Annotated in this window: 60 protein-coding genes and 1 pseudogene (1 of these 61 cut by a window edge); 24 read left to right on the top strand and 37 right to left on the bottom strand. The window is 69.2% G+C overall.

Translation table 11 applies throughout. The annotated features are described in order from the left end of the window. The 4 genes from ACYVF3_RS08740 to ACYVF3_RS08725 all read left to right on the top strand — a co-directional run. On the top strand, positions 1-219 hold the final stretch of the coding sequence (locus ACYVF3_RS08740; protein WP_461153656.1) for a xanthine dehydrogenase family protein molybdopterin-binding subunit. 2,004 nt of this gene lie to the left of the window's left edge; only the last 219 of its 2,223 coding nucleotides appear in the window; its start codon lies beyond the left edge, outside the window; the stop codon is at positions 217-219. Positions 220-263: 44 nt separating this feature from the next. Further along, entirely contained in the window at positions 264-719 is a 456-nt protein-coding gene (locus ACYVF3_RS08735) for a (2Fe-2S)-binding protein (protein WP_145744430.1), read from the top strand. Between the two features lie 126 nt (positions 720-845). Further along, entirely contained in the window at positions 846-1,412 is a 567-nt protein-coding gene (locus ACYVF3_RS08730; RefSeq protein ID WP_461153655.1) for a hypothetical protein, read from the top strand. Beyond that, positions 1,397-1,900 (top strand): copper resistance CopC family protein, encoded by a 504-nt coding sequence (locus ACYVF3_RS08725; RefSeq protein ID WP_461153654.1) that lies wholly within the window; start codon positions 1,397-1,399, stop codon positions 1,898-1,900. The genes ACYVF3_RS08730 and ACYVF3_RS08725 overlap by 16 nt, the downstream gene beginning before the upstream one ends. A gap of 60 nt (positions 1,901-1,960) precedes the next feature. Here the strand turns inward: ACYVF3_RS08725 and ACYVF3_RS08720 are convergent, their stop codons facing one another. Continuing rightward, entirely contained in the window at positions 1,961-2,164 is a 204-nt protein-coding gene (locus ACYVF3_RS08720; RefSeq protein ID WP_461153653.1) for a DUF397 domain-containing protein, read from the bottom strand. After that, positions 2,161-3,006: a helix-turn-helix domain-containing protein gene (locus ACYVF3_RS08715; RefSeq protein WP_461153652.1), complete on the bottom strand. Its 846-nt coding sequence runs from the start codon at positions 3,004-3,006 to the stop codon at positions 2,161-2,163. The genes ACYVF3_RS08720 and ACYVF3_RS08715 overlap by 4 nt, the downstream gene beginning before the upstream one ends. 89 nt (positions 3,007-3,095) lie before the next feature. Here ACYVF3_RS08715 and ACYVF3_RS08710 point away from each other — a divergent pair, with 89 nt between their 5' ends. The 3 genes from ACYVF3_RS08710 to ACYVF3_RS08700 are packed head-to-tail and all read left to right on the top strand — an operon-like array spanning position 3,096 to position 4,000. Continuing rightward, positions 3,096-3,380, top strand: a complete 285-nt coding sequence (locus ACYVF3_RS08710) for a zinc finger protein (RefSeq protein ID WP_461153651.1) — start codon at positions 3,096-3,098, stop codon at positions 3,378-3,380. A gap of 11 nt (positions 3,381-3,391) precedes the next feature. Beyond that, positions 3,392-3,580 (top strand): hypothetical protein, encoded by a 189-nt coding sequence (locus ACYVF3_RS08705; RefSeq protein WP_461153650.1) that lies wholly within the window; start codon positions 3,392-3,394, stop codon positions 3,578-3,580. 9 nt (positions 3,581-3,589) lie between these two features. Further along, on the top strand, positions 3,590-4,000 hold the full coding sequence (locus ACYVF3_RS08700) for a hypothetical protein (RefSeq protein ID WP_461153649.1): 411 nt from the start codon (positions 3,590-3,592) through the stop codon (positions 3,998-4,000). A gap of 153 nt (positions 4,001-4,153) precedes the next feature. Here the strand turns inward: ACYVF3_RS08700 and ACYVF3_RS08695 are convergent, their stop codons facing one another. Together ACYVF3_RS08695 and ACYVF3_RS08690 are read right to left on the bottom strand one after the other, a co-directional pair. Then, entirely contained in the window at positions 4,154-5,281 is a 1,128-nt protein-coding gene (locus ACYVF3_RS08695) for a glycerate kinase (RefSeq protein WP_461153837.1), read from the bottom strand. 10 nt (positions 5,282-5,291) lie between these two features. Next, positions 5,292-6,092, bottom strand: coding sequence for a hydroxypyruvate isomerase family protein (locus ACYVF3_RS08690; RefSeq protein WP_461153836.1), 801 nt, complete (start codon positions 6,090-6,092; stop codon positions 5,292-5,294). Between the two features lie 63 nt (positions 6,093-6,155). Here ACYVF3_RS08690 and ACYVF3_RS08685 point away from each other — a divergent pair, with 63 nt between their 5' ends. From ACYVF3_RS08685 to ACYVF3_RS08645, 9 genes are all read left to right on the top strand, one after another. Then, positions 6,156-6,404: a hypothetical protein gene (locus tag ACYVF3_RS08685; protein WP_461153648.1), complete on the top strand. Its 249-nt coding sequence runs from the start codon at positions 6,156-6,158 to the stop codon at positions 6,402-6,404. 10 nt (positions 6,405-6,414) lie between these two features. After that, positions 6,415-6,777, top strand: coding sequence for a helix-turn-helix domain-containing protein (locus ACYVF3_RS08680; protein ID WP_461153647.1), 363 nt, complete (start codon positions 6,415-6,417; stop codon positions 6,775-6,777). Positions 6,778-6,938: 161 nt separating this feature from the next. Then, positions 6,939-7,439: a 2-oxo-4-hydroxy-4-carboxy-5-ureidoimidazoline decarboxylase gene (gene uraD / locus ACYVF3_RS08675; RefSeq protein ID WP_461153646.1), complete on the top strand. Its 501-nt coding sequence runs from the start codon at positions 6,939-6,941 to the stop codon at positions 7,437-7,439. Beyond that, positions 7,436-7,780, top strand: a complete 345-nt coding sequence (gene uraH, locus ACYVF3_RS08670; RefSeq protein ID WP_461153645.1) for a hydroxyisourate hydrolase — start codon at positions 7,436-7,438, stop codon at positions 7,778-7,780. Before uraD ends, uraH begins: the two co-directional genes overlap by 4 nt. A gap of 3 nt (positions 7,781-7,783) precedes the next feature. Beyond that, positions 7,784-8,674, top strand: a complete 891-nt coding sequence (gene pucL / locus ACYVF3_RS08665; protein ID WP_461153644.1) for a factor-independent urate hydroxylase — start codon at positions 7,784-7,786, stop codon at positions 8,672-8,674. A 375-nt stretch (positions 8,675-9,049) separates the two neighbouring features. After that, positions 9,050-10,387, top strand: coding sequence for a nucleobase:cation symporter-2 family protein (locus tag ACYVF3_RS08660; RefSeq protein WP_461153643.1), 1,338 nt, complete (start codon positions 9,050-9,052; stop codon positions 10,385-10,387). Between the two features lie 174 nt (positions 10,388-10,561). Next, positions 10,562-11,620: a S8 family serine peptidase gene (locus ACYVF3_RS08655; protein WP_461153642.1), complete on the top strand. Its 1,059-nt coding sequence runs from the start codon at positions 10,562-10,564 to the stop codon at positions 11,618-11,620. Between the two features lie 169 nt (positions 11,621-11,789). After that, positions 11,790-11,981 (top strand): hypothetical protein, encoded by a 192-nt coding sequence (locus tag ACYVF3_RS08650; protein ID WP_461153641.1) that lies wholly within the window; start codon positions 11,790-11,792, stop codon positions 11,979-11,981. Between the two features lie 7 nt (positions 11,982-11,988). Further along, the gene (locus ACYVF3_RS08645) at positions 11,989-12,903 is read left to right on the top strand and encodes a serine/threonine-protein kinase (RefSeq protein WP_461153640.1); all 915 of its coding nucleotides are present in this window, start codon (positions 11,989-11,991) and stop codon (positions 12,901-12,903) included. On the opposite strand, the gene ACYVF3_RS08640 is transcribed toward ACYVF3_RS08645, so the two are convergent. The 5 genes from ACYVF3_RS08640 to aceB form a co-directional block, all read right to left on the bottom strand. Next, positions 12,900-13,217 (bottom strand): hypothetical protein, encoded by a 318-nt coding sequence (locus tag ACYVF3_RS08640; protein WP_461153639.1) that lies wholly within the window; start codon positions 13,215-13,217, stop codon positions 12,900-12,902. The two genes, ACYVF3_RS08645 and ACYVF3_RS08640, sit on opposite strands and share 4 nt — an antisense overlap. A 435-nt stretch (positions 13,218-13,652) precedes the next feature. Next, complete coding sequence (locus tag ACYVF3_RS08635; RefSeq protein ID WP_461153638.1) at positions 13,653-14,714, bottom strand: MerR family transcriptional regulator; 1,062 nt, start codon at positions 14,712-14,714, stop codon at positions 13,653-13,655. Positions 14,715-14,769: 55 nt separating this feature from the next. After that, positions 14,770-15,471, bottom strand: a complete 702-nt coding sequence (locus tag ACYVF3_RS08630) for a protein phosphatase 2C domain-containing protein (RefSeq protein WP_461153637.1) — start codon at positions 15,469-15,471, stop codon at positions 14,770-14,772. 252 nt (positions 15,472-15,723) lie between these two features. Then, on the bottom strand, positions 15,724-16,968 hold the full coding sequence (locus ACYVF3_RS08625; protein ID WP_461153636.1) for a DUF6986 family protein: 1,245 nt from the start codon (positions 16,966-16,968) through the stop codon (positions 15,724-15,726). A 63-nt stretch (positions 16,969-17,031) separates the two neighbouring features. Continuing rightward, positions 17,032-18,618, bottom strand: coding sequence for a malate synthase A (gene aceB, locus ACYVF3_RS08620; RefSeq protein ID WP_461153635.1), 1,587 nt, complete (start codon positions 18,616-18,618; stop codon positions 17,032-17,034). Positions 18,619-18,845: 227 nt separating this feature from the next. On the opposite strand from aceB, the gene ACYVF3_RS08615 reads away from it, so the two are divergent. From ACYVF3_RS08615 to ACYVF3_RS08605, 3 genes are all read left to right on the top strand, one after another. After that, positions 18,846-19,619: an IclR family transcriptional regulator gene (locus ACYVF3_RS08615; protein WP_461153634.1), complete on the top strand. Its 774-nt coding sequence runs from the start codon at positions 18,846-18,848 to the stop codon at positions 19,617-19,619. Positions 19,620-19,783: 164 nt separating this feature from the next. After that, entirely contained in the window at positions 19,784-21,319 is a 1,536-nt protein-coding gene (locus ACYVF3_RS08610; RefSeq protein ID WP_461153633.1) for an AMP-binding protein, read from the top strand. 57 nt (positions 21,320-21,376) lie between these two features. After that, positions 21,377-21,700, top strand: coding sequence for an AbrB/MazE/SpoVT family DNA-binding domain-containing protein (locus ACYVF3_RS08605; RefSeq protein WP_461153632.1), 324 nt, complete (start codon positions 21,377-21,379; stop codon positions 21,698-21,700). A 58-nt stretch (positions 21,701-21,758) separates the two neighbouring features. Here the strand turns inward: ACYVF3_RS08605 and ACYVF3_RS08600 are convergent, their stop codons facing one another. From ACYVF3_RS08600 to glmS, 6 genes are all read right to left on the bottom strand, one after another. Then, positions 21,759-22,382, bottom strand: coding sequence for a DedA family protein (locus ACYVF3_RS08600; protein WP_461153631.1), 624 nt, complete (start codon positions 22,380-22,382; stop codon positions 21,759-21,761). Next, entirely contained in the window at positions 22,379-22,852 is a 474-nt protein-coding gene (tsaE, locus tag ACYVF3_RS08595) for a tRNA (adenosine(37)-N6)-threonylcarbamoyltransferase complex ATPase subunit type 1 TsaE (RefSeq protein WP_461153630.1), read from the bottom strand. The genes ACYVF3_RS08600 and tsaE overlap by 4 nt, the downstream gene beginning before the upstream one ends. Next, positions 22,849-23,943, bottom strand: coding sequence for an alpha/beta fold hydrolase (locus ACYVF3_RS08590; protein WP_461153629.1), 1,095 nt, complete (start codon positions 23,941-23,943; stop codon positions 22,849-22,851). Before ACYVF3_RS08590 ends, tsaE begins: the two co-directional genes overlap by 4 nt. 115 nt (positions 23,944-24,058) lie before the next feature. Continuing rightward, positions 24,059-25,210, bottom strand: a complete 1,152-nt coding sequence (gene alr / locus ACYVF3_RS08585) for an alanine racemase (RefSeq protein WP_461153628.1) — start codon at positions 25,208-25,210, stop codon at positions 24,059-24,061. A 138-nt stretch (positions 25,211-25,348) separates the two neighbouring features. Further along, positions 25,349-26,872 carry an NAD(P)H-hydrate dehydratase gene (locus ACYVF3_RS08580; protein ID WP_461153835.1) on the bottom strand — a complete coding sequence of 508 codons (1,524 nt, stop codon included), beginning with the start codon at positions 26,870-26,872 and terminating at the stop codon, positions 25,349-25,351. Positions 26,873-26,915: 43 nt separating this feature from the next. After that, entirely contained in the window at positions 26,916-28,778 is a 1,863-nt protein-coding gene (gene glmS / locus ACYVF3_RS08575) for a glutamine--fructose-6-phosphate transaminase (isomerizing) (protein ID WP_461153627.1), read from the bottom strand. Between the two features lie 176 nt (positions 28,779-28,954). Between glmS and ACYVF3_RS08570 the strand changes: the two genes are divergently transcribed. Further along, positions 28,955-29,788 (top strand): dienelactone hydrolase family protein, encoded by an 834-nt coding sequence (locus tag ACYVF3_RS08570; RefSeq protein WP_461153626.1) that lies wholly within the window; start codon positions 28,955-28,957, stop codon positions 29,786-29,788. Positions 29,789-29,899: 111 nt separating this feature from the next. Further along, a complete protein-coding gene (locus tag ACYVF3_RS08565; RefSeq protein ID WP_461153625.1) occupies positions 29,900-30,643 on the top strand; it encodes a hypothetical protein in 744 nt (247 codons plus the stop codon). A 43-nt stretch (positions 30,644-30,686) separates the two neighbouring features. On the opposite strand, the gene ACYVF3_RS08560 is transcribed toward ACYVF3_RS08565, so the two are convergent. The 20 genes from ACYVF3_RS08560 to ACYVF3_RS08465 all read right to left on the bottom strand — a co-directional run bounded on the left by ACYVF3_RS08560 (position 30,687) and on the right by ACYVF3_RS08465 (position 45,987). Then, on the bottom strand, positions 30,687-31,289 hold the full coding sequence (locus ACYVF3_RS08560) for a hypothetical protein (protein WP_461153624.1): 603 nt from the start codon (positions 31,287-31,289) through the stop codon (positions 30,687-30,689). Positions 31,290-31,320: 31 nt separating this feature from the next. Next, complete coding sequence (locus ACYVF3_RS08555) at positions 31,321-33,915, bottom strand: WXG100 family type VII secretion target (RefSeq protein ID WP_461153623.1); 2,595 nt, start codon at positions 33,913-33,915, stop codon at positions 31,321-31,323. Beyond that, the gene (locus ACYVF3_RS08550) at positions 33,915-34,226 is read right to left on the bottom strand and encodes a hypothetical protein (protein WP_461153622.1); all 312 of its coding nucleotides are present in this window, start codon (positions 34,224-34,226) and stop codon (positions 33,915-33,917) included. The genes ACYVF3_RS08555 and ACYVF3_RS08550 overlap by 1 nt, the downstream gene beginning before the upstream one ends. A 156-nt stretch (positions 34,227-34,382) precedes the next feature. Next, positions 34,383-34,685, bottom strand: a complete 303-nt coding sequence (locus tag ACYVF3_RS08545; protein WP_461153621.1) for a hypothetical protein — start codon at positions 34,683-34,685, stop codon at positions 34,383-34,385. Between the two features lie 69 nt (positions 34,686-34,754). Beyond that, positions 34,755-34,997, bottom strand: a complete 243-nt coding sequence (locus tag ACYVF3_RS08540; RefSeq protein ID WP_461153620.1) for a hypothetical protein — start codon at positions 34,995-34,997, stop codon at positions 34,755-34,757. A 45-nt stretch (positions 34,998-35,042) separates the two neighbouring features. Then, positions 35,043-35,267 (bottom strand): hypothetical protein, encoded by a 225-nt coding sequence (locus ACYVF3_RS08535; RefSeq protein WP_461153619.1) that lies wholly within the window; start codon positions 35,265-35,267, stop codon positions 35,043-35,045. A gap of 70 nt (positions 35,268-35,337) precedes the next feature. Beyond that, complete coding sequence (locus ACYVF3_RS08530; protein WP_461153618.1) at positions 35,338-35,460, bottom strand: hypothetical protein; 123 nt, start codon at positions 35,458-35,460, stop codon at positions 35,338-35,340. Positions 35,461-35,467: 7 nt separating this feature from the next. After that, positions 35,468-35,629: a hypothetical protein gene (locus ACYVF3_RS08525; RefSeq protein ID WP_461153617.1), complete on the bottom strand. Its 162-nt coding sequence runs from the start codon at positions 35,627-35,629 to the stop codon at positions 35,468-35,470. Between the two features lie 51 nt (positions 35,630-35,680). Further along, on the bottom strand, positions 35,681-37,015 hold the full coding sequence (gene glmM, locus ACYVF3_RS08520) for a phosphoglucosamine mutase (protein ID WP_461153616.1): 1,335 nt from the start codon (positions 37,013-37,015) through the stop codon (positions 35,681-35,683). Positions 37,016-37,311: 296 nt separating this feature from the next. Next, complete coding sequence (gene rpsI, locus ACYVF3_RS08515) at positions 37,312-37,830, bottom strand: 30S ribosomal protein S9 (protein WP_461153834.1); 519 nt, start codon at positions 37,828-37,830, stop codon at positions 37,312-37,314. 26 nt (positions 37,831-37,856) lie between these two features. After that, positions 37,857-38,303, bottom strand: coding sequence for a 50S ribosomal protein L13 (rplM, locus tag ACYVF3_RS08510; RefSeq protein ID WP_125093019.1), 447 nt, complete (start codon positions 38,301-38,303; stop codon positions 37,857-37,859). A gap of 418 nt (positions 38,304-38,721) precedes the next feature. Further along, positions 38,722-39,012, bottom strand: a complete 291-nt coding sequence (locus ACYVF3_RS08505) for a WXG100 family type VII secretion target (protein WP_461153615.1) — start codon at positions 39,010-39,012, stop codon at positions 38,722-38,724. 65 nt (positions 39,013-39,077) lie between these two features. Then, on the bottom strand, positions 39,078-39,389 hold the full coding sequence (locus ACYVF3_RS08500) for a WXG100 family type VII secretion target (RefSeq protein WP_132624448.1): 312 nt from the start codon (positions 39,387-39,389) through the stop codon (positions 39,078-39,080). A gap of 208 nt (positions 39,390-39,597) precedes the next feature. After that, a complete protein-coding gene (locus ACYVF3_RS08495) occupies positions 39,598-41,397 on the bottom strand; it encodes a type VII secretion-associated protein (protein WP_461153614.1) in 1,800 nt (599 codons plus the stop codon). A gap of 189 nt (positions 41,398-41,586) precedes the next feature. Then, positions 41,587-42,402 (bottom strand): ESX secretion-associated protein EspG, encoded by an 816-nt coding sequence (locus ACYVF3_RS08490; RefSeq protein ID WP_461153613.1) that lies wholly within the window; start codon positions 42,400-42,402, stop codon positions 41,587-41,589. 72 nt (positions 42,403-42,474) lie between these two features. Then, positions 42,475-43,839: a hypothetical protein gene (locus ACYVF3_RS08485; protein WP_461153612.1), complete on the bottom strand. Its 1,365-nt coding sequence runs from the start codon at positions 43,837-43,839 to the stop codon at positions 42,475-42,477. A gap of 21 nt (positions 43,840-43,860) precedes the next feature. After that, positions 43,861-44,388: a DUF3558 family protein gene (locus ACYVF3_RS08480; protein WP_461153833.1), complete on the bottom strand. Its 528-nt coding sequence runs from the start codon at positions 44,386-44,388 to the stop codon at positions 43,861-43,863. A gap of 13 nt (positions 44,389-44,401) precedes the next feature. Beyond that, entirely contained in the window at positions 44,402-44,851 is a 450-nt protein-coding gene (locus ACYVF3_RS08475; protein ID WP_461153611.1) for a hypothetical protein, read from the bottom strand. Positions 44,852-44,962: 111 nt separating this feature from the next. Beyond that, positions 44,963-45,148: a DUF397 domain-containing protein gene (locus tag ACYVF3_RS08470; RefSeq protein WP_461153610.1), complete on the bottom strand. Its 186-nt coding sequence runs from the start codon at positions 45,146-45,148 to the stop codon at positions 44,963-44,965. Next, a complete protein-coding gene (locus ACYVF3_RS08465; RefSeq protein WP_461153609.1) occupies positions 45,145-45,987 on the bottom strand; it encodes a helix-turn-helix domain-containing protein in 843 nt (280 codons plus the stop codon). The genes ACYVF3_RS08470 and ACYVF3_RS08465 overlap by 4 nt, the downstream gene beginning before the upstream one ends. Before the next feature lie 112 nt (positions 45,988-46,099). On the opposite strand from ACYVF3_RS08465, the gene ACYVF3_RS08460 reads away from it, so the two are divergent. Further along, positions 46,100-46,336, top strand: coding sequence for a zinc finger protein (locus ACYVF3_RS08460; RefSeq protein WP_461153608.1), 237 nt, complete (start codon positions 46,100-46,102; stop codon positions 46,334-46,336). Positions 46,337-46,457: 121 nt separating this feature from the next. Here the strand turns inward: ACYVF3_RS08460 and eccCa are convergent, their stop codons facing one another. Beyond that, positions 46,458-50,543, bottom strand: a complete 4,086-nt coding sequence (gene eccCa / locus ACYVF3_RS08455) for a type VII secretion protein EccCa (protein ID WP_461153607.1) — start codon at positions 50,541-50,543, stop codon at positions 46,458-46,460. Between the two features lie 311 nt (positions 50,544-50,854). On the opposite strand from eccCa, the gene eccD reads away from it, so the two are divergent. Both eccD and mycP read left to right on the top strand, forming a co-directional pair. Further along, the gene (gene eccD, locus ACYVF3_RS08450) at positions 50,855-52,297 is read left to right on the top strand and encodes a type VII secretion integral membrane protein EccD (RefSeq protein ID WP_461153606.1); all 1,443 of its coding nucleotides are present in this window, start codon (positions 50,855-50,857) and stop codon (positions 52,295-52,297) included. A gap of 14 nt (positions 52,298-52,311) precedes the next feature. Further along, positions 52,312-53,706, top strand: coding sequence for a type VII secretion-associated serine protease mycosin (mycP, locus tag ACYVF3_RS08445; RefSeq protein ID WP_461153605.1), 1,395 nt, complete (start codon positions 52,312-52,314; stop codon positions 53,704-53,706). Positions 53,707-54,202: 496 nt separating this feature from the next. On the opposite strand, the pseudogene ACYVF3_RS08440 reads toward mycP, so the two are convergent. After that, a pseudogene (locus ACYVF3_RS08440) lies at positions 54,203-54,836 on the bottom strand (hypothetical protein); the annotation flags it as partial.

Below are 54,836 nucleotides of genomic sequence, written 5' to 3'. Positions count from 1 at the left end.
ATCGACAACGGTGCGGTGCGCGAGGGCAGCTTCAGCGACTTCATGTGGGCGCGCCAGCGCCACACGCCGCCGGAACTGCAGATCCACGTCCTGCCGGCCACCACCGACGAGCCGGGCGGCGTGGGCGAGCTGGGCGTTCCGGTGTCCGCGGGTGCGATCGCGACCGCGTACGCCCGGGCGACCGGCACCAAGCCGCGCAGCTTCCCGGTCAACTACTGATCCCGGCCTGACGAGAGCTTTCCGCTAAGGAGTCCCCGAACGACATGCCCAAGTACGAGTTCACCGTCAACGGCAAGGACGTCGAGGTCGACGTCCCCGCGGAGATGCCACTGCTGTGGGTGCTGCGCGACGAGCTGCGCATCACCGGTCCCAAGTACGGCTGCGGGGTCGGCGTCTGCCGGGCCTGCACCTGCTTGCAGGACGACGAAGAGGTCCAGACCTGCCAGGTCACGGCCGAGGACGCCGACGGCACCGAGATCACCACGATCGAGGGCCTGGCCGACGGCGACGAGCTGCACCCGGTGCAGCAGGCGTGGCTGGACCGCGACGTCGCGCAGTGCGGCTTCTGCCAGCCCGGCCAGATCATGACCGCCGTCGCGCTGCTCAACGAGACCAGCGAGCCGACCGACGCGGACATCGACAAGATCGAGAACGTCTGCCGCTGCGGCACCTACGGCCGCATCCGGCAGGCCATCAAGCAGGCCGCCGAGAACATGTGAGCCCGGTGGCCGGGCCTCGCGCCCGGCCACCCCCGCTCTCCCCGCCTGCCTCGACTTGCGAGCGAGCGGTGCGCGACACCGCCGAGCAGGACGCAGAACACCCGAGAAGAAGAAGTTGATGAGGGCATGACACTTCGCAAGTCCTTCGCCGCCGGGCTCGTGGCCTGCGCGGCTCTTTCCGCGTGCGGCGGCGGGGATTCGTCCCAGGACCACAGCACGCACATGCAGCACGGCGGCGACGCGCAGGCCGGTGGCGGCATGGAGATGAACATGGGCGACCCGAACGCCACGGCGGCCAAGGACGTCCAGGGAGCTCAGCTGCGCAGCAACGCCTTCGCGCTGCTGGCGACCCGTCCGCCGGGCACCGATCAGGCGGCGGGCACCGCGTGGATGGCGATCCACCCGGGCGGCACGACCGTCACGCTGGAGATGACCGGGCTGCCGCCGAACTCGAAGTACATGGCCCACGTGCACGCCAAGCCGTGCGCGGAGGAGGCCGGCGGTGACCACTTCAAGTTCGACCCGGCCGGTTCCGAGATGCCGCCGAACGAGATCCACCTGGCCTTCAGCGCCGACGCGAGCGGTCGCGGGTTCATGACCGCCGAGAACGACAGGCCCGCCGAGGCGGCCAAGTCGCTGGTGGTGCACCCCGCCGAGTTCACCGACAACCGAATCGCATGCGCCGACCTCTGAGAACCACCCTCGGTGCGATCCTGATCGCGCTGCTGGTCCTGCTGGGCGCGGGCACCGCGCTCGCGCACAGCGGGCTCAACATCGCTTCCCCCGGCCCCGGTGACACCGCCGAGGCCGGAGTGGACCGCATCGAGATGGACTTCGCAGGGGCGTTGGACGAGTCGAAGCCACCGCGCATCGAGGTCAAGGACCCCACGGGAGCCGACCAGGTCTCGGGGGAACCGGACGTCAGCGCGAACCACGTGACCGTCCACATCGAACCGCTGAAACCCGGTCTGCACACGGTGAAGTACACGACCGTCTTCGACGACGGGCACTCCACCGAGGGCGGCTACTACCTCAACGTCGCCCCCGCACCGCCGGGCGAGTCGAGCAGCGGCAGCTACACGACGTGGCTCATCTTCGGCGGCGGCACGGTGATCGTCCTCCTGCTGATCGTGGCGATCGCCCTGATCCCACGCCGCTCGAAGTCCGATGAGCACGACTGAAGCGAAAGACGGGCCCCTGCAGCTGAGATCTCAGCGCAGGGGCCCGTTCACATCAGGTGTTCAACGCCGTCCGAACCGGCCGTCCTTGACCGCCCCGACGAACGCCGACCACTGCGCCGCATCGGCCGCGAAGTAGCCCTGGCCCCGGTTCTTGGTGTCGCGCACGGCAACACCCTCACCCAACCGAGCCACCTCCACGCAGTTCGTCTGACCGCCGCTGAAACTGGACTTCCGCCACCCGTCCGGGACGTGCGGTGCTGTCATGTCGCCTTCTCCTCGCACTTGATCACCTCGGCGATGAGCTCTCGGGACTGGTCAGGGCTCATAGCCACCTCGAACAGTGTTTCAACCGATGCCCTGTACTTCTCGACGGACTTGAACTCGGTGATCGTCGCCGAGGAACGGAAGTGCTCGTGGTGCACAACGGGTTTCGCCCGGTCGAATTCAAGGAGGGCCCACGATCCGTTCAACATCGCGGGCGTCGGAGTCGCTAGCGGCACGATTCGAATCTCCACGCTGTCGAGTTCCGCGCTCCGCAGCAAGTGCTCCAACTGGGCGAGCATCACGTCGTCCGGGCAGACGGAGTAGCGCAGCGCGTACTCGCCGATGATCGCCACGAGGTCTGTCGGCGGGGAGTCGGTCAGCACGTGCTGCCTGCCTACGCGCAGGGTCGCGCGCTGTTCGGCTTCTCCCCGGGGGTTGCCGAACGCCGTCATGATGTGCCGCGCGTAGTCGTAGGTCTGCAACAGCCCGGGGATGATGAGCGGCTCGACGTTGGTCATGCGCTTCGCAGTCCGCTCGTACTCCGTCAGCGCCGCGAGCTGCCGATCCACCCCGGGCGCTATCCAGTTCGGATCGAGTGCGTCGCGGGCGAGTTCGAGCAAGTGCTCGCGGTCGTCGCCGCTGACGCCGAGAACCGCGAGAACCGTTGCGGTGTCCTCCGGGGACGGGATCAGCCTGCCGTTCTCCCACCGCGAGATGTGCGAGTCGTTGCGTCCGATGAGCTCAGCGAGCTTGCGAGTGGTGAACCCACGTTCCTTCCGCGCTTCGCGGAGTTGCGCGCCGAGCGCCCTGGCGCGTGGGGTGTCGGCGTTGCTGCTGACCATGCAGCAATCCTAAGCACACCATCAGGCAGCCCCAGTACCACCGGATCAGGGCATGGACCGAGGTTCTGCATGCAGAATATCTTCTCTGCATGCATCAACTGATGCTGTTCGTCCGTCCGAATCATGGGGGATTCATGGACCGCTCAGCACATCCATTCCACTGGGCGCCGACCAACGGCCGGCGGCACGCGGCGGCAGACCACGTCACCGCCGGACCCGCTGCAACGGCGCTCTGCGGAGAGCCGATCGCCGACGACGACCGCGAAATCGATTGGCTGTGGCCAACCTGCCCGTCGTGCTACGCGATCACCCGCCGCAAGGCAGCGACCCCGATGCCGCGCGAGACCGCCCACGCAGCGGTGATCCGGCCGTGAGGAACACCGCGATGATCATGCGGGCGGCGATCGTGGCGATCGCCGCCGCGGTCGACAACGTCGAGGCCGGTCACTGCACCCGGCGCGAGCGCGAGGAGCTGGTGCTGGTGTGCGACCGGGTCGCCGCCGCCTTGCGCGGGGAGATCGACCGGTCCACCGCCATCGACGGCGACGTGATCTCCGCGGTCACCGAGCGCTGAAGGGCTTCCATGCTTCATGATCCCGATCAGTGGCTGCACCGCCGCGTCCACTGGCACGCGTACGTCGAGATCTCGACGGGAGCTCCGCTCGAAGCGGTCAGCACGCGCGACGCCCGGTTGTCGAGATCCCCTGCCGCGGTGCTCTCGTCTCCCGAGGCCGTGTGCGAGTGGATGGCGTCCATGACCGGGGAGCACGCTCACCCGGCGACCGTCCACCTCCTGGGGCCCGCCGACGACGAAGGCCGAAACGTCGGGCGTATCGGGGATGACCGGCACATCGAGCACGACCGGCGGGAGAACCTGGCGGTCCTCAGCAGGGGCCACTCGCTCCACGCCCACTTCCGCCGACGTGACGACCGGATGCGCCTGTGGGCGGAAGCGGTCTCGGCGGACGAGTGCCGGGAGGCGCACCGCGGGTGAATCGCGCATGGACCAGTGCCCGAGCGGCGGTGCCCACGCCTGGATCCCGCGCCAGGGAGGCGGGGGCAGCAGCTGCACCAAGTGCCGTGCGTCCCGGTGAAGACGACCGTCCCCAGCCCGGTTCCGCTCGGGCGGGGGAGCTTCTCACCTCGCTCAGAGGTGTTCTTCGGCCAGCGTTCGGGCCAGGGTGGTCAGGATCGGGGCCGGGTCCGACATGCAGCGCTGCGGGTCGGGTTCGACGTCGAGCAACGCGTGGGCGGCGTCGATCCCCGCTTCCGCCAAGCGTTCCGGGGTGAGGTCGCAGCGGCCGGCGATGGCGATGACCGGGATGCCTGCGGCGATGGCGCGTGCCGCGACGCCCGCCGGGGCCTTGCCGTGCAGGGTCTGCTCGTCCAGCGCGCCCTCACCGGTGATGACCAGGCCGGCGCCGTCGAGGCGGCGGTCGAACTCGACCAGGTCCAGCACGACGTCGACCCCGGGCCGCATGGTCGCGCCCAGGGCTGCCAGGGCGGCGAACCCGACTCCGCCCGCGGCACCGGCGCCGGGCTCCTCGGCCACGTCCCGCCCGCCTGCGGCCTTCATGGCCTGCGCGTACTTGCCCAGGGCGGTGTCCAGCAGCTCCACCTGCTCGGGGTTCGCGCCCTTCTGCGGCCCGTAGACGTGGGCGGCGCCGTTCGGCCCGGTGAGCGGGTTGTTCACATCGGACGCGAGGATCAGCTCGACATCGGCGATCCTCGGGTCCAGCCCGGACAGGTCGATCTCGCCGACACGGGCCAGCGGGCCGCCGCCGGGCGCGACCGGATTGCCGTTGACGTCCAGGATCCGCGCGCCGAGCACGTTGAGCAGCCCGGCGCCGCCGTCGGTGCACGCACTGCCTCCGACGCCGAGCACGATCCGCTGGGCGCCGGTGCTGAGGGCCGCGAGCAGCGCCTCCCCGGTCCCGTCGCTGGAGGCGCCGAGCGCGTCGAGGTCGTCGGGGTCCAGCAGAGCGAGACCGGACGCGGAAGCGAGCTCGACGACGGCGGTTTCACCGTCGTAGGCGATCTCGGTGTCGACCGGGTAGCCGGTCGGGCCGCTCACCGGAACCGTCATCCGGGCGTACCCGGCCGCCAGCGCGGCCTCCACGGTGCCGTCACCGCCGTCGGCGACGGGGGCCAGCCTGAGCTCCACGTCGGGGCGTGCTTCACGCAGCCCGGCGGCGACCGCCTCGGCGACTTCCGGTGCCGTGAGGGTGCCCTTGAACTTGTCCGGTGCGATGAGAACGGGACCGGGCAACTGCAGCCTCCTAGGTTCAGCGCGAGATCCAGCCGAAGGCTTCGGTACTGGCGCCGCTGGGTTTGTATTCGAGTCCGATGTGGCCGGTGTAGCCGACCTCGTCGAGCCGGGCGAAGTAGTGCGCGAAGTCGATCGACCCGGTACCGGGTTCTCCGCGCCCCGGGGAATCGGCGATCTGCACGTGCCCGATCGACTCCGGGCGTTCGTCCAGCACCACGTCCGGATCATCGCCGTTGGTCACCAGGTGGTACAGGTCGAGCAGCAGGTGGATGTCATCCGCACCGCCCGCCTCGCGCACCCGGTCGACCACGGCGAGCCCGTCGGCGGCGGTCCGCAGCGGATGCGTCGGGATCCCGCTGACCGGCTCGACGAGCACGGTACCGCCGATCCGGGCGACGCCGCGGGCGGCGCGCACCAGGCTCTCGGTGGCGACCTCGTCCTGCAGGCGCGGATCCACGCCGTCGAGACGGTTGCCGTAAAGCGCGTTGAACGCGCGGCAGCCGAGCCGCTCACCGATCTCGCAGAGCACGTCGACGTTGGCCGCGAACTCCCCGCAGCGGTCCGGATCCGACAGCACGCCCCGCTCACCGGCGGCCAGGTCACCGCCGAAGAAGTTCAGCCCGACCAGGGAGACCCCGGACTCGTCGATCGCCCGGACGAACCTCTCGACCTCGGATTCGGCGGGCGTGGCGGAGGCGAAGGGCCACCAGAACTCCACCCGGTCGAACCCCGCGGCCTTGGCCGCGGCCGGTCGCTCCAGCAGATCGAGCTCGGTGAACAGGATCGACAGGTTGACGTCGAACCGGTCGGTGATCATCGGCTTCCCGTCTCGGTCGTGGTTGCGAGCGAACGCTACCGTCTCGGGCAAGGAGGTCGGTCCATGATGCTGCGCGCAGAGTTCACCACGGAACCGTTCGAGGGCGAGGGCGAGCCACCGGCGCACGCGCTGGCGGCCCGGGACTGCCTGCTGGCGGCGGATCTGGAACCGGACTTCGGCCCGCTGGGCACCGCGATCACCGCCGACCGCGAGCAGCTGCTGCCCGCGCTCGCCGAGGTCCTGGACAAGGCGCTGGCGGCGGGGGCGAACCGGATCACCCTGCAGGTCACCGCCGAGGACGACCGGGTCTAGGCTCGTCGCGATGCATCCGCTGGCCACCGCGATCGCCCCGCTGCTGGAACGCATCGGGGCCACAGCCATCCCCGTCGATCAGCAGGAGCCGGGCGACATCGTGCTGGACTGGGAGGGTTCCCCGGCGGTCGCCGTGCGCGTGCCGGGTCAGGAGCTCACCAGCGCCCTGGACCGCCTGATCCGCGAGGTGGAGACCGAGCTCGGCGCGAAGCTGCCCGACCTGCCCCGACCGGACAAGCAGAAGGCCGTCCGGTTGCTGGAGGAGCGCGGCGCGTTCGGCATGCGCAAGTCCGTCGAAACCGTCGCCAAGGCGCTCGGCGTCAGCCGCTTCACGGTCTACAACTACCTCAACCGCGATCAGCAGCAGAGCTGAGCGCTTCACCTATCACAACCTCCCCGACCTGGCATTTTCAACAAACTGTTGACACTCTCTCGGGGTGGTCGTAGCTTCTTCCGCACCGGACCGGCACTGCGGTCCCCGAGTGCTCTCGGGACGATCGAGCCGGCATGTGAACCACTTCAGCGGAGAAGCGCATGGCTACCACCACCGGTGCGCAGCGGCTCAACGACGCACCTCGGGCCGAGCTCATCGACAGGCTGCTGAGCTGCCTGGACATCACCCGATGGGCGGCCGACATCGCCGATGCGCGCCCCTTCGCCGATGACGCGTCCGTGGAGCGGGCCGCGGCCGAGGCCGCCCCCGGCCTCACCGACGCCGAGATCTCCCAGGCGCTGGCCGCCCACCCCCGCATCGGCGAGCGCACCTCCGAAACCGGCCGGAGCGCCGATTTCTCCCGCAGCGAGCAGGCCGGGGTCGGCGACGAACTCGCCGAGGAGCTGCGCAACGCCAACATCGAGTACGAACGCCGCTTCGGGCACGTCTACCTGGTGTGCGCCAGCGGCCGCAGCGGCGAGGAGCTGCTGGAGATCCTGCGCTCCCGCCTGGACAACGACCCCGCCGATGAGCTGCGCATCGTCGACTCCGAACTCCGCAAGATCGCCGCTCTGCGGCTGGCGAAGGTGATCGAAGAATGAGCGCTGTGACCACGCACGTCCTCGACGCCGCCCGGGGTGTTCCCGCGGCAGGCATCGCCGTCCGGCTGGAAGCCGCCGACGGCAAGCCCCTGGCGGACGGGAACCCCGCGGCGACCGGGCTGACCGACTCCGACGGCCGCTGCCGCGACCTCGGCCCGGACCGCCTCGACGCCGGCGACTACCGGCTGACCTTCGACACCGGCGCGTACTTCGAGAAGCAGGGCACCGCCACCTTCTACCCGCAGGTGTCGATCACCTTCCGGATCGCCGATCCCGAGCAGCACCACCACGTTCCACTGCTGCTGAGCCCGTTCGCCTACTCCACCTACCGAGGGAGCTGAATCATGGGCATCTCCATGGGCCCGAACCAGTACGGCAAGGCCGAGGTCCGCATCGTCACCGTGGACCGGTCGACACCGCGGCACTCCATCAAGGACCTCAACGTCAGCACCTCGCTGCGCGGCGACCTCAACGAGGTGCACCTGACCGGCGACAACAGCAACTGCCTGCCGACCGACACGCAGAAGAACACGGTCTACGCCTTCGCCAAGCAGCAGCCGGTCGGCGAGATCGAGGACTTCGCGCTGCGTCTGGGCAGGCACTTCGTCTCCACCGCCGAAGGCATCAACGGGGCGCGCGTGCTCGTCGACGAGTACGCCTGGCAGCGGATCCCCGTCGAGGGCACCGGCCACGACCACTCGTTCTCCCGCGCCCACGACGAGAAGCGCACGACCGCCGTCACCATCGACGGCGACCAGGCGCACGTCGTCTCGGGCCTCAAGGACCTGGTGGTCCTGAAGTCGACCGGCTCGGAGTTCTGGGGCTACCCGAAGGACCAGTACACGACGCTGCCGGAGACCAACGACCGGATCCTGGCCACCGCGGTCACCGCGCGCTGGCGCTACCTGCACACCGACGTGGACTGGGCCAAGAGCTTCGAGTCGGTGCGCGCCACGATGCTGGAGGCGTTCGCCACCACGCACAGCCTCGCGCTGCAGCAGAGCCTCTACGAGATGGGCAAGGCCGCGCTGGAAGCGCACCCGGAGCTGGCCGAGGTCCGCCTGTCGCTGCCGAACAAGCACCACTTCCTCGTCGACCTCAAGCCCTTCGGGCTGGAGAACGACAACGAGGTCTTCTTCGCCGCCGACCGTCCCTACGGCCTGATCGAGGGCGTCGTCCGCCGCGACGACGTCGCCGAGGCGCCGATGGCGTGGTACAGCACGGCGGAGTTCTGAGCACTTCCCCTCTCTCAGGGGTCGCTGCAGGGTCGCCTTGCTTGGCGGTGCGGGTGGCGGAACCTCACACGCCGCCTGGACTCCGTGCGCCACTCCTTTTGTATGCCAATACACGGCGTCGCGGCGTACTCATCCAGACGACGTGTGAGAACCCGCGGCGGTGCCAGCTGAGTCCCACACCTGAAACAACGGCTCCGCCGCATCCTGAAACGACCCCTGAAACCAAGGCGCTCGCGAAAGCGGCGTCCGGTCCAACGTGCCCACAAGTCCACTTTGGATCTTCATCCCGTTGCAACACAACGAGAACCAGGAAAGAACAGCTCGTGCCGATAGTGACGTGACGACATCGACCCAGCGGGTTTGGGGAGCGAACACATGGCCAGAACCGACACCGGCAGCACCACGCACCCGTGCGACGAAGTGCTGCCTCCCGCCCGGATGCTCGCCTTCGGCATCCAGCACGTGGCCGCGATGTACGCGGGAGTGGTGGCACCACCGCTGATCGTCGGGGAAGCCATCGGCCTCCCTCCGCTGCAGATGACGTTGCTGATCGGCGCGAGCCTGTTCACCGCGGGCCTGGCCACCGCGCTCCAAGCGCTGGGGGTGTGGAAGATCGGCGCCCGGATGCCGTTCGTCAACGGTGTGACGTTCGGGTCCGTGGCGCCGATCCTCGCCATCGTCGCCCAGCAGAGCGGATCGCAGAACCCGCTGTCCGTCGTCTACGGCTCGGTGCTCATCGCCGGGGTCCTCGCGTTCATCGCCGCGCCGTACTTCTCCCGGCTCGTGCGGTTCTTCCCACCGGTGGTCAACGGCACCGTGATCACCCTGATCGGGCTCTCGCTGATGCCCGTGGCGATCAAGTGGATCGCCGGGCAGGACACCGACGCGCCCGACTACGCGGCACCGCAGAAGGTCGCGCTTGGCGCCTTCACCTTCGTGCTGGTGCTGCTGCTCAACCGCTTCCTCACCGGCTTCCTGAACCGGATCGCGCTGCTCATCGGCCTTCTCGTGGGCAGCCTGGTCGCCTGGCCGATGGGCCTGATCGACACCTCGACCTTCGAATCGGCCCCGCTGTTCAACCTCCCGGTCCCCTTCCAGCTCGGGACGCCCGCCTTCAGCCTCACCGCCACGCTGTCCATCTGCATCGTGATGCTGGTGGCGATGATGGAGAGCACCGCCGACATGATCGCGCTCGGCGAGATCGTGGACCGGCCCGCCGATGAGAAGACCATCGCCGCGGGCCTGCGCGCCGACGGGGCGGGCAGCGCGATCTCCGCCCTCTTCGGCGGATTCACCTGCAGCGCTTTCGCGCAGAACATCGGCCTGGTCGCGCTGACCGGTGTGCGCAGCCGCTTCGTCGTGGCCACCGGCGGTGGCGTGCTGGTGCTGCTGGGCCTGTTCCCGATCGCCGGGGCGGTGGTCTCGCTGGTGCCGCAGCCCGTCCTCGGCGGGGCCGCGCTGGTGCTGTTCGGATCCGTGGCCACCAGCGGCATCCGCACCTTGAGCAACGCCGGTCTCGGCGATCCGCACAACGCGCTGATCGTGGCGGGAGCGCTCGGCATCGGCCTGATCCCGGTAGTGGCGCCGTCGTTCTACGACCACTTCCCGGAAGCGATGCGCACCGTTCTCGACTCCGGCATCAGCACCGGGTGCATCGCCGCTCTCCTGCTGAACCTCCTGTTCTCCCACCGCCGGCGAACCCAGATGTCGTAATTGCGGATGCGTGACCGCTTTTCGTTCGTCACCAAAATGGAATACCCGCATTCCGCATTGCTCCAGCCGAAGGAACTCCTGTTGGTGATCGGCCCCAATCCCGCTTGCGAGTGAAACTATTCGTCGACCGAATCGTTGATCCGCCAAATGCCGCGCCAACCCATGGGAGTCGCAATGCGGATGCGGACCCTGATCACCACGAGCCTGGTCGGCTTATCGCTGGTGGCCACGCAAGCGAGTGCCGGTGCCGCCGACGGCGGCGACCCGCTGGCCGAGAAGCAGTGGGGCTTGCAGCAGATGCACGTGCCGGAAGCCTGGGCCTCCAGCACCGGTGCCGGGCAGACCATCGCCGTGGTGGACACCGGCGTCGACCTCGGGCACCCCGAATTCAGCGGGAAGCTCGTCCCCGGCGCCACCTTCGCCTGCGGCGGAGCGCCCGGCCCCTGCGGGAACGGGGACTGGATCGGCGCTGACGGCGTCGGCCAGGAAGGCGACGTGCACGGCACGCACGTCGCCGGAATCGCGGCCGCGGCCGCGAACAACGGCGTCGGCATCGCCGGCGTCGCACCGGACGCCAAGATCATGCCGATCAAGGCGCTGGAGAACGGTTCGGGCACGTTCGAGGAGATCGGGGCGGGCGTGCGCTACGCCGCCGATCACGGTGCCAACGTCATCAACCTGAGCCTGGGCGCCCAGCCCGGCATCCAGGTCCTGACGCTGCTCGGCATCCAGTCGGCCACCAAGGAAGCCATCGCCTACGCCCGCGAGAAGGGCGTCGTCGTGGTGGCCTCGGCGGGCAACGAGACCGCGCCGCTGTGCGACACCCCGTCCTGGGAGCAGGGCGCGCTGTGCGTGGCGGCCACCGACGCCAACGAGATGCACGCGGTGTACTCGAACCTCGGCGTCAAGCTGAACCTGCGCGCGGTCTCGGCTCCCGGCGGCTCGTCGCTCGGGGAGTGCGACGGAGACGTGTGGTCCAGCGTGCCGCGCGGGATGGGCAAGCCCGAGTGCGGGCAGGGCGACTACGACGCGCTCGCGGGCACGTCGATGGCCGCCCCGCAGGTCGCCGGGGTCGCCGCGCTGCTGGGCGCGCAGGGACGTGATGCCGCGAGCGTCGAGAAGGCGCTGATCTCCACGGCTCGCACCCCGATCGTCAACGTGCGCGGTCTGTACAACCCGGTCTACGGCTACGGCGTCGTCGACGCCGCGGCCGCTGTCGCGCACCAGGGCTGAGTCACCGCTCCCCACCGCGGCCGGTGATGGCGCTCGCCATCACCGGCCGCGGTTCTTTCATGCGTCTTTTCGTTCGGAATTGGTCGCATGGTCCACTCGATCTACGGAAGAATGGTCCGATGGGTTGCCGCCGAGCAACCGAATGATCATGGAATTTCGGGAGTGTGCCGTGGACCTTTCCAAGCTGTTCCAGATGGTTTCCCCAGCCAAGCAGCACCATTCGCGCGGAAGCAGCGACCACCACCGCCGCAAGCACGACAGCAGCAGCGATCACCGGCGTCGGCGCGACAGCAGCGACGACCACCGCCGCAGGCGGGACAGCAGCAGCGGGCACCGCCGTCGCCACCGCAGCCACAGCTGACGCAGCGGTGCTGATCGAATCCTTGACCTCGTCGTTCTGCGGCGGAGAACCGGAGGACGGCTGGGGACCACCCGGCGCTCCGCTGGCAGCGGGCGACACCCTCGCACCCGGTTACCTCGTCGTCGACCACCTGCGGCGCGGTAGCCGGCTCGACGTGTACGACGTGTGGAGCGAGCAGCGGTCCTGCCGCTGCATCGCCAAGACCATCCGGCCCGAACGCGCGACCGACGAACGCGCGATCGCCTGGCTGCGCAACGAGGGCGTGCTGCTGACCCAGCTGACCCACCCGCACCTGCTGCGCGGCTACGAGATCGTGCGCAGCGCAGAACCCGAGCGGCCGGTGCTGATCACCGAGACGCTGCCCGGGCACACCCTCAGCTACCTGATCGCCGAGCTGGGGATGCTCCGCCCGCTGGACTCCGCGGTGCTGGGGATCCAGCTGTGCTCGGCGCTCCGGTACCTGCACGGGCACGGCTGGGCGCACCTGGACGTCAAACCGTCCAACGTGGTCGAGATCGGTGGCCGCGCGGTGCTGCTGGACCTGAGCCTGGTGTGCCGGATCGGCGAGAAGAGCTCGGCGGGCACCTTCGACTACCTCGCCCCGGAGCAGGCCGACGGCGAGCGGATGTCTCCCGCCGCCGACGTCTGGGGACTGGGCGTGACGTTGTACGAGGCGTTGTCGGGCACCACGCCGTGGGCCTCCTCCTCGCACCGCGAGCGCACCGCCGGCGGCGGGCCGCACTACCCGCAGCGCACCGAGCGGGCCGCGCCGCTGCGCACGCACCGGCGGTTGCCCGCGGCGCTCTCGCGCGCGGTGGACGAGTGCCTGACGCCGGATCCGGTGTCCCGGCCGACGATCGCGGAGCTCTCCGCCAAGCTGGTCGCCTGGTCGGGGATGGATCCCCGGTCGATCGGCACCTAGCGGCGGCGGAACGCGACGGCGAAGGCCACCAGCGCGGTCGCGAGTGCGAGCTGGCCGCCCCAGACGATCCGGTTGACGTTCACCGCCGGGTGCCAGGTGACCGCACCATCGACCTCGATCGAGAACGCGCCGATGGCTCGCGCCTGCACTCCGCCGCCACCGCCCGCCGCGTCACCGCGAGGCCCGCCCCAACCCCCGCCGAGCTGCACCTCCCCGACCGGGACCAGCGTCGCGTCCCCCTGGCGCACGGGCTCCCCGAAGATCTGGTGATCCCCGAGCTGCTCCTTGAGCTTCTCGCGCACATCCCGATCCATCCCACAACCTCCAAGAAACCGACCGAACCCAGTCTCCCCCCAAAAACCCCACCCCCGCTCCCTCCCAGACTCGACCTAAGAAGAGACCAGCAGGGTGCGACGAGGGCTGCGGAGGCTCGCGGCGGTCGGGACTTCGGTGGGCAGGTCCCAGTTTTCGTCCAAACTGAGCCGACATTTCGGACATGATCATGGCTCAGTTATGACTAAGGAGTCGTTTCAGAATGCGGCGGAGCCGCTGTTTCAGGTGTGGGACTCAGCTGGCACCGCCGCGGGTTCTCACACGTCGTCTGGCGAGTACGCCGCGACGCCGTGTATTGGCATACATCAGGAGTGGCGCACGGAGTCCAGGCGGCGTGTGAGGTTCCGCTACCCGCACCGCCAAGCAAGGTGATTCTGCAACGACCCCTAAAACTGGGACCTGGTGAGGCTCGGGCCCTACTGGACGTCGAGGACGAGGGCTGTGACGTTGTCGTCGGCTTCTCGGGTGAGGGCCGCTCCGACCAGGTCGTCGCAGATCTGCTGGGGGTCGCTGCCGGAGGACAGCAGGTCCCTGAGCTCGTCCGGGCTCTGGGTGTTGAACAGCCCGTCGGTGCACAGCAGCAGCCGGTCGCCCTGCTTGACCGAGGCCCCGGCGTGGTCCACCTCGACCTCCGGCCCGACACCGATCGCCCTGGTCAGCACGTGCCGGTGCGGGTGGTTCCGGGCCTCCTCGTCGGTGACCTGGTACGTGCGCAGCAGTTCGCCGGGCACGTTGTGGTCGTGGGTGAGCTGCTCCAGACGCTGGTCGCGCAACCGGTACAGGCGGGAGTCCCCGACGTGGACCACCACGGCGCCCGCGTCGTCGGTCAACCCGAGCGCGACGATCGTGGTGCCCATGGACGTCCCGTCGGCGTTCGCCCTCTCCCACACGGCCTCGTTCGCCAGCCGCGCCGCTTCCAGCAGTCCGGCGGTCGTGCGATCGGCTGCGAACGCCGATGCCAGCGTGTCGAGGGCGAGTCTGCTGGCGACGTCGCCGTCGGCGAAACCGCCGATGCCGTCGGCCACTGCGAACAGCCCGTCGGCGACGAGCGTGGCGTCCTGGTTGCTCTCCCGGCCACCGGTGTGCGTGGTGGCGCCTGGCTGAAGCGTGCTGGTCACGGCGAACCCCTTCCTGGTCGGAGGTGCTGGGGAGACGTCGGCGAGCAGCGCCGCGCGCGCCTCGGCCAGTGCTTTCCGGCGCGAGTCGGAGGACTCCACGATCTCGCGGTCCCAGCGCTCCCACCGCTGCGCGCTCGGGTCGGCGAAGTAGCCCGCGATGTCGTCGACCGCGACGCCCGCCTGCCGCAGCAGGCCGATGACGCGCGCCCGGTGCAGCTGGCGCGTCGAGTAGTAGCGGTATCCGGACCAGGCGTCGACCGCAGCCGGGACCAGGAGCCCGATTCCGGCGTAGGAGCGCAGCATCTTCGCGGACAACCCGCACCGCGCCGAGAACTCCCCGATGCTCAACAACTCGTTCACGCGACGAGCATGAGCCTTGACCGCGGGGAAGGGTCAACACCGCGTGCGAACTCCCCTACTGCATCTCCAGGACGAGGGCGGTGACGTTGTCGTCGGCGTCGGCTTCCAGCGCCGCTTCCACCAGGCCGTCGCAGAGGTCCTGCGGATCGCCGTCGGAGCCCAGCAGGCGCTCGATGTCCTCGGCGCTCTTGGCGTTAAAGAGACCGTCGGAGCACAGCAGCAGGCGGTCGCCCGGTTCCGAGGTCAGCTCGTCGAGGTCGATCTCGACCTCCGGACCCACGCCCACAGCGCGGGTCAGCACGTGCCGGTGCGGGTGGTTGCGCGCGTCGGCGTCGCTGACCTCGCGGCTGCGCAGCAGCTCGGCGAGCACGGTGTGATCGCGGGTGAGCTGCTCCAGCGAGCCGTCGCGCAACCGGTACAGCCGCGAATCACCGACGTTGATCGCGACGGTCCCGGCATCGCTGGTCATCGCCACCGCGACCAGCGTGGTGCCCATGGAGGTGCTGTCGGCGTTGGACCTCAGCCACACCGCCTCGTTGGCCTTGCGCGCGGACTCCAGCAGACCGGCGGCCGTGCGGTCGGTGGCGAACGCCGATTCCAGGGTGTCGAGGGCGAGCCTGCTGGCGACGTCACCGTTGACGAACCCCCCGATCCCGTCGGCGACCGCGAACAGCCCCTCGGACACCAGCACGGAGTCCTGGTTGTTCTTCCGGCCGCCTACGTGCGTCGCGGAGCCTGACAGCAGAGTGCTGGCCACAGCGGTTCCCTTCGTCGAAGGTCCCTGGCGTGATGCGGGCGGACGAGCCGCGCGGGCGCCGGCCAGGGCCGTCCGACGCTCCTGTCGAGGACTCCGCGATCCCATGATCCGAGCGCTCCCACAGCTCAACGCCCGGATCGGCGAAACAGTTCGCGATGTCGTCGACGCAGTCAACAACGCGCGGGGCCGCGAAGTGGAGAAGGCGGCCCCGCGCGTCGTGAGTTCATTCCAGGAGCGGACGGAGGAGAACGGTCAGAGGCGCCCGAGCGCCCGCAGATCCGGCTCGGCGAGACCGGTCAGGACCTTCACCTCGTCGGCGTCGGTGGCGCCGTTGTCGAGCGCCCGGACGAACGAGGCCGCCAGCGCGCGGGCCGTGGCGGGCTCGTCGAGGACCTCGGCGGACCCCGAACCGGTGTAGGCCGCGAGCCGGGCCGCTTCCGCCGGGGCCGAGTCGCGGAAGGCCGCGAAGACGGCCGCGTAGCGGGTCACCAGCTGCGCCGGGTGCAGGTCCCAGCCCTGGTAGAAGCCGTGCACCAGCGAGCGCCGGACCAGGTCGTAGTGGGTCTGCCAGCCCTTGACGACCTGCTCGCCGACGGGCAGCACGTTGGTGGAGCCGTCGGAGAGGAACACCCCGGTTCCGGCGGCGGCGACCTGCATCGCGTGCCGGGCGTAGTCGCACGCGCGGTGCGCGAGGTGCTGGTTGGCGGCGGTCAGCCCGCAGGAGGCCGTGTAGTCGTAGGTCCCGAAGTGCAGCCCGGTGACCCGCCCGGCGCCGGCGCGCAGGAAGCGCGGCAGCGCGAACCGGCCGTCGGAATCCACGATGGACTGCGTGGTCTCCACCTGGATCTCGAAGCGCAGCGCGCCCTCGGCGAGGCCGAACCGCTGCTCCAGCAGGCCCAGGATCTCGACGAACACCTCGACCTGCGCGACGTCGACGACCTTCGGGAAGGTCAGCACGAACCCGTCGGGCACGCCACCGGTGCGCGCCAGCAGCGCGGTGAGGAAGAGGTCGAGCGTGCGCACCGAGCGCTCGCGCAGCTCGGGCGTGTCGTAGGACTTGACCCGCAGCCCGAAGTTGGCCGGTGCGACGCCGTCCCGCAGCCAGTCGGCGACGACGGCCGCCGTGCGCTCGGCGTCGGCGTCCTCGGCGTTCGCCCGGTAGCCGTCCTCGAAGTCGATCCGCAGGTCCTGCACGGGCGAACCGGCCAGCTTGGCCCGGACCCTCGGGTGCACGGCCTGGGCGATCTCCGCGTCCAGGCCCAGGATCTCGGCGAGCCGCGAAGGCGTGGGCGCGTGCTCGTCGAGCGCGGCCAGCGCCGCGTCGGCCCAGTCCCGCAGCACTCCCGCGTCGACCCGGTCAGCGGGCACGTAGCAGGTGTGCACCGGTTGCAGATCGGCACGAGCACCCGGGTAGGTCCGCGCCATGTGCTCGTCGACCGCGGTTAAGCGCGCGAGCCGCCGGGCGACTTCTGCGGAGTCCAACGACGTTTCAGCCACTTGCACCCTCCTCGATGGACAAAGCGGGGGCGCCGGTGATCCCGGCGCCCCCGCGATGCCGTATCAGTCGATCTGCTCGTAGGCGGGCAGCGTCAGGAAGTCGACGAAGTCGTCGGCCACAGCCACCTGCTCGAACAGCTCCACCGCGCTGGAGAGGTTGTCGGTCGGGAAACCGGCCTCCGAGCGCAGCGCCTTCTCCGTGTCGGCCAGGATCTCCCGGACGAGCTCCAGGGTCACCGTCTGGCCGCCGGCCAGCTGCACGCTGTTGTGCAGCCACTGCCAGATCTGCGAGCGGGAGATCTCGGCGGTCGCGGCGTCCTCCATCAGGTTGTGGATCGCCGCGGCGCCGTTGCCGCCCAGCCAGGACACGATGTAGCGGATGCCGACGTCGACCGCGGCGCGCAGGCCCTCGATGGTCTTGTCACCGGGGGTCTCCGAGACGGCCAGCAGCTGGTCGGCGGTGACCTTGACGTCCTCGCGCTTGCGCTCGATCTGGTTCGGCTTGTCGCCGAGAACCGCGTCGAACTCCTCGAAGCAGATCGGGACCAGGCCCGGGTGCGCGACCCAGGAACCGTCGAAGCCGTCGCCGGCCTCGCGCTTCTTGTCCGCGTGGACCTTCTCCATCGCCGCGGCGTTGGAGTCGTCCTTGGTCGGGATGAACGCGGCCATGCCGCCGATGGCGAAGGCGCCGCGCTTGTGGCAGGTGCTCACCAGCAGCTCGGTGTAGGCACGCATGAACGGCGCGGTCATGGTCACCGCGTTGCGGTCCGGCAGGATGTACTTGTCGGAGTCGCGGAAGGTCTTGATGACGCTGAACAGGTAGTCCCAGCGACCGGCGTTGAGGCCCGCGGAGTGGTCGCGCAGCTCGTAGAGGATCTCCTCCATCTCGAACGCGGCCGGGTAGGTCTCGATCAGCACCGTGGCGCGCACCGAGCCGTGCGGGATGCCCAGCTCCTTCTGCGCGTGGGTGAACACCTCGTTCCACAGGCGCGCTTCGAGGTGGCTCTCCATCTTCGGCAGGTAGAAGTACGGGCCGCTGCCGCGGTTGATGAGCTCCTGGGCGTTGTGGAAGAAGTGCAGGCCGAAGTCGACCAGCGCGGCCACGACCGGCTTCCCGTCGACCTCGATGTGCTTCTCGTCGAAGTGCCAGCCGCGCGGGCGCACCAGCGGCACCGCGTGGCTCACGTCGTCGCGCAGCGTGTAGGACTTGCCGCCCGGGATGTGCAGCTCGATCTGCTTGCGGACGAGGTCGAAGAGGTTGACCTGACCGGACACCACGTTGTCCCAGTGCGGGGTGTTGGCGTCTTCCAGGTCGGCCAGCCAGATCTTCGCGCCGGAGTTGGCGGCGTTGATGGCCATCTTGCGGTCGGTCGGGCCGGTGATCTCCACGCGGCGGTCGGCGATGTCGGCCGGCGGCGCGGCGACCTGCCAGTCACCCTCGCGGACGTGCTTGGTCTCCTCCAGGAAGTCCAGGCGGCCGTTCTTCGCGGCCTCCGCGCGACGGGTCTTGCGACGCTCGAGCAGCTCGTCGCGACGCGCACCGAAGGCGCGCTGCAGACCGGCCACGAACTCCAGCGCCTCGGCGGTGAGGATCTCGTCACCGCGTTCCACGGCGCCGCCGAGGACCTTCACCCCTGCCGTTTCGGACATGAATCGTCCACCTCTTTCTGCTGCCGGATTTCAGACGGTGGCTGATGGCTCACCTTGCCGCGTGACGAGCCGACCCGCACCCGCGAGCGGCTTCGTCACAAGCGAAGAACATCCAGATGAAATTCTGCATCGTGGATGTTAGTTTCCACTATGCGTCGAAAGCAACATGAGCTGGCGCACGCACCACGAACTAGACTTCGACTGGATCCGGGAGAGGGAGTTCTGCGATGACCACTGGCCCACGGCGGGCGAACCAGGGCGGAGGGGTGCAGTCCGTCGACCGCACCTTCGAGCTCCTGGAACTGATGGCCGATGCCGGCGGTGAGGTCGCGCTGTCCGAACTCGCGGAGCGTTCCGGACTACCCCTGCCGACCATCCATCGCATCATCAGGACCCTGGTGAACAGCGGATACGCCCGGCAGCAACCATCGCGGCGATACGCGTTGGGGCCGCGGCTGATCCGGCTCGGCGAGACCGCCAGCCGCGCGCTCGGCTCCTGGGCGCGGCCGTACCTCGCGGAGCTGACCGAGGTCACCGGCGAGTCGGCGAACATGGCCGTGCTCGACGGCGCGCAGATCGTCTACGTCGCGCAGGTCCCCTCACCGCACTCGATGCGGATGTTCACCGAGGTCGGCCGACGCGTCGACGCCCACGCCACCGCGGTCGGCAAGGCGGTCATGGCCACCATGCCCACCGACGAGGTCACCCAGCTGCTGTCCCGCACGGCGATGAACCCGCAGACCGAACGCACCATCGTCGACGTCGAGTCGATGCACGAGGAGCTCGGCCGCATCCGCAAGCAGGGCTACGCCGTCGACGACGGGGAGCAGGAGGTCGGCGTCCGCTGCTACGCGGTGGCCGTCCCGGGAGCCCCGGCGGGCGCGGGCATCTCGATCTCGGGCCCGGAGGGCCGGATGACGCGGATCACCACCGACGAGATCATCCCGCACATGCAGCGCCTCGCGAAGGACCTCTCCACCGAGCTCAGCGCCACCGCCTGAGGAGCGCGTCGGACCGCTGGTGATTGTGGTCATGGCCACGATGAGGTACGCACACGCCATGCGTCAGTGGCGACGCCGGGCCAGCAGTGCCCTCACCAGGGGTGATGCGGTCCTCGCGCCATCCGACGCGCTCGCGATCAAGTCCTCAAGGCGCAGGAGTCAGCATGTTCGTACCGCTCGGGGTTCGTGACTTCATCGACAGGGCCGTCACCGTGTACGGCGAGCGCACCGGCGTCGTGGACGAGCCGGATCAGCCCGCCGAGTCCTGGGGCGCCGTCAGCTATCGCCGGATGGGAGAGCTGGCGGCCGCCCAGGCGGCGGGGCTGGACGCGCTCGGCGTCGCCCACGGCGAGCGCGTCGCGATCGTCTCGCACAACAGCGCGCGGCTGCTGACCTCGTTCTTCGGGGTGTGCGGGTCGGGCAGGGTGATCGTGCCGGTGAACTTCCGGCTCTCCGCCGACGAAATCGCCTACATCGTCGAGCATTCCGGGGCGAAGGTGCTGCTCATCGACCCGGAGCTCACCGACCACCTCGCGGAGGTGGAGTGCGAGCACAAATTCGTGCTCGGCTCCGAGTCGGACGCGCAGCTGTACCGCTTCGACGCCGAGCCGGAGCCGTGGGAGCCGGACGAGAACGCCATCGCCGCGATCAACTACACCAGCGGCACGACGGCGCGGCCCAAGGGCGTGGAGATCACCCATCGCAACATCTGGATCAACGCCACCACGTTCGCGCTGCACGCCGGAGTCACCGACCGGGACGTCTACCTGCACACGCTGCCGATGTTCCACGCCAACGGCTGGGGGATGCCGTTCGGCATGACCGGCATGGGCGTCGAGCAGGTCGTGCTGCGCAAGGTCGACGGCGCGGAGATCCTGCGCCGGGTCGAGCAGCACGGGGTGACCGTGATGTGCGCGGCTCCGGCCGTGGTCAACGCCGTGCTCGCCGCAGCCGAGCACTGGGACGGCGAGATCCCCGGGCGGGACCGGGTGCGCATCATCGTCGCCGGCGCCCCGCCGCCGACCAAGACCGTGGAGCGGGTGCAGTCCGAGCTGGGCTGGGAGTTCATCCAGATCTACGGGCTCACCGAGACCTCGCCGCTGCTCACGATCAACCGCAGCCGCTCGGAGTGGGACGACCTGCCCCCGGGGCAGCGCGCCGAGAAGCTCGTGCGCGCGGGCGCTCCCGCGCTCGGCGTGCGGCTGTCGACGTCGGAGACCGGCGAGGTGCTCGCCCGCTCGAACGTGGTGCTGCGCGGCTACTGGCAGCAGCCGGAGGAGACCGCGTCGGTGCTGCAGGGCGGGTGGTTCCGCACCGGCGACGGCGGCACGATCGGCGAGGACGGCTACCTGTCCATCTCGGACCGCAAGAAGGACGTCATCATCACCGGCGGCGAGAACGTCTCGTCCATCGAAGTGGAGGACGTGCTGTTCAGCCACCCCGAGGTCGAGGAGGTCGCGGTGATCGGCGTGCCCGACGAGAAGTGGGGCGAGACGATCAAGGCGCTCGTCGTGCTCACCGACGGCGGCGAGGTCACCGAGCAGGAGCTCATCGAGCACTGCAAGCAGCACCTGGCCCGCTACAAGGCCCCGACCTCGGTGGAGTTCCGCACCTCGCTCGCCCGCACCGCCACCGGCAAGCTGCAGAAGTTCAAGCTCCGGGACCAGTACTGGACCGGCCGCACCCGCAAGATCAACTGAACCCCCGCGCCACCCGGACCACGCACTGGCGCAGCCATCACCTCAAGCCACTTCCTGGTGAAGTGGCTTGAGGTGATGGAGATGGCCTGGCCATATCGACGCATGGACTCGAATCAGGACACGGTCTCGGCGGAAGCCACCTTGACCGCGCAGGGTCGACTGGCCATCCCGCGTGAGGTGCGAGACGCAGCCGGGCTCGAGCCGGGCACGAAGATCCACATCACGGTCGAACCTGACGGCGTACTGCGCTTGGAAACATGGGAGCAGAAGGCCCGGAGAGTGCGAGCCTCGCTCGCCGCGACGCTCACCGGGAAGAAATCCCTCTCCGACGAACTCGTCGCCGATCGACGCAGCGAAGCCGCACGAGAGGACGCCACGTGACAGCGATGCTCGACACCAGAGCGCTCCTCCTCATCCGGTAGTGCCGCGTGAGACGGCGTCAGCGGCGCACCCGCTCGGGTTCGGTCCGGGTGCCGGAGGTGCGCCTGCGGCGGGTCCACCAGAGGAGGGCGAGCACGGCTGCCGCCAGGGCCAGCAGGGGGAGACCGAAGAGCCCTGCCGCCGCCTGGACCCTGGCGTAGGCCTCGCCGGAGAAGGCTCCCAGCACGGCCAGGCCCGTGCCCCAGGCAGCGCCGACCGGGGCGTTGCAGGCCGTGAAGCGCGGGTGCGACATCCCGGCCCGGCCGGCGAGCCGGGGCACGAGGGTGCGCACGACGGCGAAGCACTGGGAGATCGCGGCCGTGGGCTCGGCCCGTCCGTCCAGAGCGGACTCGACGCGCTGCATGCGCTGCTCACCGACCCGGTCGACCAAGCGCCGGTTCAGCGCGCCGGGGTGCGCGCCGCGCAGGAATCCGTGCTGGCACCCGGCGATCGTGGCCAGCGACGCCACCAGCGCGGCCGACCACACCGGCAGCGCGCCCTGACCGGCGATCCAGCCCAGGGCCAGGACCGTTCCCGCTCCGGGCAGGAAAACACCGATCAGCAAACCGGATTCGGCGAACAGCACGACTCCGGCGATCGCGAGCGCGGGGAGACCGGGGAACCCGGCCAGGAACTCGGTCACCCGGTGAGCGCGTCCAGCCGCTCCGACCAGCTCTCGCCGTGCGGCTCCAGGGTGAGTTCCCGGACGTCGTCCTCGCGGCGGCGCAGGCGCACCATCAGGTGGGTGTCGGAGAGCTGGTCGGCCAGGCCCTCGCCCCACTCCACGATCACGGCGGCGTCGGTGAGGTCGGTGTCGAGGTCCAGGTCGTCGATCTCGTCGAGGCCGCCCAGCCGGTAGGCGTCGACGTGCACCAGCGCGGGCCCGTCGCTCTCGGGCTGGTGCACGCGGGCGATGACGAACGTCGGCGAGGTGATCCTGCCGACCACGCCCATGCCGGCCGCGATGCCGCGGGTCAGCACGGTCTTGCCCGCGCCCAGCGGCCCGTCGAGCAGCAGCAGGTCGCCCGCCCGGAGCGCTTCGCCGAGCCGGCGGCCGAACTCCAGGGTGTCCGATTCCTGCGGCAGTTCCACGGTCTTCAGCGCGGCGCTCAACTCCCGGTTCCCTTCTTGAACTTCATGCCGGTGGCACGCCGCAGCAGGGACACGATCTGGTCGGTGACCAGGCCGGGCCGTTCGAGCATCACCGGATGCCCTGCGCCCTCGACCTTCACCAGCGTCGCGTCCGGCAGCTCCCCGGCGAGGACCTCGGCGTGCGGGGAGTACGGCGTGAGCTTGTCGACGTCGCCGCTGAGCACCAGCACCTCGCAGGTGTTGAGCGCGGCGAGCGCCTTCTTGCGGTCGTGCAGGCTGATCGTCTCCAGGAAGTCGGTGACAACCTCGACGGTGGTGGCGCCGATCATCTCGGCCATCAGGTCCACGACCGCCGGGGGCACCTTGCGGTCCCCGAAGGACAGCGCGCGGATGATGCTCCACGCCAGCCGGTCGCCCATCTTGCGGGTGCGCTCGACCAGGCCCGGGTTGAGCTCGGACAGCAGCGCGAGGCCGCGCGGGACGGGGTTGGCGCGGGAGAGCCAGGTGCGCGGCAGTCCGGCTTCGCCGAGCTGCCCCGCGGAGGTGCCGATGAGCCCCACCGCGCGGACGCGGTCGGCGAACAGCTTGGGGTTCTGCTCGGCCAGCGCCATGATCGTCATGCCACCCATCGAGTGGCCGATCAGCGCGATCGGGCCGCGCGGGGCGGCGGCGCGGAGGACGGCGTCGAGGTCCCGGCCGAGCTGGTCGATGGTGCTGTTCTTCTTGCTGGAGTGGCCGGACCGGCCGTGGCTGCGCTGGTCGAACAGCACCAGCCGCGTCTTGGGCCCCAGCAGTTCGGGCAGGTCCCGCCGCTGGAAGTGCCAACACCGGGAGTCCAGCGCGAAGCCGTGCACGAACACGACGGTCAGCGCGGGATCACCCCCGGACGCAGGACCGATCTCCTGCACCGAGAGCGGCACGCCGTCGTCGGCGGCGACGGTGGAGTGCCGGTCCGGCTGGAGCCTGCCGAGGGGTTCCTCGACGAAGGCCTCCTCGCCCTTGCGCTGCACGGCTGCGCGCGTGCTGTGCGCGGCCGCGCCCACGGCGGCGCCGGTGATCGCGGCCCCGATCACCCCGCTCGTCCAGGCCAATGCCTGCCACACCGGTTTCACGTCGCCTCCACTCGGTTCCGGCGGCGGAACGTGAAGATCGTTACAGAACGCGGCCCGGCTTGCACACCGCAATGTGCGCTGCGCCCCACTCCCGGAAGAAAACGAACCGCTTCGGTCATGACGTCCCCGCTTCGGAGTCCACGACCGTCCTGGTCACCCGCGGCCGGTACATGCCGGTGACGATCTCGTAGTGGATGGTGCCGAGCTCCTCGGCCCACTCGGCGGCGGTGGGCTCACCGCGATCACCGGGACCGAAGACGATGACCTCGTCACCTTCGACGACCTCGTCGTCGCCGCAGTCCACCACCAGCTGGTCCATGCACACCCGGCCGCGCACCGGCCGCCGCTTGCCCGCCAGCCACACGTCCATGCGACCGGACAGGTTGCGCGGCACGCCGTCGGCGTAGCCGACCGGGACCAGCGCCAGGTTGGTGGACTCGGACGCCGTCCACGAGTGGCCGTAAGAAACGCTCTCACCAGCGGGAACGCGCTTGGTCAGCGATACCGAGGAGCGGAAGGTCATGGCGGGCCGCAGGTCGTGGTCCCCCGCCTGCGGCACCGGGTCCAGGCCGTAGGCGGCGATGCCCGGGCGGACCAGCTCGAAGTGCAGGTCGGGCCGGGTGAGCACGGCGGCGGAGTTGGCCAGGTGCCGGATCGGGTCGAGCCCCGCCGCCCGCGCCTGCTCGTGGGCGCGCTGGAAGCGCTCGGCCTGGTGGTCGATCGACGGGTGACCGGGTTCGTCCGCGCAGGCCAGGTGCGACCACACGGCTTCCACCCGGATGCGCCCGTCGGCCTCGGCCTTGGCGGCGGCCTCGACCAGCGCGGGCCACAGCTCGGCCGGGCACCCGCTGCGCGCCAGCCCGGTGTCGATCTTGAGGTGGACCCGCGCGACGCGGTCCTCGGCGGCAGCCGCGGCGACGATGCGCTCCAGCGTCGCCTGCGAGGACGCGGACAGCTGGACGTCGGCGGCCACGGCGGGACCGAACTCGTCGGCCTCGGTGAACAGCCAGCACAGCACCGGCGCGGTGATCCCGCCCTCGCGCAGCTGGAGCGCCTCGCCGAGCGACGCGACGCCCAGCTGGTCGGCCCCGGCCTGCAGCGCGGCCCTGGCCACGGTGAGCGCGCCGTGGCCGTAGCCGTCGGACTTGACGATCACCATCGTCCGCGCGCCCGAGGCCCGGGCGCGGCCCGCGAGCGCACCGACGTTGTGGCGGAGGGCGTCAACGTCTATTCGCAGGTCGGCGCGGTACGCGTGCTGGTTGCTCATGGCTCGACCATGGTCCCACATCCGGCATCCCGCCTTTCGTCCCGCTACGCCTTTTCCCAGCTCACAGCACTGGGGAGACGCGTGAGGCGGGCAACTCGCACGCGACTACCCACCATCGGGTGATCAGGGCGGGTGAAGTCAGGAGGGCAGCGCGGCGTCGCGGACCGCGCGAATCGCGTGCGGGACCGCCGCGAGCAGCGCCGACGCGCCGATCGGCGCACCCGCCTCGGATCGCGGACCGTCGCCGGTGGCGCCGTGCGCAGCCAGCTCCGCCGCCAGCGAGTGCACGTGCGCGGCGTAGCCGCAGGCGCGCAGCGGCTCGATGCCGGTGGCCAGCAGCGCGCCGATGAGCCCGGTGAGCACGTCGCCGGACCCGGCGGTGGCAGGCCACGCCTGGCGGGCGTCGTTGACCAGGACCCGCCCATCAGGTGCGGCGATGACGGTCGTGTTGCCCTTGAGCAGCAGGAACGCGTCGTACCGGGCGGCGGCCTCGCGGGCCGCGGCGACCCGGTCGAGGCCGGGTCCTACGCCCGCCAGCCGCGCGAACTCCCCGGCGTGCGGGGTCAGCACCAGCGGAGCGTCCGGATCGCGGGAGTCCCACGTGGTCTCGTCACCGGAGAGGATCGTGATCGAGTCGGCGTCGGCGCACACCGGCCGCCCGGATTCGAGGACGAACCGCAGCACCTCGCGGCCGCTCGCGCCGAGCCCGATGCCCGGCCCGACCGCCCACGCCTGCACCCGTCCGGCGTCGCCGACCGACCCGGTCGCCACGACCTCCGGCCAGCGGTTGCGCACGTCGTCGGCGGCGGGGCCCGCGTAGCGCACCATCCCGGCCGTGGCCTGCACGGCCGCCCCGGTCGCGAGGACCGCGGCACCCGGGTAGGTCGCCGATCCGGCGGCGATTCCCACGACCCCGGTGCTGTACTTGTCGTCCTCCGGGCCTGGGATCGGCCACTCCTCGCCGATCTCGGCGGCGTCCAGCAACGACATCTCGGGCTCGGGCAGCTCCTCGGTGATGCCGATGCCCGCGACGGTCACCTCGCCCGAGCGCACCGCACCGGTGCCGAGCACGTGGCAGGGCTTGAGCCCGCCGAACGTCACGGTCAGATCCGCCGACACCGCTGATCCTTCGACCGCTCCGGTCATCGGATCGACGCCGCTGGGCAGGTCGACGGCCACGATCGGCACCAGCACCCGGCGCACGAGTTCGGCGGCGACGGGACGCAGCGGGCCGCGGGCCGACAGACCCACGATCCCGTCGATGACCAGGTCGGCGCGTTCCACGGCGTCGGAGGCCTCGGCCCCGATGCCGGAGGTGTCGGCGTTGGCGCCCTCGGCGGGAACGGCCCGGCCTCCCGCGCGGCGGAGCCCGTCGAGCCCGGCCGCGTGCGTCTTCTCGGGCGACAGCAGCACGGCCGTCACCCCGACCCCGCGCCGCCGCAGGAACGCGCCCGCCCACAGGGCGTCTCCGCCGTTGTTCCCCGCGCCGACCAGCAGAGCGACCCGCCGGCCGGCCACACCGCCGGTCTGGTCGGCCAGCACCCGGGCGCACTGCACCGCCACCGCGTAGGCGGCCCGGCGCATCACGACGGGCTCCGGGGTCCGCGCGAACAGCCGCTGCTCGGCACCCCGAACCTGGTCAGGAGTCCACACGCCCTGCATCACGAGCCCTCTCGCCGAACTGGTCAGACACCCCGGGAGAACATCACTCGACGGTGACGGACTTGGCGAGGTTGCGCGGTTTGTCGACGTCGTAACCGCGGGCTCGGGCGATCTCCGCGGCCAGGACCTGCAGCGGGATCGTGGACACCAGCGGCTGCAGCAGCGTCGGCACGGCGGGGATGGTGATCAGCTCGTCGGCGAAGGGCTTGATCTCCTCGTCGCCCTCCTCCGCGATGACGATCGTGCGGGCGCCGCGCGCCTGGATCTCGCGGATGTTGGACACCATCTTGGCGTGCAGCAGAGCCCGGCCGGTCGGCGACGGCATCACGATCACGACCGGGAGCTGGTCCTCGATCAGCGCGATCGGACCGTGCTTGAGCTCGCCCGCCGCGAATCCCTCGGCGTGCATGTAGGCGAGCTCCTTGAGCTTGAGCGCGCCCTCCAGCGCCACCGGGTAGCCGACGTGGCGACCGAGGAACAGCACCGCCTTCGACCCGGACAGCTCGTGGCCGAGCTTGCGCACCTGGTCGACGGTGGACAGCGTCGCGCGGACCGCCTCGGGCATCGCGGCGAGCTCGTCGAACTCGCGGGCCACCTCGTCGGAGTACTTGGTGCCGCGCGCCTGCGCGAGGGCCAGGCCGACCAGGTAGTTCGCCGCGATCTGCGCGAGGAACGTCTTGGTCGCGGCCACGCCGATCTCGGGGCCCGCGTGGGTGTAGAGCACCGCGTCGGACTCGCGCGGGATCTGCGCGCCGTTGGTGTTGCAGATCGCCAGCACCCGCGCCCGCTGGGTCCGCGCGTGCCGCACGGCTTCCAGCGTGTCGGCGGTCTCACCGGACTGCGAGATCGCCACGACCAGGGTGTCGCGCCCCAGAACCGGGTCGCGGTAGCGGAACTCGCTGGCCAGCTCGACCTCGACCGGGATGCGGCACCAGTGCTCGATGGCGTACTTGGCCAGCAGGCCCGAGTGGTAGGCGGTGCCGCAGGCGACGATGAAGACCTTGGTGATGTCGCGGAGGTCCTGCTCGGTCAGCCGCTGCTCGTCGAGGACGACCTGGCCGCCCGCGAAGTGCCCGCGCAGCGTGTCCGCGAGCGCGCCCGGCTGCTCCTCGATCTCCTTGAGCATGAAGTAGTCGTGGCCGCCCTTCTCGGCGGCCGAGAGGTCCCAGTCCACCTGGAACGGCTTGGCCTCGACGTCGTTGTCGTCGAAGTCGGTGACCCGGTAGCCATCGCGGGTGATGGTGACGACCTGGTCCTGACCGAGTTCCACGGCGTCGCGGGTGTGCTCGATGAACGCCGCCACGTCGGAGGCCACGAAGTGCTCGCCCTCGCCGACTCCCACCACCAGCGGCGAGGAGCGGCGGGCCGCGACGATCGTGCCCGGCTCGTCGGCGTGCGTCACGACCAGCGTGAAGGCGCCTTCGAGACGTCGGGCCACGGCGCAGACGCTGGCGGAGAGATCACCGGCGGTGGGACCTGCCGAGTAGGCCGCCGACACCAGGTGCGCGGCGGTCTCGGTGTCGGTCTCGCTGGTCATCTCGACGCCGGTGGCCTCCAGCTCGGCCCGCAGCGCGGCGAAGTTCTCGATGATGCCGTTGTGCACCACGGCGACGCGGCCGGCCGCGTCCCGGTGCGGGTGGGCGTTGCGGTCGGTGGGCGCACCGTGGGTCGCCCACCGGGTGTGCCCCATCCCGCCGTTGCCCAGGAACTTGGCGTCGTCGCTCTCGGAGAGCTTCTTCTCCAGGTTCGACAGCGCCCCGGCCGCGCGTTCGACCGCTAGGCCGCCCTCACCGTCGAGCAGCGCAACGCCTGCAGAGTCGTAACCCCGGTACTCAAGTCGCCGGAGTCCGCCCAGCACGACTTCCAGCGCCTGGCGATGTCCTACGTAACCCACGATGCCGCACACGCGAGTCAGGGTAGCCATTCCGGCCGGGAGGAACATGACGGAGCCCTGGTGACCCACGTCGCCTCGCGCGGGCGGGAGCGGTCACCAAGATCGTCGGTCGAGCGCCGCCCGGCAGGAGGACCACGAAAGTAGCGTCCAACGCGCGGGAGGAGGGAGATCGGCTACCGTTGTCGACCATGGCGCGCAAAGCCAAGAAGCTTCCCACCGCGAAGCACGCGTTCGTCGAGTTGTCCCGCCGCGGCCCGCACGAGGTGCTGCACGGCGACCTGGCGCTGGTCGGCTTGCCCGGGATGGTCTGCACCCCGAGCAAGGGGACCGGCCTGCCCGCGATCGTGTTCGGCCACGGCTGGCTCCAGCCGCCGCGCCGCTACCTGGCGCTGATGAGGCACCTGGCGAGCTGGGGGATCGTGGTGGTCACGCCGTCGACCCACGGCGGCCCGATGGCGTCGCACCGCCTCTACTCCGAGGACATGCGCACGGCGCTGGACATCGCGGCCGGTGTCCGGCTCGGCGACGGCAAGATCAGCGTCGACGCGAACAAGCTCGGCGCGGCCGGTCACGCCATGGGCGGCGGCTGCGCGGTCCTGGCCGCGGCCGAGGACCCGCGCATCAAGGCCGTCGCAACCCTCGCCGCCTCCGAAACGCACCCGTCAGCGCTCCACGCGGCCCCGCAGGTCAAGGCCCCGGCCCTGCACCTCGCGGCGGCCGAGGACCTGCTGGCACCCCCGGTGGCCAACGCCGAACCGATCTCGCGCGCCTGGGGCGGCCCGGTGCAGCTGCGCACGATCAAGAAGGCGACCCACCTCGGCTTCACCGAGGGCATCCACTGGTCCCAGCTGCTGCTGCACGGCAAGCCGGAGTACACCACCCAGCGCATCACCAAGGGCCTGCTCACGGCGTTCTTCCTCCGCTCCCTCGCAGGAGACCGCCGAGGAGACCTGCTGCTCAACGAGAACATCAAGGGCAGCACCATCGACCAGGTCAACACCCACGGCAAGCTCGCCGCGTAGAACCGGCGTCACGGGCGAGGCGCCGTTCCGCCTCTCGGCCCCGGCGCTGCGGCGAGCCCGCAGTGCCGATTTTTCCCCGAGCGGTGACCTGGTGCGCGACAATCAATCACCATGACTCCCCCGCAGCCTCCGTACGGCCAGCCCCAGCAGCCTGGCCAGCAGCCGGGCTACCCGCCTCCACAGGGCTATCCGCAGCAGCAGGCATACCCCCAACAGCCTGGTCATCCTCAGCCGCAGGCCGGATATCCACAGGGTTATCCACAGCAGCAGTTCCCACAGCAGGCCTATCCACAACAGCCGCAGAACACCAACGTGGGCCGCATCATCGGGATCCTCGCCGCCGCGATCTCGATCATCTCCGGCATCTACATCTTCTTCGACGGCATCGACTCGCAGTGGGTCAACATCCTGCTGGGCGGGCTCGGGGGCCTGGCCTTGATCGCCGGCGGCGTGCTGTTGATCCTCCGGCTCTGGATCTCGCCGTTCGTCCTGCTCGGCGGGGCGATCCTGCTGTTCGCGTACTTGCTGTGGGCCATCGTCTTCCGCTTCATGACCATGGACCCGGAAGATGGAGACACGGTCCTCGAAGCGCTCACGCCCTTCGCCGGTTGGGCGACGTTCCTGCCTGGTGCGATCGTCGCCGGGCTCTCCCTGCTCCCGGTCGTGCGAAACACGTTCAAGCCCAAGCCCGGCGGAGCCGCCACGCAGCAGGGCGGATACTTCCCGCAGGGCTATCCGCAGCAGCAAGGCTTCCCGCAGCAGTCCGGATACCCCCAGCAGCCGCAGCAGCAGGGCTACCCGCAGCAGCAGCCCGGATATCCGCAGCAACCGCCTGGCGGCTACCCGCAGCAGTGACGACTCGGGCCGTGATCCAGCGGATCACGGCCCGAAAGCGCGTTCAGCGCAACCAGCTCTGGTTCTCGTAGTCGTCGTCATCGTCGAACGCGGCAGGTTTCCGCCGCGGAGCCGGCTTGGGCGGCGCCGGCGGTTGCGGAGGAGCGGCAGGCGGCGCCTGCTGCTCGTTCCGGCGGCCGAATCGGCCGGCCTGGACGTTCCACCCGTTGTCCGGCGGCGCAGGGGGTTGGGGGGCCTGTTGGCCGTAGTTCCCTTGCTGCGTCCCGTGACCAACCTGCTGCGGCGGGGTTTCCGTCGACTGCGCTGTTGTCGCAGCCGCTTCCTCCGCCTTGCTCCTCTGCGTCACGTAGAGCTGCTGGGAGAAGCGCTCCACCTCGGGATCGGGATCGACGGTCTCCGGTTCCTCACCGATGGCGATCTCCTGCACGCCCGACTTCTCGTCCGCGCGGCGGAGGTTCTCGGCGCGCTCGCGGATGCGCTCCACGAGCTTCTGACCCTTCTCCGTGGTCTCCTGCGCGGACTTGTCAGCGGCCTTCGCCGAATCGGCCCAGCTCTGCTCGACAGCGCGGACGCTGGCCGAGTTCTCCCGCGCGAGGCCCTCCATCGCGTTGCGGAAAGCCTTGGCGTTCTCACTGATAGCGGTCACCGCTGCACCCCTTCACCGGTACTCACCGAGCTCACCGATCCCGGTCCTCACCCAGCACCGACCGGAAGCGCACGTTGGACGCCTCCATTCCGTCGTCGAAGAGCTGCCCCTCGGTGCGCCACGGGCTGTCGTTGGTGCGCTCCTGGTCGCCGCCCTGCTGGCCGCCCTGACCGCCACCCATCATTCCGCCACCCATCATGCCGCCGCCCATCGCCGATGAACCGCCCTGGCCGCTCTGACCGCCACCGGACTGACCACCGCCGCCGGGGTCACCGCCGAGCGAGGAGAGCCCGGCCGAACCCGCACCGTGCGGCGCTCCTCCAGCTTGGTCACCTCCGCCCAGCGACGAGAGACCGCTGGAACCCGCCTGTCCGGGGGCAGCGCTGTCGGGGCCGTCGCCGAACAGGTTGCCCGCCATGCTCGCGAAGGAGTTCTGCACGCCGTCGCCGCCGTTGGGAGCCGGTGAACCGACACCCACCGATTGAGCCGTGGTCGCCGCTGGAGCGCCCGGAGCGGGCTCACCGGTCGCGTCCGCCGCGGGCATCGTGGTGAACCCGCTGGTGTCCGGCGCGGGCATGGTCGTGAAACCGCCTGCCGCACCGCCTCCGGCGAGATCAGGTGCGGGCGCAGCGGAAATGGGCTCGGCCGGCGGGGTCCCGGGCTCGACCGGTGGGACGCCGGGCTGAACATCGAACTGCGGCCGCTCCGCCGGGTACGGACCGCCGACGATTCCCTCGCCTGGCGGGGTTCCGGGCGCACCGAGGGTCGGCGGCTTCGGATCATCGCCGAAGTCGACCGTCTGGTTCAGCGGTGGCTGGCCACCGCCGTTGTCGACGCTGACCTTCATCTCACCGCCGGGGCCCTGCTCCAGCGTGATGGTGCGATCACCCTCGTGGATGACGGCGCGCCCGTCCGGACCTGCCAAGACCGGGATCGCCTGAGATCCGCCCGGAACAGGGGCTCCCGGCGCCGGGGCGGGCATGGTCTGCACACCACCGGGATCGGCTGGGGGCTGGCCGGGAACCTGCCCCGGCTGGCCTTGGCCGAAGTCGACCGCGTAGGTCTTGGGCTGGCCGTCCGGGCCCATCAGCTGGACCTGGGTCTTGCCGTCGGCGCCCGGTTCCTGCACGGTCACCGCGTTCTGGCCCTCGCCGAGCGTGACCTTCTCGCCCTCGGGACCACCTGGTCCGCCCTGCCCGGGCATGCCCGGAACCTGCGGCATCTCGGGCATTTCCGGGGGCTTGGGCATCTCCGGTGTGGGAGGCATTCCTCCACCGGCTCCGGTCCCAGCTCCACCAGCACCCGCTCCACCGGCACCGGCGCCTCCAGCACCCGCTCCACCGGCACCGGCGCCTCCTGCACCAGCGCCACCGGCGCCCTGCTGACCACCGGGCTGCTGACCACCGGGCTGCTGACCGCCTGGCTGCTGTCCTCCGGGCTTCTGGTCACCGCCCTTGTCGGCCGGTCCCGGGTTCTGGAAGGGGTTCTCCTCGGCCTTGCCCAACTCGTCGTTGAGCTTCTTCCAGGCTTCGTCGATGTGCTTCTTGGTGTCCTCGCACATCTTCACGAACCCGGAGCAGGTCTCCTCCACCGACTTGGCGAAGGTGTGGCGGACGACCTTGTGACACTCTTGTTTGATCTTGTCCCTGGCCTCATCGGACAAGTCGCCGCAATCTTCCTCGATCGGGATTCCCCAGATCTCGCAAGCTTTGCGCAGCGTGGTGTCGTCCTCGGTGTCGTTCGCCACCGTGATGGTGGTGTCCCAGTCCTGCTCAGCCTTCTCACCGATGCGCTCGGAGTACTTGTCGAGCTCCAGCGCGGCTTTCGCCTTCTCCTGGATCATCGATGACACCGACTTCACGGTGTCTTGCGTCATCGACGCGGAGTCGCTGACCCTCTGGATCACGCGCTCCTGCGCGGTCGGTGTGAACTTCGACGAGAAGAAGTCCTGCGACGCGTCCGACGCTCCACCGGTCCAGCTCTTCCACAAGCCGCCGAGCTTGTCGGACATGGTCTGCACGGACTCGCGCATGCCCTTTTCAGCGTTCTTCAGGTCCTCGATGTTCTTGGCGAACTTGTCGAAGTTGAGTTGACGCTGCTGGTCGTACAGCTCGTGGATCTGGTCGAGCTTGCGAACCTTGGTCTTGTCCCCGTAGTCGTTCTCGATCTTCTCGTAGAGCGGGATCCACCGATCGAAGAACCGCAGCCCGGGTTTCCCGGCGTCGAGCAGCTCATCACCGGATTTGGCGCCGGCGCCGCCGTTCTCGCCGTTCTCGGACTTGCGCTTGGCGTCGTCGAGCTTGCCCTTGCCGTCCTTGACGGCCTGGTCGTGCTCCTGCTCCTTCTTCGCAGCCTTGTCGGACTCGTCTTTGGCGTCTTTATAGGAGTCCTTGAGGTTCTGCTCGATGTCTGAATTGAGAAACCCCTCGCCGTGAAGACGCCAGTACCCGTCGTCGTACTTGTCGAGGTAGGGCTCGACCTCGTCATTGATGCCATTGCCCCAGACCTCATCGGAGTTCTGGCCGTATGCGATCGCGAGCTGACGCTTCTTGTCATCCGAGACGTTCGGGTCGTCGAGGACCTTCTTAACGTCCTCCCACGGCGGAAGGTTCGAGTCGTCGCCCATCAGTTACCCCCGGACTTTCCGACGGTGCTGGCGGCGTCGGCGTCGGACCAGTCGTAGCCGGATCCGGTCTGCTCCAGCTTTCCGGCGAAGTCGTCCATGCTCGCGGCGAGGCTTTCGACGCACTTGCCGATCTTCTTCATGGCCTGGTCGTACGGCTGGAAGTTCTCGCCATGGGCCTTGCCGAAATCGGCCTGCCCCATGCCCATGTCGGAGATGTTCTTGCTGTGCTGGTCGCGGACCGGATCCGCCGCCGCACGGATACTTCCACCTGCCGATGAGAACTCACCGGCGTTAGCCCCGAACCCGGTCACCCTTCCCCCTCCATCAGTGAAACCTGCCGTCGCTCTCGAAGCGCTCAAGCACAGGTTCCGACGTGAACCAAGACTGCCTGGTTCCTCATCTTGGCAGGAAACAGCCTCGGCAACGGCCGAAACGGCTCAGGTGCTTGCATCCGCGAAGGCGGGCGCTCACTGCTGAGGCGGCTGCCCGTACCCCTGCTGCGGCGGGTAGGGCTGCTGCGGGACCTGCGCTTGACCCCACTGCTGCGGCGGCTGGGGTTGACCCCACTGCTGCTGCGGTGGCTGGGGTGTCTGACTCCACTGCTGCTGCGGTTGGCCCCAGGGCTGCTGCGGGTACTGCTGACCCCACTGCTGGGGCCGGCCGTAGGGCTGCTGGCCTGGCTTGTTCCGCCGCTTCGCGAGCACGACCACGAGCGTGATCACACCGGCGATCAGCAGCAGGACGAGAATTGCAAGCATCGGGCGCCACATGGCCCGCATCATGCCAGGCCCCAACCGCAGGTCTTCCCAATCAGCTTGTTCTCGTCACCAGGATCGATATCACTGCTGCGGGAACTGCCCGTAGCCCTGCTGCGGCGGGTAGGGCTGCTGCGGGGCCTGCGCCTGCCCCCACTGCTGTTGCGGCTGCTGCGCTTGACCCCACTGCTGTTGCGGCACGTGCTGTCCCCACGGCTGCGGCGCCTGCGGATAGCCCTGCTGAGCGGAACGCTGGCGGAAGACCAGGAACGCGATCAGGAACCCGATCGCAATGCCTACGGGAAGCCCCATGACGAGCTCGATCAAGATTCTCCTCCGGTGACGGCGACGAAGATGACGGGTGCAGCGCCGTCACTGGGGCGGACGCGGCTGCTGACCGTAGCCGTGCTGCGGAGGGAACTGCGGCGGCGTCTGCTGCCACTGCTGAGGTGCCGCCTGCCACTGCTGGGGCTGGGCGAACTGCGCCTGCTGCGGATAACCGGGACTCTGCTGCTTGTTCCGGAACACCAGGAATCCGACGAGGAACCCGATCCCGATCCCGAGGACCAGCCCGATTCCCGTCATCATCAAGACCATTGCGCCCTACCTCCGTCCGGCCGTGATCGCCTCGCGAGCCTAACGAACGCGAGGTGCGGACGGGCGGTGTTCACTGCACGAGCGTGTGCAGACCCCAGCCCTGCGCCAGGACGACCGCGAAGATCAGCGCGCCCACGAGCATGCACAGGAGCGGGACGATCAGGACCGTGAACAGGTCGCCGAGGAAGCGCATCGGACGCTCACACCTTGGACTGCCGCCGGTTGACGTACCAGGAACGGCCCTCGTGAGCTGTGTTGACGGCCTTCAGGCCGACGATCATCAGCGTGGCTAGCGCGATGATCCCGACGACGAGCCCGACGGCAACGAGTCCTACGGCTATGGCGACGACGATGGCACCCATGTGAGCAGGGTCTCACAGATTCGGGCTCCGTGGAGACTCACATCACAAAGATCACCGAATTGCGGAGACGATCTTCGCCAGTTTGTCCGCGACGTCCTGGGCGTGCTGTTCGCTGGCCGCCTCGACCATGACCCTGACCAGCTGTTCCGTGCCGGATTGGCGGAGCAGGACCCGGCCGGTCTCGCCCAGCTCGACCTCCGCCTCGGCCACGGCCGCGGCGACCTCGGGTGCGACCACGGCGGCCGCCTTGTCGGCGACGCGGACGTTGATCAGGACCTGGGGCAGCCGGCGCATGACCTTGGCCAGCGAGGCCAGGTCGGTGCCGGTCGCCGTGATCCGGCCCATCAGGCGCAGCGCCGTCAGCAGGCCGTCGCCGGTGGTGGCGTGGCCCGGCAGCACGACGTGCCCGGACTGCTCGCCGCCCAGCGAGTAACCGCCCGAGCGCAGTTCCTCCAGCACGTAGCGGTCGCCGACGGCGGTGGTCCGCAAGGAGACGTCGTGCTCGCGCATCGCCAGGTGCAGGCCGAGGTTGCTCATGACCGTCGCGACCAGCGTGTTGTCCGCCAGCTCGCCGGATTCGCACATCGCGACCGCGAGGATCGCCATGATCTGGTCGCCGTCGACGACGTCACCGGCGGCGTCCACGGCGAGGCAGCGGTCGGCGTCACCGTCGTGCGCGATGCCCAGATCGGCGCCGTGCTCGATCACGGCGGCCTGCACCACGTCCAGGTGGGTGGAGCCGACGCCGTCGTTGATGTTGAGCCCGTCGGGGTCCGCGTTGATGGCGACGACCTCGGCGCCGGCCCGGCGGTAGGCGTCCGGGGCGGCTTCGGAGGCCGCGCCGTTGGCGCAGTCGACGACGACCTTGAGGCCGTCGAGCCGGTGCGGAGCCGCGATCAGCAGGTGGTCGGTGTACCGGCGCAGGGCGTCCGGGACGTCGCGGACTCGGCCGACGTGCACGCCCGTGGGGCGCTCGACATCCTCGGTGAGGCGGGCCTCGATCTCGTCCTCGATCGCGTCCGGGAGCTTGTTGCCACCCGCGCTGAACAGCTTGATCCCGTTGTCGGGCATCGGGTTGTGCGAAGCGGAGATCATCACGCCGATGTCCGCGCCCAGCTCCTTGACCAGGTAGGCCACGGCCGGGGTGGGCAGGACGCCGATGCGCAGGACGTCCGCGCCCGCGGAGGTCAGACCCGCGACGACGGCTGCTTCGAGCATCTCGCCGCTGGCCCGGGGATCGCGGCCGACCAGCGCCACCCGGCGCCGGGAGTCGTCGCGGTCGTAGAGCACGCGAGCGGCGGCCGAGCTCACCGCCATCGCCAGCTCCGGCGTGAGATCGCCGTTGGCCAATCCGCGCACACCGTCGGTGCCGAACAACCGAGCCATCAGCAGCAAGTCCTCCTCGTGTCTGCGACCGGTCCTCGGACAAGCCTCGCACAACCGGTCATCCGGCACTCCACAGCGTCCCCGCGCGCGCCAACTCCCCACTCCAGGAGTCGTCGCAGAAGTGTCCCGGCGCACTGGTGAGGCCTCGGTCCCAGTTTTAGTCCAAACTGAGCCGACATTTCGGACATGATCATGGCTCGGTTTGGACTAAAACTGGGACCGAGGGTGAAAAGACTGCGGGAGCAGGTTCGCCCGAGTGGGCAAACCTGCTCCCGCAGGTGATGCTGGGGTTCGCGTCAGCGCTTGCTGTACTGCGGCGCCTTGCGGGCCTTCTTGAGGCCGTACTTCTTGCGCTCCTTCTCCCGCGCGTCACGGGTGAGCATGCCGGCCTTCTTCAGCGCCGGGCGGTCCTCCGACTCGAAGACCGTCAGCGCGCGGGCGATCGCCATGCGCAGCGCGCCGGCCTGACCCGAGGGGCCGCCACCGCGCAGGGTGGCCAGCACGTCGAAGCTCTCGAGGCGCTCGACGGTGACCAGCGGCTCCTTGATGAGCTGCTGGTGGACCTTGTTCGGGAAGTAGTCCTCAAGGGTCTTGCCGTTGAGCTTGAAGCGGCCGGAGCCCGGCACCAGCTTCACGCGGACCACGGCTTCCTTGCGGCGGCCGACGGTCTGCACCGCGCCACCGACCGGAACCGGAACGGGGGCGGGAGCCGGGGCCTCGTCGGCGGCCGTGTCGTCCGCGGCGACAGCGTCAGCCGTCTCGGCCGTCTCGTCAGCGGCGACGGTCTCGGCCGTCTCCTCCGCGGCAGCGTTCACTGCCTCTTCCTGCTGCAGTTCGTCAGTCACTTCTCGACCTTCGCCTTAATCTCGAACGCCTGCGGGTTCTGGGCCTGGTGCGGGTGCTCCGGGCCGGCGTAGACCTTGAGCTTCTTGCCCATGGCCCGGCCGAGCTTGTTCTTCGGGAGCATGCCCTTGATCGCCTTTTCCAGCAGCCGCTCGGGGTGCGAGTCGAGCACCTGGCCGAAGGACTGCTTGCGCAGACCACCCGGGTACCCGGAGTGCCGGTAGTGGAACGCCTGGTCGCGCTTGTTACCGGTGAGGGCCACCTTCTCGGCGTTGATGATGACGACGAAGTCACCGGTGTCGACGTGCGGCGCGTAGGTCGGCTTGTGCTTGCCGCGCAGCAGCGTCGCGGCCTGAGTTGCCAACCGGCCGAGCACCACATCCTCGGCGTCGATCACATGCCAGGCGCGGGTCACCTCGCCGGGCTTCGGGCTGTACGTGCGCACGGGTCTACCTCGTCGTCGTTCGCGTCGGAATCGTCAGTGCGGAGCCCGTCTCGATCACGCCGGTCGGTCCGCACGAGGTCTTCTCGTGGAACCGGCACGTCCGCCAGTACCGCCGCCGGGACCGAGACCCGCTTTTGCGAGTCCGTTCCGCTGGCGCGAACTGCAGCCGCGCACCGCACAACAAAGAATGAGGGTACTTGGTGGCTTCTGGCCCGGTCAAAACGGGTCCTCGGTTGCTAATTCGAGGTTCTGACCTGGCAGATAACCGGAACCAGCATAGCCAATGCTCGCCGGTCCCCGGCGGGGACCCCGGCAAAGCCGATCGGACCTCCACAAATGGAGATCATCCGCCGGGCACGCCGATGGCCCCGGAGTAAAACCCCGGAGCCATCGTCGTGGAAATCAGTGCGAGGTGAGCTCAGCCACCGAAGCGACCGGCGTTCTTCTTCTCGCCCGCCTGGAAGGACTCGTTGGCCGCACCCACGGCCATGCCCATCTTCGCGGCGGTCTCCTGCATCTTGGCCGCCTCCTGGTCCCAGGAGCGCTGAGCCTCCTGGTACGAAGCCACGGCCTCGCCCTCCCAGGTGGCGACGAGCTTCTGGATCTTGCCCTCCAGGTCGTCCAGCTCGCCCTGGATCTTCTGGGCGGCCTGCTGCAAGTCATCGGAAGCCTGCTGCAGCTCCGCGAAGTTGACGTTGATCTCGCTCATTACCTGTCCCCTCGAATACGTCTAGCTCAAGAAATGTGGAATCTGCGACACGCGGTAGAACGAAATCAGCCGTCGAGCATGCTGGTGATCTTGGAGATCTCCTGCGCCTGCTCCTCCTGGACCTGCGCGTAGTCCTGACCCGAGGACTGCACGTTCTGCCCCAGCTCGTCCAGCTTCTGGATGATCGTCTTGCCGCTCTGCTCGTACTGCTCCATCAGCTTGCGGAAGACGTCGGCGGCGGCACCCTTCCAGTTCTGGACCGGGCCTTCGAGCTGCCCCTGCAGCTGCTGCAGCGCCTGCTCGACGGCGTTGCGCGCCTCGTCGATGTCAACCGACGCCTGCTGGATCGCCTCGGTGTCCGCACCAATTCCAGCCATCTCTGGATGACCCCCTTCAAACTCGGTATCAAGCTCTGATGAACCTGCGACGCAGACATTGCCACGTTCGGTTCCCCGTTGTCCTGGATTTCTGGTCAAGCCGTTGCTGTTGTAAACGCGAAATCTGGAACATGCAGGTCACCGGCGGTTTTGCGGTTGCGAAAACCTGAAACGTGGCTCCGCCGAATGGAGTCCGTTCGCAAATGCATCAACGAACGACGAGGGATCCCACGACCTGTTCGCAAGCGCGAACGACCTCGTCCTTCCCAGCCGGTCCGTACTTGCAGCCCACGCTCAGTTTGAATTGACCTTTGTACAGCGTGTACCACTCGACCGTCGCCTCCGGCAGGGTTTCCCGGTAGTACACGACGTCTCGTCCGGCGAAGCTGGTGGACGGCGTGAACAGCGAGAACTTCTCGCCCGCCGCAACGCTTTTCTCGTACTCACCGCGCAGCAGCTGGACGGCGCGGGTCCGGTCGCCGTCGGTGTCGAAGGTCAGCCGCCCCTCCTCGACCGCGATGAGCGATCCCTGCGGACCGTCGCCCGGTTCGATGAGCGTCTGGAACTTCGCCGGATCGCCACCCACGTCGCGCCAGCTGCCCGGATGCGCGAACCGGTAGTCGTACTTCGCCGTCTGCTGCGCGGGCACGAGCGGTTCGGCCTGCGGCCGTTGACCGGACAGCAGCAGCACCGTGATCCCGGCCACCGCCGCGAGCACCACCGCCCCGACGCCGACCAGCCACGGTGCCTTCCGCTTGCGCTTGAGCTTCGGCCGCTTGGTGACCGGCCGGGTCGGTTCGTCGCCGGTCATGACCACCGGCCTGGGATGGCTGCCCGAATCTCCCCTGGTGGGCTGGTGACCGGGGACCGGGTAGTCGCGAACCGTCGTGCCCGCCCAGGCCCCGGTGGGTGCGAGGCCGCCGCTGCGTCCCGGGTCGAGCCGCACGGCGCGCAAAGCACCTCGGGCGACCACGGTTTCGGGCTGGTCGAGGGTCGCCGGGACGACGCCGGTCCGCTCGTGGATCAGCCGCGCGACCATCGGCACCCGGCTCGAACCGCCCACCAGGAACACCCCGGCGAGCTGCCGCCGCGCGACCTGCCCGTCGCGCAGCGTCGTCAGCACGAGATCCGCGGCCTTCGCCAGCGGTGCGGCGATGAGCTTCTCCAGGTCCGCGCGCGTGACGTGGGCGTCGGAGAACGGCGGGGGCATGGGGACGTCGGTGTAGGCGTGGCGCGACAGCGTCTCCTTGGCGCCGCGCACGTCCTGCCGCAGCACGCGGCGGCGTCGGCGATCGGGCATCTCGCGGCCCTCGACGAGCTTGCGCCACGCGTCGGGATCGACGCCGCCGACGAGCTTGCCGACGTGCTCCAGCAGCAGCTGATCGATGTCGGCGCCACCGAAGTTCGGTTCTCCCCTGGTCGCCAGGACCTGGAAGGACGCGCCCTGCTTGCGCACCACGGATGCGTCGACCGTGCCGCCGCCGAGGTCGAGGACGGCCAGCGCACCGCCGTCGGGCAGGCCGTTGCCCGCGGAGTGGAAGACGGCCGCGGCGACCGGTTCGGGCACCAGGACGATCTCCTTGCCGAGGCCGGTCGCGGCCTGCCGGAGCTCCGCCGAGCGCACCGCACCCCAGTCCGCGGGATGGGTGAGGACCAGCAGGTCGACGGCAGCGCCACCGGCGAATCGGCGAGCCTCGCCGACCGCGCGCTGCAGCACGGCGCGGATGACGTCGCCGACCTTGAGCACGGTGCTGCCGAGCAGCAGTTCACCCTCGTCGATGCGGCGCTTGGGGTGCGGCTCGAAGCGGGCGGGGTCGACCGCCGCCTGCCGCTCGGCCTCGTGCCCGACGAACAGCGTGCCATCCGCTGCCGCGAACACGGCCGAAGGCACCAACGGCTGCCCGTCGATGACGACCACCTGTGGCTCGGCGCCGCCGACCGAGACCACCGTGCATGTGCTCGATGTGCCGAAGTCGATCGAGACGTGCAGGGACACCCAGAACTCCATTCACCGTCGCCGAAGCGCTCGCCGGCGGCGACGTCGTCATCCAGCCCCGCCGTCCCGGCGGTGCCGTCCCCCCGACTGAGCACCCTAGAGCCCACGGGCGCCCACGCACCAACATCCTCCCGCAACCAGCCGACGACGGTGTGTGATCGGTGGCGGTACCAATTTCGCGCGAAATTGGAACCGCCCTGGTCAGGACTTGGCGAGGGCGCGGACTTCGGCGACCCGGTTGTCGAGGGCCGAGATGAGTTCCGGTGCGCCGAGGCCCGCGAGGACGAGCTCCGGGCCCACACCGGGGCGTTGCGCCTGGGTGAGGCCGTAGCGCCCGTCCGGTTCCCTGGCGTCGAACCACTTCAGCACCGCGGAGCGGTGGGTGCGGCCGAAGCGGTCGCGGAGGTTCGCCGTGAACTGACCGTCCCGGTGGTGCGGGGCCTCCACGAAGGTCCGCAGCGCTTCAGCGGCGGGAGCCTTGCGCGGGCCCGAGGACTGCATGTGATCGATGTTCTCGAAGTCGTCCGACGACTTCTGCGCGACCACGTCGGCCGACGGCACGGCCAGGCGCGGGCGCTTGCCGACCGGAGCCGGAGGCATGCCCTGCACCGCCGCCGCGCCCACCGATGTCCTCGGCATCACCGATATCCGCAGGTCACCGCCGTAGTTCTCGGTGTCCCCGGATTGCTGGACGAGCAGCAGCGCGCCCTGCTCGGTGGCCACCGACAGCAGCCGGAACGGGGAATCGGTCGTCTCGTCGGGCATCCACAGCCCTTCGATCCACAAGCCGGGTTTGGCGAGCTGGCCGAGGACTTCCGCGAACCGCTGGGTCAACCCGGTCTGCGCGAGAAGCCCGGCTTTCTGCAGTTCAGGCACGGCCCGCTGGCGAAGCACGGCACGCTCTTCGAGCGTTTCACCGTGCGAGCGAACGGAGATCGGGAACGGGTGCTCGTCGAACCCGCCGATCTCCCAGCACAGGTCGAACCACAGCGGTGGCAGCAGCCAACGCTCGGACACGCTTCCTCCCCCAGCTAACTGAAGATGATGGGGTGGGGGGAAGTTTTCATGAAAACTTCCCCCCACCCCTCGTCACTCGCCGAAGACCGGAGGCGCGGTCTTGGGCATGTCGTCCATCCAGATGTCTTCCTGCTCTTCGAGCCACGAGGGACGCTCGTGCTCGGCGTCTTCTCCGCCGCCCTGGCCGCCGCGGCCGGCACCCGCTCCGGCACCGGCACCTCCGGCGCCACGACCGCCCGCGCCCGCACCTGCGGCACCACCGGCAGCGCCACCTGCGCCGAGTCCGCCCATTCCCGCGCGGCCACCAGCGCCCATGCCACCGCCGGCCCTGCCTCCGGCACCCATGCCGCCACCGGCACCACGAGCGCCACCCATGCCTCCGGCCCCGCGACCAGCGCCTGCGCCCGCACCTGCGCCGGGCGGCATGGCGCCGGCGAACCCGGCGCCAGGGCCACCCGCCCCGGGCGGGGTCGTGCCGGGCTGCGCACCGCCACCGATGCCGGGGGGACCGGCAGGTGACGGCGAGGCCCACTGAGAACTGCTCTGCGCCGGAGCGGAACCACCGCTGTAGCCGGACGAACCCGAGCCGCTTCCGGACCCGCTGCCGCTACCGCTCCCGGATCCGCTGCCGGAGTAGCCGGTCCCGGTGCCGGTTCCCGGACCGCCGGGCGTCTCGCCGCCAGGCGGAGGTGGCGGCGGAGCGAGCGGGTTCACCGGCGGCGGGAACGTCGGAGTGCTGGAGTCGACGCCCTGGTAGCCCTTGCCGTAGACGTTCTCCGCGACCTGGCGGGCCTGCTGATCGGCTTCCTTCTGCTCACGCATCTGCGCAGCGCCGTCCATCAGTCCGCCAACGGGCGAGACCATCGCCGACATCGCGGCGCGCGTGCCGTCGTAACCGGCGGGTTCCTGGATCGAAGCCTTGGTCTGCTCGGCGGCGACCCCGGCCTCCTGGATCTTCAGGCCCGTTCCGCGAACGGAGTCGCCGAAGGCACGACCCCACTCCTGCAACGGCTTCGCCGCGTTGAGCCCGGCCTCAGCGGCCTGACCACGCATCCCGTCACCGGCGGCAGCACGAGCCTTGGCGTCGAGGTCGCCGAAGATCTCGGCGATGTCGTTGCCCAACTTCTCCCACGCATGACCGGACTTCGCGATCTGCTCCGGGTTCAACGACGGCTTGAGCTGGCTGGCCAGGCGCGCCTGGTCCCAGTTCTGCCAGTTGTCCTGCTGGGTGATCGACGTGGGGTCGTGGCCGTTGAGCTGGAGGTTCTGCTGTTCCTGGGTGAGCGCCTTCAGATCCTGGCGCCCGGCCTTGGCGGCGTCCTCCCGCGCCAGCCGGGCTTCCTCCTGCGAGGAGGTCTCACCCCCGGCGATGCCGACGACCGCATCCTTGGCCGACGTGCCGAGGTCGCCGACGAAGTCGGTGAACCCGTTCCCCATGTCGTTCCCCCTCGACAGTTCTTACTTCGGCAGCTTCGGCTCGACGACCTGAGCGATCTCCAACGCCTTGGCACAGGTGGCTTCGTCGCCTTGCACCTTGTCCGAGCGATAAGTCACGTCCACGATCACCGAACCCTTGCCGACATAGATGAATTGGCTGCAGACGCCCTGCCCCGCACCACCGGCTGAGATACCCGAGAAGCCGGCTCGATCTCCCACCTGATTCGGCATGAACTTGTCGAACTGGGCTCGCTGCCCCTGCCAGTAAGCCTCGTTGCCGTCCCCTGCTTTCAAGACACCGAAGTTGAAATCGCCGCCCTTGAAGTCGCACCCGGCTTCACCAAGCTCCTGATCAGCTGGTTCTCCCTCGGGAGAAGCACCAAATGACTGGATCTCTTCCGGCGACAAGACACTGCACGGATCGAAGCTGGTAAGGAGATCGGGTGTGGGTTCCGGTGCAGGGGCTCCGCTGCTTCCGCTACCCGAACAACCAGCAATAAGCAGACCGCCAGCGGCAAGAGCGGCTGCGACTCCAGATCGTGTACGCATACCCACCATCAGATCAGACCTTCGGGAGGTTCTGGGCGTTGTGTTCATCGACGTTCTGCATGTCACGCGCAGAATCCCTGTACGTCTGAGCCATGTCACGCAGAATTCCCTCCGTCTTGCGGAGAATCGGAGTGAGTCCAGCCTCTCCGACGGCGGCGCCGTGCCCCTTGTCGCCACCAGTCACCTTGTCGTTGAACTTCTGCTCAAGCTGATCACCGATGAAGCAATCGCCGTAGACCCCGCGCCGCACCAGTCGCTGAGCCTTGGTGATGGTGTCTTGAATCTCATCGGCCTTCTCGTCGTAGACCTTGGCGACGGCCTCGGCCCGTTCCGGGTCCATGACGAGCTGGCCGTTGTCGACGGCCGCGCGGAGGCCGTCCGACTGCCCCTGCAGCGCTGAGGCGCCGGCGGCCAAGCCTTCCATCCCGGTGGTCATCGAGTGCCCCTCCACGTTCGTGATCATGAACGTCACTCATCCGAGCGATCACGAAGGCAGAGAGTACAAGTCGGGCGCCGCCATCGGGGACGGTTTTGCGGGAGCTGGATCACACACCGACCGAACAGCCGAGCAGGTTCACCGGGAACGGCGCAGCCCCATCACGAAATCGACCCAACGCCGTCGGGAGAACTCCAGCACACCGCCCTCGCGGTCCTTCGAGTCCCGAACCCCCACCCGCTCAGTCACCACCGCAACCTCGACGCAGTCACCTTCGGCACCGCTGCGGGAAGACTTCCTCCAGCCGGCTAACTCGCTCGTCATGTCGCCTCGCTCTCGTACTTCAGAACGTACGAGTCGAGTATCGCCCGCGAGGAGGACGATCCGGATGCCTGAGATTCCAACAATCCGACTGAATCCAGGAAGAGCCTCACATCGTCCGGTGCGTCGATGAAGGCCCCCGAACGACGAGCTTCGATGTAGACCACGGGCCGGGAACGATCGAACTCGAAGAGCACGAACGCGCCGCTCAGTCCGGCATGTGCGCCGATCGATCGTGGGAGCACCCGCATCTCCACGTTCTCCGCGCGACTCACCGACTGCACATGTCGTAGCTGTTCCGCCATCACGTCCGCTCCGCCGACCGGCCGCGCGAACACCATCTCGTCGACGAAGACGCGCAGGTCGACGGGGTTGGAGCGGGTCAGAATCCCTTGGCGCTTCAGGCGGATCGGCACTTGCTCGTCCACATCTGCCGGATCAACCCCGGAGAGCGTCATGATCTCCCGTGCGTATTGCGCGGTCTGAAGAACGCCGGGGATGAGGTTGAGCTGCACGCTGGTGATGCGCTTCGCCCTCTGCTCGGCGTCGAGGAGCGCGGTCAGCTGTTCGGGAATCTCGCTGCCGACTTCCCACCACGCCGGCTCCCTGATCTCGCGGGCCATCTTGATCAGCCGTTGACGTTCGGAGCCGTTGACCTTCAACACCTTGAGGATCGCCTCGACGCTCTCGACGTGGATTCCGCGGCGCGCGGTTTCGAGGCGGCTGACCTTCGCTTCGGACCAGCCGAGTCGCTGCGACAGCTCGCGTGCGGTCAGACCACTCGCGGTTCGCGCGGCGCGAAGTTCCTTGGCGAGCGCACGCGCCCTCGGGGTGTCAGCCATGAACACAAGCTTACGAGCGAAGAAGGGCCTTCCTGACCTCCCTCTTTCGTGTAATTGATCAGCCTGATCGCGGCTGGCAATCTTGCCAAAACGATCTCACTGGGGAGTTCCGATGCCCGAATACCTGACCTACGTCTGGCGGCCCGTTCCCGGGCAGCGGCACGCGTTCCCGATCGCCGCCACGAAGCTCGCCCCCGAGGGAACCGCGACCGCCTACTGCGGCGCCGAGGTCGAGGCCACGAAGCTCCACGACGTCGACGAGATCGCCTGGATCTTCGAACCCACCTGCATGAACTGCTGGCAACGTCTCGCCGGCCGCTCGCCAGGCCCCGGTTTCAGTCCTAACTGATCCGACATTTCGGGCATCGAGGGTCCTCGGTTTGGACTAAAACTGGGGGTTGCCGCACCTCGCGCACGAAGAAGGCCTCCCGCGGTCGGAACCGGGGGAGGCCTTCTTCTTCGGCTTCAGGTCACTGCTGCTGCTCTTGGACCATGGCCGTCTGGATCATCTGCGGTCCGCCTCGCAGCGTGCGGCTGACGAGGGTGCCTCGGCCCGGCGGCAGCTGACGCGACTTGATGTTCGCGACCAGCTGGCCGTCGTCCTTGTTGGCGCTCATCGCGAGGCCGGGCGCCGAGGTCTCGCGCATCTTGCCGATGACCGGCTCGTAGAGCGCACGCCCCGCGCCACCGGAGTTGCGCGCCAGGATGACGTGCAGACCGACGTCGGAGGCCTGCGGGATGAACTCCGCCAGCGGTGCCAGCGGGTTATTGCCCTGCGGCGCGACCAGCTCGTAGTCGTCGACGACCACGAACAGTTCCGGGCCCTTCCACCAGGAGCGGTCGCGCAGCTGTTCCTGCGTGACGTCCGGTCCCGGCATGCGCTTCTTCAGCGAGCCGCACACGTCCTTGACGTTGGCCTTGAGCTGATCCGCGCTGACCGAGTACTCCAGCAGGTGGGAGTTGAGGAAGCCCAGCATCGAACGCCGGTAGTCCACCAGCAGGATCAGCGCTTCCTTCGGCGTGTAGCGCTCGGTGATGCCGCGCACGATGTTCTTCAGCAGCGCGGTCTTGCCCGATTCCCGCTCGCCGAACGCGTAGAAGTTCGGCTCGGCGCGGAAGTCCAGGTAGACCGGGTGCAGACCGTCCTCGTTGATGCCGATCGGCACCAGCTTCGGGTTCGGCTGCTGCTCCGGACGCGGGAGCTGCTGGTAGGGAAGCAGTTCCGGCAGCAGGCGGACCTGCGGGGCCGGACGCCCCTTCCAGGAGCTCTTGACCCGGTTGACCAGGTCGGCGACGCCCTCGGAGACGTCGTCGTTGTAGAGCTCCCAGCCCATCCGGGCGGGACGGCGATCCTCCTCGGCGGCCTGCGCCTCGGCTTCGACGCGGTCACCGATGTTCTCGCTGTCCACACGCGGCAACGCCGTCAGGAAGTGCAGCTTCGACTCGTGCATGCCGCGACCCGGACGACCCTGCGGGACCTTCACCGCGAACTTGCGGTCGATCTCCGACTCGCTCGGGTCACCCAGCCGCAGCTCGATGCGCGTCTGGATCAGGTCCTTCATCGCCGGCCGGATCTCCGCCCAGCGGGTCGCCGTGACGAGCACGTGCACACCGAAGGCCAGACCGTTCGACGCCAGGTTCAGCACGTCCTGCTCGAGGGTTTCGAACTCCTCGCGGAACGCCCGCCACCCGTCGATGACCAGGAACATGTCGCCGTAGGGGTCGTCCTCGAACTCACCGCGCCGCTTGCGGTTGCGGTAGTCGTTCATGCCCTCGATGCCGTGCTGCTGGAACCGGCCCTCCCGCTCGGACAGGACCGTTTTGAGCTCGGCGATCGACCGGCGCACCGTGTCCGGGTCGCGACGCGAACCGTAACCACCCACGTGCGGCAGACCCCGCAGCGTGGTCAGCGAACCACCACCGAGGTCGACGCAGTAGAACTGCATCTCCTGCGGCGTGTGGGTCAGCGCCGCCGAGGCGATGATCGTCCGGATCGTGTTCGACTTGCCCGAACCGACACCGCCGACCACAGCACCGTGACCGCCCTGACCCGACAGGTCCAGGGTCATCGCGTCCTGACGCTGGTGGTACGGGACGTCGATGATGCCGATCGGGATCTGCAACCGGGAGCTGCCCGAGTAGCCGGCGGCGGTGTAGCCGCGGTCATCGGTGGACTGCAGCGGCGGCAGCAAGGTGTCCAAGGTGGCCGGTGCGTCCAACGGCGACAACCAGACCTGGTGCGCCGGCGGAGCAGCGATCTTCCTGAACTTGTCGACGATGATCTGGAAGTCGGTGTACTCCGGGTCCTGCGACTCGTCCTTGACCTCCGGCTCCTCGGAGGTCTCCGGTTCCGGAGGCTTCTCGATGAAGTCGGGGATGAAGTAGCGCGGCATCTTCTCACCGGTCACCGGCGAAGCCCCGCCCAGCATCGTCGGACGACGACCGCTGGTCTGGTGCAGGTGGCCCGAGACGTATGCCGCGCGGAAGCGGTCCATGCCGTTGGGGTGCTTGAGGTAACCGTGACCACCGGTGGCCGGCAGGTCAGCGGCGTCCGGAACACCGATGGCGGCGCGGGATTCCGCGGCGTTGAAGGTCTTCAGACCGATCCGGTAGGACAGGTGCGAGTCCAGGCCGCGCAGCTTGCCCTCTTCCAGCCGCTGCGACGCCAGCAGCAGGTGGACCTGCAGCGAACGACCCAGACGACCGATCATCACGAACAGCTCGGCGAACTCCGGCTGCTGGGACAGCAGCTCGGAGAACTCGTCGATGACCACGAACAGCGCCGGCAGCGGCTCCTGGGCATGCTCGTCGCCCGCCTCGGCCATCTTCCGGTAGTCCCAGACGTTCTTCGCGCCCGCCTTGTTCAGGACTTCCTGGCGGCGGTTCATCTCACCGGCCAGCGCGTCCTGCATGCGGTCGATCAGCGAGCCGTCGCCCTCCAGGTTGGAGATCGACGCCGACACGTGCGGGGTGTCGAACCCGTTGAAGGTCGCACCACCCTTGAAGTCGACCAGCACGAAGTTGAGCATCTGCGACGAGTGAGTGGCCATCAGGCCCAGCACGATCGTGCGCAGGAACTCCGACTTACCGGAACCGGTCGCACCGATGCACAGACCGTGCGGGCCCATGCCGCCCGACGCGGTTTCCTTGATGTCCAGGTGCACGACCTCGCCCTGCTCACCAGGGCCGATCGCGACCTTGTACAGGTCGTCGGTGGGACGCGGGCGCCACGCCTCGTTGAGGTCGAAGGTGACCACGTCACCGGCGAGCCCCAGCTGCTCGATGTAGTTCAGCGGCGTGGTCAGCGGCTCGTAGCTGCCCGAGTCGGTGTCGAGCGCCGGTCCACCGGCCACCCGGTACGGGGCGAGCTGGCGGGCGAGCGACGTCGCCTCCTCCATCGTCAGCGAGTCCGGCTTGCCGAACCACTCCACACCGGACCCACCGCGGGCACCGATGCGCTCCTCCTCGACGACCATCCGCATGCCGCGGCGAGCCGTGAGCGGCCCCAGCAGGTCGGACAGGTCGATCATGGTGACGCCCGCCAGGCCGCCCTCCACGTAGAGGGCTTCCTCCCGGCTGATCTCGGCGTCGTCGATGAGGATCACCACGTGCGGCTGGCCGTCCGGCGGAGCCGCGTTGCGCTGGAAGCGCGGGCGGTCGGCCAGCTGCTCGGCGAGCATGCTCTCGACCGTGGCCAGCGAACCCGCCATCAGACGCATCTGGCCGATGCCGTCGGTCTCGGTGGGGTGCTGCGCGTGCGGCAGCCACTTCACCCACTCCCACTCGCGGCGGGCCTGACCGGAGCTGGCGACCGCGATGATCACGTCTTCGGGCGTGTGGAAGGTGGCCAGCTGGCAGATCATCGCGCGAGCGAGACCCCGCACCAGCTCCTTCTCGCCCTGCAGCCCGACCGCGGCGAAACCGCGCAGCGAGGTCGCGATCGGCAGGTCCTGCACCAGCGAGTGCGCGCGCACGAAGCGGCGCAGCGCCAGCGTGGTGATCGGCTCCAGCTCGTCCACGGGCCCGGTCTGCGGCGGGACCAGGCGGGTCTCCAACCGCTGCGAACCGCGGCCCACGCGGACCTGGCAGAAGTCGTTGTCGTTGGGACGCCGTTCCCACATCCGCCGGCTGCCCGCCGCCAGCGACCACAGGGTCTGCGCGTCGGGGTGCACCCACTCGCGGGCCAGCCGCTGCTCGTCGGCGGCCTCGCGGGCGCGGTCCCGCATCTGGCCGAGGTACCGCAGGTAGTCCTTGCGGTCCTCGTCCATCTCGGCCTTCTTCTGGCCGCTGTCCCTGCCACCGCCGGCCATCATCCCGAATGTTGAGATGAGCATCATCATCGGCATCATCATCATCATCGGGTTGTTCTGAGCCCGCGTGAACATGAAGGCCATCATTCCCAGGGATGCCACGATCATCAGGCCGGGAAGGACCTTCTGAACGATGTTGCCGGGGATGGTCCGCGGAATCTCAGGCGGTGGTTCGAGGTGCACCTCCCCGCCCGGTGGCCTGGGAGCGGCCAGGCGTGGCGTTCGCTTGAACTGCAGCGTGCTCACCGGACGCAACAACCTTTCTCAGACGTGCCTGAAAACACCAGAAGACCTCCGGTGCTCGTCGAACTCGCAGCCAGCATTGTTCACTGTCGCGCAGCTCTGGATGGCGGGGTGCGGCTCAGCGTGACCAACCAGATATCAAGTAGTTGATACGAGTTCCGCCAAACCCGTCACCCGTGGACGGTCGGTGTGGCCATACTAGGGGCGCTCTCCGACCGGGCGGGTGGGTTTCGACAAGAAAACCCGGCTTGGTTGGATCGAGCCCTCGACAAACGAATGCAAGGCAATCAACTTTCAGGGAGTAGGGGGCCCAAGTGGCGACCGGGACCACGGTGTTCAGCCGCGTGACGGTGGTGGCGCCTACAACTCGTATCGACCTGGCGCTGCCTTCGGACGTATCGGTGGCAGATCTTCTGCCGATGCTTCTGGACATGGCCCGCGAGATGACCCCGGACGGCGGTTCGCGGCACGGCGGCTGGGTTCTGGCCAAGCTCGGTGAGAGCGCGGCCCTCGATCCGAGTCAGTCGCTGTCCTCGCAGGGAGTTGTCGACGGCGACATCCTGCAACTGCGCCGCCGGTCGGACGACCCGCCGCCGCCGCTCTACGACGACGTCGTGGACGCGCTCGCGGAGGCCGAACCGGGCAGCTACCGCCCGTGGACCAAGGAGACCTCCAGGAAGGTCGGCCACGTCGCCGGTGCCCTGGGTCTCATCACCGCGGCCGCCGCGCTCGGCCTCGCGGGCCCCGCCGGGATGCTGCACCCGACCGTCATCCAGGGAACCACCGCGGTGGTCTTCCAGCTGGTGGCCGCTGTGGCTGCGACCGTCGTCGCGATCTTCGCGACCGGCATCGGCTCCGTCGTCGCCCGCGCCTACGGGGCTGCGACGACCGGCACCGTGATCGCCGGAGCCGGCGGTCTGCCGATGGCGTTCGTGGCCGGCTTCAACATGGTTCCCGGCAACACGCTGGAACCGAGGTTGCTGCTGGGCAGCGCGCTGGCCTTCATCCTCGCCTCGGTGGCGATCATGGTGATGGGCACGGGAATCGTGACCTTCATCGCCGCCGCCACCGCAGGTGCTTTCGGCACGCTCGCCTTCGCGGTCGCGACGATCTTCCAGGCGGTCAACGCGTCCAGCGTCGCCGCCGGTGCCGCCGCCGTGGCGCTCGCGGGCATCTCGCTGCTCCCGCGCATCACCATCCAGCTCTCGAAGCTGCCGCTGCCGCACGTCCCGGGCAGCGCCGAGGACCTGAAGGAAGACTCCGGGTTCCCGGACTACCGGATGATCGAGCGTCAGACCGGACTGGCCCACCAGTACATGACCGGTCTGATCATCGGCTGCGGTGTCGTCGCCGCGATCGGCGCGATGGTCGCCGCCGCCAGCAACCCCGTCTGGGGCTCGGCTTTCGCGGTCGTCGTCGCCGCCGTCCTGCTGCTGCGGGGCCGCAACTACGCCAACGGCAGCCAGGCGCTGGCACTGCTGTTCAACGGTCTGCTGGCCTCCGCCGGCATCGCCATCGGCCTGCTCTACAAGGTCGCCGACGAGCCGGTGATGGTGGCGGCCGTGTTCCCGCCGCTGCTGATCCTCGGTGGCCTCGCGGTGATCTTCGGCGTGGTGTTCCCGAACCGCCGGTTCTCGCCGGTGCAGCGCCGGATGGTCGACATCCTCGAAGCCGTCCTGATCGCCCTGGTGCTCCCGCTGGCGCTGGCCGCGATGGACCTCTACATGGCCATCCGCGACCTGAACCTGAACTTCTAAGAGGGATCTCGCACATGGGCTTCAAGCACCCCCGCTCTCGCGGCGCACGGCGCGGTCTCGCGCTGTGCGCCGCGGTGGGCGTCCTCGGGCTCAGCGGACCGGCAGCACCGGCCCTCGCGCAGCAGGTCGGGCCGCCGAGGCTGGATCCCAGTCAGCAGACCGGGTCCTCGCTGAAGGTTCAGAACTTCCCGCAGAAGCAGGGCTGCATGAACGGCAGCCCCGGCAGCACGATCCCCGAGAAGCCCTGGAGCCAGCTGGTCCTGGGCTTCGAGCGGGCGCACGAGCTCGGGCTCACCGGCGCCTCCCAGAAAGTCGCCGTCATCGACACGGGTGTGAACGAACAGCCGCTGCTGGGAGCAGGTGCCGTGGAGTCCGGCGGCACGGCCATCACCTCGGACGGCCGGGGTACGCAGGACTGCGACGGCCACGGGACGATCGTGGCCGGCATCATCTCGGCCGACCCCGACCAGAGCGGTGAGACCGGCTACGTCGGTGTCGCGCCGGACGCGCAGATCCTGTCGATCCGGCAGACCTCGAACCTGTTCGTGGACGACAATACCAACGCGACGGTCGGAACCACCGAGACGATGGCCCAAGCCATCAACCTCGCCGCGGATAGGGGCGCGACGGTCATCAACATCTCGCAGTCGTCGTGCCAGTCGATCGCGCAAGCGAGCAGTTACAGCGACAAGGGCAACCAGATGCTGCACAACGCGGTGATCAGGGCCAACAACCAGGGCATCGTGATCGTCGCGGCAGCGGGCAACGTCGGCGGCAACTGCCAGAAGAACTCCCCCGGCAGCCCGTCGACGGCGGTTCTCCCCGCGTGGTTCGACGACTCGGTGCTGACGGTGGCCTCGGTGAACCAGCAGGGCGCGCCCTCGGAGTTCACCGTTCCCGGCCCCTGGGTCGACGTGGCCGCTCCCGGCGAGAACCTGATCGCGATCGACCCGGGAACGAACGGCAACGGGCTGGTCAGCCAGATCGCCGAGGGCGAGAAGGGCGAGATGGGCCCGATCCAGGGCACCAGCTTCGCCGCTCCGTACGTCTCCGGCGTCGCAGCGCTGATCAAGGAGAAGTACCCGACCCTCAAGCCCGAGCAGGTCATGGAGCGGATCAAGACCACCGCGCTGCACCCGGGCGGGGCCAACGGCCGCAACGACATCGTCGGCTACGGCATGATCGATCCGATGGCGGCGCTGCAGGACGTCGTCCCGGCCGAGCACGGCAAGCAGGAAGCACCGAAGAAGCCGACGCACCTCGCGGCCGACGCGCTGCAGCAGAAGGACTTCCCGGCCATCATCGTCGCCATCGGCGGCGCGGGAGCGGGAATCGCGGGCATCGTCTTCACGGCCTTCCTCGCCAACGCCGTCCGCAGCGTCAGAGCCAGAGCACGCCAGAACCGCTGACCAACCACAGTTGACGGCAACCCGGAGACCGGAAGCCGGAAGGCCGGAAGCTCGCAGAGCCAAAGCTCACAAGGGAAAGGGCCGTCTCCCTCCGGGAGGCGGCCCTTTCCCATTCCCCAAGACCTGATCCAGCTGCCAGGGGCAGTGCTCCGCGACTCGCGGTGGGCGTGTCGAGGCATTTCCCAGTTTTAGGGGTCGTTGCAGAATCACCTTGCTTGGCGGTGCGGGTAGCGGAACCTCACACGCCGCCTGGACTCCGTGCGCCACTCCTGATGTATGCCAATACACGGCGTCGCGGCGTACTCGCCAGACGACGTGTGAGAACCCGCGGCGGTGCCAGCTGAGTCCCACACCTGAAACAGCGGCTCCGCCGCATTCTGAAACGACTCCTTAGTCCAAACCGAGGACCTTCTGCGCCCGATATGTCCGCTCAGTTTGGACTAAAACTGGGAAATGCCCCGTTCGTGGTTCGGGTAGACGAGCGCAGGAGTGGGGTTCAGCCTCGGGGTTTCGGAGGTGGGGCGTCTCCGACGTCCGCCGTGGCCGTCTCCGGCTTCGACGCCGGCTTCGCCTTGGCGGATGGGGACTTCGAGTCCGGGTCGGCCTTCTCAGCCGGTGGGCTCTTCGCCTCCGGGGCGCCCTTCGCAGCCGGAGCTCCCTGTGGCTCCGAGCTGTTCTTCGTGGCCTGGGTGTTCTTGGGAACCGGGTTGGTCTTGGAATCCGAGTGGGCGTTCGGGGTTGTGCTCTGCGGGGATGTGGGGGTTCTCGGGGATGCGGGTGGGGTGAGTGCTTCGTCGATGGAGGGCCTGGGCGGGGCTGGTTGGAGCGTCGAGGGGAGGTTCAGCCTGTTCGGGGAGGTTTGGGATTCCGGGCTCGTCTGAGCCGGTTTCCCGTCCGCCTGCGGCTGGTCGGGCTTCGACTGCTCGCCGAACACCGCCGGCGGCGCGTCCGGTGTCGAGCCGAAGAGGTCCTCCGGGTTGGACTTGAAGCGCGAGGAGTTCTGCCGCTCCTGGTTCCCGGCACCTCGCTGCTGGCCGAGCATTCCGCCCATCATTCCCATCGGCATCATGCCCATGCCAACGCCCGCCGCCCCCACGGCCGCGCCCGCGGCGACCCCGCCCGCGGCGCCA

Source organism: Saccharopolyspora tripterygii, assembly GCF_054778355.1.
Note: the sequence above shows the minus strand (reverse complement) of the source record. Positions and strands in the feature narration are given on the sequence as shown.

What these genes read in the sequence shown, in the direction of transcription:
- ACYVF3_RS08555 (WP_461153623.1), bottom strand. Translation starts at nt 33,915, where the DNA reads ATGGGCGACGACTCGAACCTTCCGCCGTGGGAGGACGTTAAGAAGGTC.
- ACYVF3_RS08475 (WP_461153611.1), bottom strand. Translation starts at nt 44,851, where the DNA reads ATGATCACGAACGTGGAGGGGCACTCGATGACCACCGGGATGGAAGGC.
- uraH (WP_461153645.1), top strand. Translation starts at nt 7,436, where the DNA reads ATGAGCGCTGTGACCACGCACGTCCTCGACGCCGCCCGGGGTGTTCCC.
- ACYVF3_RS08725 (WP_461153654.1), top strand. Translation starts at nt 1,397, where the DNA reads ATGCGCCGACCTCTGAGAACCACCCTCGGTGCGATCCTGATCGCGCTG.
- ACYVF3_RS08660 (WP_461153643.1), top strand. Translation starts at nt 9,050, where the DNA reads ATGGCCAGAACCGACACCGGCAGCACCACGCACCCGTGCGACGAAGTG.
- ACYVF3_RS08735 (WP_145744430.1), top strand. Translation starts at nt 264, where the DNA reads ATGCCCAAGTACGAGTTCACCGTCAACGGCAAGGACGTCGAGGTCGAC.
- ACYVF3_RS08710 (WP_461153651.1), top strand. Translation starts at nt 3,096, where the DNA reads ATGCATCAACTGATGCTGTTCGTCCGTCCGAATCATGGGGGATTCATG.
- ACYVF3_RS08545 (WP_461153621.1), bottom strand. Translation starts at nt 34,685, where the DNA reads ATGTGGCGCCCGATGCTTGCAATTCTCGTCCTGCTGCTGATCGCCGGT.
- aceB (WP_461153635.1), bottom strand. Translation starts at nt 18,618, where the DNA reads ATGTCCGAAACGGCAGGGGTGAAGGTCCTCGGCGGCGCCGTGGAACGC.
- ACYVF3_RS08700 (WP_461153649.1), top strand. Translation starts at nt 3,590, where the DNA reads ATGCTTCATGATCCCGATCAGTGGCTGCACCGCCGCGTCCACTGGCAC.
- ACYVF3_RS08615 (WP_461153634.1), top strand. Translation starts at nt 18,846, where the DNA reads ATGACCACTGGCCCACGGCGGGCGAACCAGGGCGGAGGGGTGCAGTCC.
- ACYVF3_RS08495 (WP_461153614.1), bottom strand. Translation starts at nt 41,397, where the DNA reads ATGGAGTTCTGGGTGTCCCTGCACGTCTCGATCGACTTCGGCACATCG.
- ACYVF3_RS08565 (WP_461153625.1), top strand. Translation starts at nt 29,900, where the DNA reads ATGACTCCCCCGCAGCCTCCGTACGGCCAGCCCCAGCAGCCTGGCCAG.
- ACYVF3_RS08580 (WP_461153835.1), bottom strand. Translation starts at nt 26,872, where the DNA reads ATGCAGGGCGTGTGGACTCCTGACCAGGTTCGGGGTGCCGAGCAGCGG.
- ACYVF3_RS08640 (WP_461153639.1), bottom strand. Translation starts at nt 13,217, where the DNA reads ATGGATCGGGATGTGCGCGAGAAGCTCAAGGAGCAGCTCGGGGATCAC.
- ACYVF3_RS08530 (WP_461153618.1), bottom strand. Translation starts at nt 35,460, where the DNA reads ATGCGCTTCCTCGGCGACCTGTTCACGGTCCTGATCGTCCCGCTCCTG.
- ACYVF3_RS08505 (WP_461153615.1), bottom strand. Translation starts at nt 39,012, where the DNA reads ATGAGCGAGATCAACGTCAACTTCGCGGAGCTGCAGCAGGCTTCCGAT.
- ACYVF3_RS08500 (WP_132624448.1), bottom strand. Translation starts at nt 39,389, where the DNA reads ATGGCTGGAATTGGTGCGGACACCGAGGCGATCCAGCAGGCGTCGGTT.
- ACYVF3_RS08610 (WP_461153633.1), top strand. Translation starts at nt 19,784, where the DNA reads ATGTTCGTACCGCTCGGGGTTCGTGACTTCATCGACAGGGCCGTCACC.
- ACYVF3_RS08570 (WP_461153626.1), top strand. Translation starts at nt 28,955, where the DNA reads ATGGCGCGCAAAGCCAAGAAGCTTCCCACCGCGAAGCACGCGTTCGTC.
- ACYVF3_RS08720 (WP_461153653.1), bottom strand. Translation starts at nt 2,164, where the DNA reads ATGACAGCACCGCACGTCCCGGACGGGTGGCGGAAGTCCAGTTTCAGC.
- pucL (WP_461153644.1), top strand. Translation starts at nt 7,784, where the DNA reads ATGGGCATCTCCATGGGCCCGAACCAGTACGGCAAGGCCGAGGTCCGC.
- ACYVF3_RS08730 (WP_461153655.1), top strand. Translation starts at nt 846, where the DNA reads ATGACACTTCGCAAGTCCTTCGCCGCCGGGCTCGTGGCCTGCGCGGCT.
- ACYVF3_RS08525 (WP_461153617.1), bottom strand. Translation starts at nt 35,629, where the DNA reads ATGGGTGCCATCGTCGTCGCCATAGCCGTAGGACTCGTTGCCGTCGGG.
- ACYVF3_RS08715 (WP_461153652.1), bottom strand. Translation starts at nt 3,006, where the DNA reads ATGGTCAGCAGCAACGCCGACACCCCACGCGCCAGGGCGCTCGGCGCG.
- ACYVF3_RS08460 (WP_461153608.1), top strand. Translation starts at nt 46,100, where the DNA reads ATGCCCGAATACCTGACCTACGTCTGGCGGCCCGTTCCCGGGCAGCGG.
- uraD (WP_461153646.1), top strand. Translation starts at nt 6,939, where the DNA reads ATGGCTACCACCACCGGTGCGCAGCGGCTCAACGACGCACCTCGGGCC.
- glmM (WP_461153616.1), bottom strand. Translation starts at nt 37,015, where the DNA reads ATGGCTCGGTTGTTCGGCACCGACGGTGTGCGCGGATTGGCCAACGGC.
- ACYVF3_RS08705 (WP_461153650.1), top strand. Translation starts at nt 3,392, where the DNA reads ATGATCATGCGGGCGGCGATCGTGGCGATCGCCGCCGCGGTCGACAAC.
- ACYVF3_RS08465 (WP_461153609.1), bottom strand. Translation starts at nt 45,987, where the DNA reads ATGGCTGACACCCCGAGGGCGCGTGCGCTCGCCAAGGAACTTCGCGCC.
- ACYVF3_RS08485 (WP_461153612.1), bottom strand. Translation starts at nt 43,839, where the DNA reads ATGGGGAACGGGTTCACCGACTTCGTCGGCGACCTCGGCACGTCGGCC.
- ACYVF3_RS08680 (WP_461153647.1), top strand. Translation starts at nt 6,415, where the DNA reads ATGCATCCGCTGGCCACCGCGATCGCCCCGCTGCTGGAACGCATCGGG.
- ACYVF3_RS08690 (WP_461153836.1), bottom strand. Translation starts at nt 6,092, where the DNA reads ATGATCACCGACCGGTTCGACGTCAACCTGTCGATCCTGTTCACCGAG.
- ACYVF3_RS08685 (WP_461153648.1), top strand. Translation starts at nt 6,156, where the DNA reads ATGATGCTGCGCGCAGAGTTCACCACGGAACCGTTCGAGGGCGAGGGC.
- mycP (WP_461153605.1), top strand. Translation starts at nt 52,312, where the DNA reads ATGGGCTTCAAGCACCCCCGCTCTCGCGGCGCACGGCGCGGTCTCGCG.
- alr (WP_461153628.1), bottom strand. Translation starts at nt 25,210, where the DNA reads ATGAGCAACCAGCACGCGTACCGCGCCGACCTGCGAATAGACGTTGAC.
- ACYVF3_RS08535 (WP_461153619.1), bottom strand. Translation starts at nt 35,267, where the DNA reads ATGGTCTTGATGATGACGGGAATCGGGCTGGTCCTCGGGATCGGGATC.
- ACYVF3_RS08655 (WP_461153642.1), top strand. Translation starts at nt 10,562, where the DNA reads ATGCGGATGCGGACCCTGATCACCACGAGCCTGGTCGGCTTATCGCTG.
- ACYVF3_RS08470 (WP_461153610.1), bottom strand. Translation starts at nt 45,148, where the DNA reads ATGACGAGCGAGTTAGCCGGCTGGAGGAAGTCTTCCCGCAGCGGTGCC.
- ACYVF3_RS08480 (WP_461153833.1), bottom strand. Translation starts at nt 44,388, where the DNA reads ATGCGTACACGATCTGGAGTCGCAGCCGCTCTTGCCGCTGGCGGTCTG.